Source organism: Halomonas sp. 3F2F (genome assembly GCF_014897805.1).
In the GTDB taxonomy this organism is placed as follows: Bacteria; Pseudomonadota; Gammaproteobacteria; order Pseudomonadales; family Halomonadaceae; genus Vreelandella.
Window position 1 is genome coordinate 1 of sequence record NZ_JABUZE010000148.1, and the last position, 51,217, is coordinate 51,217.

General features: G+C 53.2%; 46 protein-coding genes. 35 read left to right on the top strand and 11 right to left on the bottom strand.

Annotation, left to right across the window (positions count from 1 at the left end):
• Positions 1-183: 183 nt before the first annotated feature.
• The 3 genes from INT21_RS15730 to INT21_RS15740 all read right to left on the bottom strand — a co-directional run bounded on the left by INT21_RS15730 (position 184) and on the right by INT21_RS15740 (position 3,394).
• Positions 184-1,566: an NAD-dependent succinate-semialdehyde dehydrogenase gene (locus tag INT21_RS15730; protein WP_193085436.1), complete on the bottom strand. Its 1,383-nt coding sequence runs from the start codon at positions 1,564-1,566 to the stop codon at positions 184-186.
• A 200-nt stretch (positions 1,567-1,766) separates the two neighbouring features.
• Positions 1,767-2,402 carry a peptide-methionine (S)-S-oxide reductase MsrA gene (msrA, locus tag INT21_RS15735; protein WP_193085437.1) on the bottom strand — a complete coding sequence of 212 codons (636 nt, stop codon included), beginning with the start codon at positions 2,400-2,402 and terminating at the stop codon, positions 1,767-1,769.
• A gap of 89 nt (positions 2,403-2,491) precedes the next feature.
• Positions 2,492-3,394, bottom strand: coding sequence for a LysR family transcriptional regulator (locus INT21_RS15740; protein WP_193085438.1), 903 nt, complete (start codon positions 3,392-3,394; stop codon positions 2,492-2,494).
• A gap of 137 nt (positions 3,395-3,531) precedes the next feature.
• On the opposite strand from INT21_RS15740, the gene INT21_RS15745 reads away from it, so the two are divergent.
• The 6 genes from INT21_RS15745 (at position 3,532) to INT21_RS15770 (ending at position 10,848) form a co-directional block, all read left to right on the top strand.
• Entirely contained in the window at positions 3,532-5,043 is a 1,512-nt protein-coding gene (locus tag INT21_RS15745) for a CoA-acylating methylmalonate-semialdehyde dehydrogenase (protein ID WP_193085439.1), read from the top strand.
• Positions 5,044-5,069: 26 nt separating this feature from the next.
• Positions 5,070-6,725, top strand: coding sequence for a GMC family oxidoreductase (locus tag INT21_RS15750; protein WP_193085440.1), 1,656 nt, complete (start codon positions 5,070-5,072; stop codon positions 6,723-6,725).
• Between the two features lie 202 nt (positions 6,726-6,927).
• The gene (locus INT21_RS15755; protein WP_009101184.1) at positions 6,928-7,131 is read left to right on the top strand and encodes a cold-shock protein; all 204 of its coding nucleotides are present in this window, start codon (positions 6,928-6,930) and stop codon (positions 7,129-7,131) included.
• A gap of 212 nt (positions 7,132-7,343) precedes the next feature.
• A complete protein-coding gene (locus INT21_RS15760) occupies positions 7,344-9,113 on the top strand; it encodes an SLC13 family permease (RefSeq protein WP_193085441.1) in 1,770 nt (589 codons plus the stop codon).
• A 73-nt stretch (positions 9,114-9,186) separates the two neighbouring features.
• A complete protein-coding gene (locus tag INT21_RS15765; RefSeq protein ID WP_193085442.1) occupies positions 9,187-9,852 on the top strand; it encodes an alpha/beta hydrolase in 666 nt (221 codons plus the stop codon).
• Positions 9,853-10,848, top strand: coding sequence for a YihY/virulence factor BrkB family protein (locus INT21_RS15770; protein WP_193085443.1), 996 nt, complete (start codon positions 9,853-9,855; stop codon positions 10,846-10,848). It begins immediately after the preceding gene.
• A 98-nt stretch (positions 10,849-10,946) separates the two neighbouring features.
• On the opposite strand, the gene INT21_RS15775 is transcribed toward INT21_RS15770, so the two are convergent.
• Entirely contained in the window at positions 10,947-12,356 is a 1,410-nt protein-coding gene (locus INT21_RS15775; RefSeq protein ID WP_193085444.1) for a PhoH family protein, read from the bottom strand.
• Between the two features lie 196 nt (positions 12,357-12,552).
• On the bottom strand, positions 12,553-13,422 hold the full coding sequence (locus tag INT21_RS15780) for a LysR family transcriptional regulator (RefSeq protein WP_193085445.1): 870 nt from the start codon (positions 13,420-13,422) through the stop codon (positions 12,553-12,555).
• A gap of 107 nt (positions 13,423-13,529) precedes the next feature.
• On the opposite strand from INT21_RS15780, the gene INT21_RS15785 reads away from it, so the two are divergent.
• A complete protein-coding gene (locus INT21_RS15785; RefSeq protein WP_193085446.1) occupies positions 13,530-14,393 on the top strand; it encodes a cation diffusion facilitator family transporter in 864 nt (287 codons plus the stop codon).
• A gap of 66 nt (positions 14,394-14,459) precedes the next feature.
• Here the strand turns inward: INT21_RS15785 and INT21_RS15790 are convergent, their stop codons facing one another.
• Positions 14,460-14,648: a DUF3008 family protein gene (locus INT21_RS15790; protein ID WP_038477378.1), complete on the bottom strand. Its 189-nt coding sequence runs from the start codon at positions 14,646-14,648 to the stop codon at positions 14,460-14,462.
• Positions 14,649-14,756: 108 nt separating this feature from the next.
• On the opposite strand from INT21_RS15790, the gene ybaK reads away from it, so the two are divergent.
• From ybaK to INT21_RS15805, 3 genes are all read left to right on the top strand, one after another.
• Entirely contained in the window at positions 14,757-15,233 is a 477-nt protein-coding gene (gene ybaK, locus INT21_RS15795; protein WP_193068509.1) for a Cys-tRNA(Pro) deacylase, read from the top strand.
• Between the two features lie 166 nt (positions 15,234-15,399).
• Positions 15,400-16,797, top strand: coding sequence for an ATP-dependent RNA helicase DbpA (gene dbpA, locus INT21_RS15800; protein WP_120386514.1), 1,398 nt, complete (start codon positions 15,400-15,402; stop codon positions 16,795-16,797).
• Between the two features lie 50 nt (positions 16,798-16,847).
• A complete protein-coding gene (locus tag INT21_RS15805) occupies positions 16,848-17,705 on the top strand; it encodes a PA4780 family RIO1-like protein kinase (RefSeq protein ID WP_193085447.1) in 858 nt (285 codons plus the stop codon).
• Positions 17,706-17,778: 73 nt separating this feature from the next.
• Here the strand turns inward: INT21_RS15805 and tkt are convergent, their stop codons facing one another.
• Entirely contained in the window at positions 17,779-19,773 is a 1,995-nt protein-coding gene (tkt, locus tag INT21_RS15810; protein ID WP_193085448.1) for a transketolase, read from the bottom strand.
• A gap of 29 nt (positions 19,774-19,802) precedes the next feature.
• Entirely contained in the window at positions 19,803-20,762 is a 960-nt protein-coding gene (gene tal / locus INT21_RS15815; RefSeq protein ID WP_193085449.1) for a transaldolase, read from the bottom strand.
• Positions 20,763-21,098: 336 nt separating this feature from the next.
• Between tal and INT21_RS15820 the strand changes: the two genes are divergently transcribed.
• The 12 genes from INT21_RS15820 to INT21_RS15875 all read left to right on the top strand — a co-directional run bounded on the left by INT21_RS15820 (position 21,099) and on the right by INT21_RS15875 (position 36,086).
• Positions 21,099-21,584, top strand: a complete 486-nt coding sequence (locus tag INT21_RS15820; RefSeq protein WP_193085450.1) for an RpiB/LacA/LacB family sugar-phosphate isomerase — start codon at positions 21,099-21,101, stop codon at positions 21,582-21,584.
• Positions 21,585-21,669: 85 nt separating this feature from the next.
• Positions 21,670-23,394 carry a dihydroxyacetone kinase family protein gene (locus INT21_RS15825; protein ID WP_193085451.1) on the top strand — a complete coding sequence of 575 codons (1,725 nt, stop codon included), beginning with the start codon at positions 21,670-21,672 and terminating at the stop codon, positions 23,392-23,394.
• Positions 23,395-23,497: 103 nt separating this feature from the next.
• Positions 23,498-24,484, top strand: coding sequence for a sugar-binding transcriptional regulator (locus INT21_RS15830; RefSeq protein ID WP_193085452.1), 987 nt, complete (start codon positions 23,498-23,500; stop codon positions 24,482-24,484).
• A gap of 400 nt (positions 24,485-24,884) precedes the next feature.
• Positions 24,885-26,003, top strand: coding sequence for an MDR/zinc-dependent alcohol dehydrogenase-like family protein (locus INT21_RS15835; protein WP_193085453.1), 1,119 nt, complete (start codon positions 24,885-24,887; stop codon positions 26,001-26,003).
• A gap of 80 nt (positions 26,004-26,083) precedes the next feature.
• Complete coding sequence (locus INT21_RS15840) at positions 26,084-26,734, top strand: DUF2291 family protein (protein WP_193085454.1); 651 nt, start codon at positions 26,084-26,086, stop codon at positions 26,732-26,734.
• A 10-nt stretch (positions 26,735-26,744) separates the two neighbouring features.
• Entirely contained in the window at positions 26,745-28,328 is a 1,584-nt protein-coding gene (locus INT21_RS15845) for a sugar ABC transporter ATP-binding protein (protein ID WP_226930671.1), read from the top strand.
• A gap of 25 nt (positions 28,329-28,353) precedes the next feature.
• The gene (locus INT21_RS15850) at positions 28,354-29,457 is read left to right on the top strand and encodes an ABC transporter permease (protein WP_193085455.1); all 1,104 of its coding nucleotides are present in this window, start codon (positions 28,354-28,356) and stop codon (positions 29,455-29,457) included.
• A 74-nt stretch (positions 29,458-29,531) separates the two neighbouring features.
• Positions 29,532-30,488 (top strand): D-ribose ABC transporter substrate-binding protein, encoded by a 957-nt coding sequence (locus INT21_RS15855; RefSeq protein WP_193068661.1) that lies wholly within the window; start codon positions 29,532-29,534, stop codon positions 30,486-30,488.
• Positions 30,489-30,617: 129 nt separating this feature from the next.
• Positions 30,618-31,523 (top strand): ribokinase, encoded by a 906-nt coding sequence (locus INT21_RS15860; RefSeq protein WP_193085456.1) that lies wholly within the window; start codon positions 30,618-30,620, stop codon positions 31,521-31,523.
• A gap of 500 nt (positions 31,524-32,023) precedes the next feature.
• Positions 32,024-33,064 carry an AbrB family transcriptional regulator gene (locus INT21_RS15865; protein WP_193085457.1) on the top strand — a complete coding sequence of 347 codons (1,041 nt, stop codon included), beginning with the start codon at positions 32,024-32,026 and terminating at the stop codon, positions 33,062-33,064.
• Positions 33,065-33,100: 36 nt separating this feature from the next.
• Positions 33,101-35,011 carry an ABC transporter ATP-binding protein gene (locus INT21_RS15870; RefSeq protein ID WP_319022702.1) on the top strand — a complete coding sequence of 637 codons (1,911 nt, stop codon included), beginning with the start codon at positions 33,101-33,103 and terminating at the stop codon, positions 35,009-35,011.
• Positions 35,012-35,078: 67 nt separating this feature from the next.
• Positions 35,079-36,086, top strand: coding sequence for a zinc-dependent alcohol dehydrogenase family protein (locus INT21_RS15875; RefSeq protein WP_193085458.1), 1,008 nt, complete (start codon positions 35,079-35,081; stop codon positions 36,084-36,086).
• A gap of 93 nt (positions 36,087-36,179) precedes the next feature.
• On the opposite strand, the gene INT21_RS15880 is transcribed toward INT21_RS15875, so the two are convergent.
• Positions 36,180-36,446 carry a hypothetical protein gene (locus tag INT21_RS15880; RefSeq protein WP_125750576.1) on the bottom strand — a complete coding sequence of 89 codons (267 nt, stop codon included), beginning with the start codon at positions 36,444-36,446 and terminating at the stop codon, positions 36,180-36,182.
• 130 nt (positions 36,447-36,576) lie between these two features.
• Here INT21_RS15880 and INT21_RS15885 point away from each other — a divergent pair, with 130 nt between their 5' ends.
• Both INT21_RS15885 and INT21_RS15890 read left to right on the top strand, forming a co-directional pair.
• Positions 36,577-37,809, top strand: coding sequence for a hypothetical protein (locus tag INT21_RS15885; RefSeq protein WP_193085459.1), 1,233 nt, complete (start codon positions 36,577-36,579; stop codon positions 37,807-37,809).
• A gap of 8 nt (positions 37,810-37,817) precedes the next feature.
• Complete coding sequence (locus INT21_RS15890; protein WP_038477351.1) at positions 37,818-38,645, top strand: mechanosensitive ion channel family protein; 828 nt, start codon at positions 37,818-37,820, stop codon at positions 38,643-38,645.
• A 73-nt stretch (positions 38,646-38,718) separates the two neighbouring features.
• Here INT21_RS15890 and INT21_RS15895 read toward each other — a convergent pair whose 3' ends face one another.
• A complete protein-coding gene (locus INT21_RS15895) occupies positions 38,719-39,450 on the bottom strand; it encodes a YebC/PmpR family DNA-binding transcriptional regulator (protein ID WP_038477348.1) in 732 nt (243 codons plus the stop codon).
• A 188-nt stretch (positions 39,451-39,638) separates the two neighbouring features.
• Here INT21_RS15895 and INT21_RS15900 point away from each other — a divergent pair, with 188 nt between their 5' ends.
• Both INT21_RS15900 and INT21_RS15905 read left to right on the top strand, forming a co-directional pair.
• On the top strand, positions 39,639-40,256 hold the full coding sequence (locus INT21_RS15900; protein WP_051626348.1) for a LysE family translocator: 618 nt from the start codon (positions 39,639-39,641) through the stop codon (positions 40,254-40,256).
• A gap of 77 nt (positions 40,257-40,333) precedes the next feature.
• Positions 40,334-40,819 carry a glutathione peroxidase gene (locus INT21_RS15905; RefSeq protein WP_193059395.1) on the top strand — a complete coding sequence of 162 codons (486 nt, stop codon included), beginning with the start codon at positions 40,334-40,336 and terminating at the stop codon, positions 40,817-40,819.
• 16 nt (positions 40,820-40,835) lie between these two features.
• On the opposite strand, the gene INT21_RS15910 is transcribed toward INT21_RS15905, so the two are convergent.
• Positions 40,836-41,219: a DUF7079 family protein gene (locus INT21_RS15910; RefSeq protein ID WP_089039527.1), complete on the bottom strand. Its 384-nt coding sequence runs from the start codon at positions 41,217-41,219 to the stop codon at positions 40,836-40,838.
• Between the two features lie 158 nt (positions 41,220-41,377).
• Here INT21_RS15910 and fabV point away from each other — a divergent pair, with 158 nt between their 5' ends.
• From fabV to INT21_RS15955, 9 genes are all read left to right on the top strand, one after another.
• A complete protein-coding gene (fabV, locus tag INT21_RS15915; RefSeq protein WP_089039526.1) occupies positions 41,378-42,583 on the top strand; it encodes an enoyl-ACP reductase FabV in 1,206 nt (401 codons plus the stop codon).
• 69 nt (positions 42,584-42,652) lie between these two features.
• A complete protein-coding gene (locus INT21_RS15920; protein ID WP_089039525.1) occupies positions 42,653-42,868 on the top strand; it encodes a hypothetical protein in 216 nt (71 codons plus the stop codon).
• Between the two features lie 178 nt (positions 42,869-43,046).
• Positions 43,047-44,021, top strand: coding sequence for a GlxA family transcriptional regulator (locus INT21_RS15925; RefSeq protein ID WP_174412707.1), 975 nt, complete (start codon positions 43,047-43,049; stop codon positions 44,019-44,021).
• Between the two features lie 100 nt (positions 44,022-44,121).
• Positions 44,122-45,336, top strand: coding sequence for an aspartate aminotransferase family protein (locus INT21_RS15930; protein WP_089039524.1), 1,215 nt, complete (start codon positions 44,122-44,124; stop codon positions 45,334-45,336).
• Positions 45,337-45,371: 35 nt separating this feature from the next.
• Positions 45,372-46,436: an arginine N-succinyltransferase gene (locus INT21_RS15935; protein WP_193068667.1), complete on the top strand. Its 1,065-nt coding sequence runs from the start codon at positions 45,372-45,374 to the stop codon at positions 46,434-46,436.
• Positions 46,436-47,467 carry an arginine N-succinyltransferase gene (gene astA / locus INT21_RS15940; protein WP_193085460.1) on the top strand — a complete coding sequence of 344 codons (1,032 nt, stop codon included), beginning with the start codon at positions 46,436-46,438 and terminating at the stop codon, positions 47,465-47,467. The genes INT21_RS15935 and astA overlap by 1 nt, the downstream gene beginning before the upstream one ends.
• A gap of 159 nt (positions 47,468-47,626) precedes the next feature.
• The gene (astD, locus tag INT21_RS15945; protein ID WP_193059389.1) at positions 47,627-49,102 is read left to right on the top strand and encodes a succinylglutamate-semialdehyde dehydrogenase; all 1,476 of its coding nucleotides are present in this window, start codon (positions 47,627-47,629) and stop codon (positions 49,100-49,102) included.
• The gene (astB, locus tag INT21_RS15950; RefSeq protein WP_193059388.1) at positions 49,099-50,481 is read left to right on the top strand and encodes an N-succinylarginine dihydrolase; all 1,383 of its coding nucleotides are present in this window, start codon (positions 49,099-49,101) and stop codon (positions 50,479-50,481) included. Before astD ends, astB begins: the two co-directional genes overlap by 4 nt.
• A 220-nt stretch (positions 50,482-50,701) precedes the next feature.
• The coding region (locus INT21_RS15955) for a DUF523 domain-containing protein (protein WP_193085463.1) at positions 50,702-51,217 on the top strand (516 nt) is incomplete at its 3' end.

Sequence of the window (51,217 nt, forward strand, 5' to 3'; positions counted from 1 at the left end):
ATCCTACATACATTATGCACGAAAACTTTCGGTTAGGCACTTAATAGTGAAGTTTTGGCAGCGCCGAACCGCTGAACAACACTAAAATCCATAACAATACTAGTAACCAAAAAAGCGCCGCTAGCCTGATGAAAGCTAGCGGCGCGCTCTTTTTATGACCTATGACTCTGAGCGTTTACCGCCTCACTCTTTAACAACAATGACCGACTTTACGTTAACGAACTCAAGCATGCCAAAACCGCCATGCTCTCGCCCATAACCGGAGTCTTTAACGCCGCCAAACGGCATTTCCGGGGTAGCGACGCCAAAGCCATTGATAAACACCATGCCGGTGTCGAAGTACTTGCTGGCAAGCTCAGTAGCACGCTTTACATCTTTAGAGATGATGCCGCCGCCGAGGCCATAACGGCTGTCGTTGGCAATGCGCATGGCGTCTTCGTCATCTTTAGCGCGAATAAGCGCCGCGACGGGTCCGAATAGCTCGTCATCGTAGGCGGGCTGGCCGGGTGTCACGTTATCCAGCACGGTTACTGGGTAAAACGCGCCTTTGCCAGATGGCTTTTCGCCGCCACAAAGGATTTTTGCGCCTTTACGCACACTCTGTTCCACCTGCTCGTGAAGAGCATCGCGTAGGTCAACCCGTGCCATGGGGCCTAGGTCGGTGTCATCTGCCCTGGGGTCGCCTACTTTCAGCGCCTTCATTTTTTCCACAAAACGCGCTTTGAACGCTTCGTAGTTGGCATCGGTCACCACGAAGCGTTTTGCAGCCACGCAGGTCTGTCCGGTATTAAACACTCGGCCAGTGACGCAGGTTTTGACGGCAACATCGAGATCGGCATCATCCAGCACCAGATAGGCATCGTTTGAACCCAATTCCAGTACGGTTTTTTTCAGGTGCTCGGCTGCTTTTGCCGCCACTTTACGTCCTGCACCATCACTACCCGTAAGCGTGACGCCACGAACCGCCTTGTGTGCAATCACCTCATCAGATACGGCGTGAGAGATAATGATCGTGCGGAAAACGTTTTCCGGTAGGCCAGCCTCACGATAAATTTTTTCGAGCAGTAGGCCACTGCCAGTGACATTCTCAGCATGTTTTAGTAGCACGCTATTACCCGCCATAATGTTGGCGATGGAGTAACGCACTACCTGATAAGCAGGGAAGTTCCACGGCTGTATGCCATAGATAACGCCCATGGGGGAGTAAGTAACAATGCCACGCTCGCCGTTGCTGGGGTTGCGCTCTTCGTCAGCTAATGTGGTGGGGCCATGCTTCGCGGTGTAATCGCATATACCTGCGCAAAGCTCGACTTCCTGGCGGGCTTGGTTGGGTAGCTTGCCCATTTCCTTCACCATCAGTTCGGCAAGCTCTTCTTTATTGGCGTTAAGCGCCTCGCCAATGGCTTTCACTACCTTAGCGCGCTGTTCAAGTGGTTTAAGCCGCCAGTCGAGAAACGCTTCATGGCTAGCCTCGACAATCTGCTTGGCATGGCTGGCATCCATTAGCGCATAAGTCTCAAGCGTTTCGCCGGTGGTTGGGTTGACGGTGGTGATGCTGTTGCTCATAAGATCTCCTATCTTTTGATCAACGGGGCGTTAAAGAATAGACCAGCTAATAGCCGACTGGTCTATTAATGTTGATTCTCCACTCTAGTAGAAAAACGTCGGTTTGCCCAAATTGATTGTTAGCGTCTTAACTACAGCGCTCCCTCTAGGGCAGTCGTCGGTAAAAAATGTTCCGTTAAACTTGCGCGCTAAAGGGGAGGCTACTCAAATATCGGCCCACCGGCTTCTTCGCCCCATACCTCTTCCAGGCGATTGTCTCGACCACAGCTCAAACGATAGAACCGGTAGCGTAGCGGATTTTTTTCATAGTAATCCTGGTGGTACTCTTCAGCTTCCCAAAACTCGCTGGCAGGGGCTATCTCAGTCGCGATGGCTTGGTCAAAGCGTGCTTCCATTTCAGCTTTCGACGCTTCTGCGAGCTCTCGTTGTTCATCATTATGGTAAAAAATGGCTGAGCGGTACTGGTCACCGCTGTCGCAAAACTGGCGGTCTACGGCGAAGGGGTCAATATTGCGCCAGAAAATCTCTAGCAGCTGTTCGTAGCTGATTTGGCTGTCGTCGTAGCTGATTTGCACCACTTCGACATGGCCAGTTCCACCGCGAGAAATCTGCTCGTAGCTAGGGTTTTCAAGCTCGCCGCCCATATAGCCAGAGATGGTGGCGCTGACGCCGGGCTGCTTATCGTAGGGAGGTTCCATGCACCAAAAACAGCCGCCAGCAAACGTAGCTTCCGCATTAGACTGAGCATGGAGTGGCGTGCTGGCGAGACCTGCGGCAGCTATGACACACAGCGTTAAGGGCTGAGATAAGGGGCGAAAAAACTGGAATCGAATCATGGTAAGCACTCCGGTGGATGTGGTGAGTTATCGCTCAATGTAGAGTCGCTTAGTGGCAACGTTGGCTAATACCTTACATAACCTATGCGCTACCCCAGCCGGTAAGGCCATACTGTGTCTAACGTATCCAATGCTGCTTTGAGCGTCGGCTCCGCAGCGCGTTCTTTGCGCCATATCATGCTAAGTGCACAGGGCAGGCGAACATTGTCGGCTACAGCCAAACCGCTTTCCTGGCGTTCGGCCATTGCCAGTGCGTCCCTGGCTAAGCTTAGACCCACTCCCGCACGGACTAAATCCAGCATACAAGCTTCTTGGTCTACTTGGGCAACCCTATTAGGCGTGGCACCGCTTGGGGTTAGGACGTGCTCTAGCAGCCGGTGGTGCGCCGAGACCGGGGGAGTGACTATCCAGGGAAGCTTGGCTAGAGCTTCCCAGCGAGTATCTAACAGTTTGGTTTCCCAGCCTGCTGGGGCAATTACGTGATAGTGGAAGTGGGTCAGCTCACGCCAAGCAAGGATTTCGCTTCCTGATCCTTCGCCGGGAGGGGCGAGAAAAAAGCCCACATCCAGTTCGCCTTGCTCTACCTTCGTTAATACGTTGCCACTCATCCCGTGATGCAGCTCGGTTTCCAATTGAGGGGCACTAGCCATCAATCGGCTGAGAAATTTACCCAGGCGAATAAATTCCGGGTCAACAATCGTGCCGATTTTTAGTTTTCCTCGCAGGGTACTGTGCAAAGCGCTAGCGCGTTGCTCAAAGGCCAGGGCGCTGGCCAGGGCATTTTCTGCGGCGGGTAATAACGCATAGCCGTCGGCGGTTAGCGTTAATCCCTGAGGGCGACGGCTGAATAGGGTTAACCCTAAGTGCTGCTGAAGTTGCTTCAACTTTAGGCTGACGGCGGGTTGAGTCAGGCATAGCTGGTCAGCTGCCCGTGAAACGCTGCCGGTACGTGCGACGGCTACAAATGCCCGTAGCGCTGAGTTTTCTTGCATAAGCGAGCACCTGTTGTCGTTGTGTTATTTGAAAAGCTTATATCTAGGTTAAAAATTACTCAATTGATTGCCTCACAGAGCTGGTTAATCTGTCAGTACTTAATTCGGTATTTTAATCTGCTTATAAAGGTAGCCAAATGACAACAACCACTATTAATCATTTCATTAACGGGCAGATCAGCCAGGGAAGCTCGGGTCTCTCTCAAAATGTGTTTAATCCTGCGACGGGTAACGTTACCGGAAACGTGGTGCTTGCCTCTGCACACGATGTCGATAGTGCTGTGCAAGCCGCTAAAGCGGCATTTCCTACTTGGGCCGACACCCCGCCCATTCGTCGGGCACGGGTTATGTTCAAGTTTTTGGAGCTGCTCAACACCCATAAAGATGCGTTGGCGGAAGCAATTACTAAAGAGCATGGCAAAGTGTTTACTGATGCCCAGGGCGAAGTTGCCCGGGGGATTGATGTCGTTGAATTCGCTTGCGGTATTCCTCAGTTGTTAAAGGGCGACTATACCGAGCAGGTAAGCACCGGTATTGATAACTGGTCCATGCGCCAGCCATTGGGCGTAGTGGCTGGCATTACGCCGTTCAACTTTCCTGTCATGGTACCGATGTGGATGTTCCCCGTGGCGATTGCTGCAGGTAACACTTTTGTTCTTAAGCCTAGTCCGCTTGACCCCAGCGCCTCGCTGATGATCGCCGATCTGCTCAAGCAGGCGGGTCTGCCGGATGGTGTGTTCAACGTGGTTCAGGGCGATAAAGACAGCGTTGAAGCTTTGATCGACCATCCGGATGTTAAAGCGTTGTCGTTCGTTGGTTCTACGCCGATTGCTAACCTGATTTACGAGCGCGGCGCTAAGCATGGCAAGCGGGTGCAAGCACTGGGTGGCGCTAAAAACCATATGGTAGTAATGCCGGATGCCAACCTGGATAAAGCCGTGGATGCCTTGATTGGCGCTGCTTACGGTTCGGCGGGTGAACGTTGTATGGCAATCAGCGTGGCGGTGCTGGTGGGCGATGTGGCGGATGGCGTGGTGGCTCAGTTGGCGGAACGTGCCAAGGCGCTGAAAGTTAAAGACGGCATGCAGTTGGATGCGGAAATGGGCCCGATTGTCACCCGCCAGGCCCATGAGCGGATTACCGGTTACATTAATAAAGGTGTAGAAGAAGGCGCACACTTGGTGGTGGATGGCCGAGAATTCGATGCCGCGCAAACCGGCGACGGCTGTGCCGAAGGCTTCTGGATGGGCGGCACTCTGTTTGATCATGTCACCCCCGAGATGACCATTTACAAAGAAGAGATATTCGGCCCAGTGCTGGCCTGTATTCGGGTGCCGGATATTGCCACCGCCATTCAACTGATCAATGACCATGAATTTGGTAACGGCGTGAGCTGCTTCACTGAGAGTGGTAGCGTTGCGCGGGAATTTGGTCGCCGTATTCAGGTGGGCATGGTCGGCATCAATGTGCCCATTCCGGTACCCATGGCATGGCACGGTTTCGGCGGTTGGAAGCGTTCGCTGTTTGGCGATACGCATGCTTATGGCGAAGAGGGCGTGCGCTTCTATACCAAACAGAAATCCATTATGCAGCGCTGGTCAGACTCTATTGATTCAGGCGCTGAGTTTGTGATGCCGACGGCGAAGTAACGCCATTACGTTACGGGAGCCCGTACATGTCACATGCTACTAATAATAACTTCGACTATATTGTGATCGGCGCAGGCACCGCAGGGTGCCTGATGGCTAACAGACTCAGTGCTAATCCAAATAATAAGGTGCTGCTAATTGAAGCGGGCGGGCCGGATAACTACCACTGGATTCATATTCCGGTGGGCTATCTTTACTGCATCAACAACCCGCGCACTGACTGGCTGTTTCGTACCGAGCCTGACAAAGGGCTCAATGGCCGCTCACTGATTTACCCCCGGGGTAAAACGCTAGGTGGCTGCTCCAGCATTAACGGCATGCTTTATCTACGTGGTCAGGCACGCGATTACGATCACTGGGCTGAGTTGACTGGCGATGACGCCTGGCGGTGGGAGAACTGCTTGCCAGATTTCATGAAACACGAAGACCATCACCGTTTGGATGAAGGCAGTGATGGCGATGCCGATCATCGCCGTTATCATGGTCATGGTGGCGAATGGCGGATCGAGAAACAGCGCTTAAGCTGGCAAGTATTAGATGATTTCGCTGAAGCGGCGGTGCAAGCGGGCATTCCGCGCACTGACGATTTCAATCGTGGTGATAACGAAGGCGTTAACTATTTTGAAGTCAACCAGCGCAATGGCTGGCGCTGGAATACTTCTAAAGCGTTTTTGCGGCCGATCAAGCAGCGCACCAACCTAACGATCTGGCACTCCACCCACGTCAATCGTCTGCTATTTGAACCGCAAGATGGCCAACCGCGCTGCGTAGGCGCAGAGCTTTTGCGTGAAGGCAAAACGATCAACGTGACAGCCAATAAAGAAGTGGTGTTGAGCGCAGGGGCAATAGGCTCGCCACAGATTCTGCAGCTTTCCGGTATTGGCGCGCCCGAGCTATTGCAACAACACGGTATTGATGTGGTGGCAGCGCTACCTGGCGTGGGTGAAAACTTGCAGGATCACTTGCAGATTCGCTCCGTCTATAAAGTGAAAGGGGCAAAAACGCTGAACACTATGGCCAGTACTCTGTTGGGTAAAGCCATGATTGGTTTAGAATACGTGCTGAAACGTCGGGGGCCAATGAGCATGGCGCCTTCTCAGTTATGTATCTTTACGCGCAGTTCTGACGAGTATCAGCACGCCAACATCGAGTACCACGTACAGCCATTAAGCCTTGATGCGTTTGGCCAGCCGTTACACGACTTCCCGGCGATTACTGCCAGTGTCTGCAACCTTAACCCCACAAGCCGTGGCTCGGTAAGGATCAAAAACCGTGATCCACAAACGGCGCCCGCCATAGAGCCTAACTACCTGAGTACCCAAGAAGACCGCAAGGTGGCGGCAGACTCATTACGGGTTACGCGGCGAATTGCCGAGCAGCAGGCATTCGCTAAGTATCAGCCAGAAGAGTTTAAGCCTGGGGTGCAGTATCAAAGCGACGAAGAGCTGGCCAAATTAGCGGGCGATATCGGTACCACGATCTTTCACCCCGTCGGGACGGCGAAAATGGGCCGCGATGACGATCCGGGGGCCGTGGTGGATTCCAAGCTGCGTGTTAAGGGCGTGAGCGGTCTGCGAGTAGTGGACGCCAGTATTATGCCGACCATTACCAGCGGTAATACCAACTCACCTACCTTAATGATTGCTGAAAAAGCGGCAGGGTGGATGATGGCCGCGGACTAGTCATCACCCTGACATTTTTTTTAACTATAGTATTGACGTGCGGCTAAGTTAAGCGCATGCTGAATGCAGTTGGTTAGCAAGTCGAACGTTGTCAGCAGTATCGAAACGCCCAAGCGTTTAGTCTGGTGAAAGTTTCTTGTTCTACCCACTGCAACTCGGGTATTACCCGGCTCTACATCAAGCTACATCGAGGATTTCGATCATGGCAACTGGTACCGTTAAGTGGTTTAACGACACTAAAGGCTTCGGCTTCATTTCTCCGGACGACAATGGCGACGACCTGTTCGCGCATTTCTCTGAAATTCAAGCTGACGGCTTCAAAACTCTGCAAGACGGTCAGAAGGTTTCCTTCGACGTGACTCAGGGTAAAAAAGGCCTTCAGGCTTCTAACATCAAAGTTCTTTAATTAGAAACGATGATGTTCGCTGCTAGCGGCTAACGCTAATATGCTAAAAAACCCCGCGAAAGCGGGGTTTTTTCGTTGCTACTTAGTCAATATCCTGCACACTTCACACGCCTATATTCTTTTTTGTTCTTACTGTGTTTCTAAAAATAACTTTTTAGAATATCTCCGAGGTGGTACAATGCTCCTAAGATTTTAGGTTAGGGATGCAGGATATGTCGCTGGATGCTTGGATAGCCGTGGGGGTAGTGCTGACTATCTTCCCGTTAATGACACTGTCTCGACTGGGGCCAGACATTATTCTGCTTGGTGCCGTCGTGGTGTTAATGACCTTGGGGGTCATTGATCCTCAGCAGGCGCTGGGTGGTTTTTCCAACAGTGGCTTGTTCACCGTGGCCTTCATGTATGTGCTGGTTGCCAGTATTCGTGAAACGGGCGGCATTGACCTGATTATTCGCTATGTACTGGGTCGTCCTAACAGTGAGCGGGGTGCGCTTGTTCGGCTGCTGTTACCCGTGGCATCGCTGAGCGGTTTCCTCAATAACACGCCCGTAGTGGCTACCTACATCCCTGCTGTAATGAGTTGGAGTCGGCGACTAAGGCTTTCTCCTCAACGGCTTTTAATGCCGCTCAGCTTCGCTTCCATTCTAGGCGGTACCATTACACTGTTTGGTACCAGTACTAACTTAGTTGTGCATGGTTTGTTAGTAGAGCGCTATCCCGCGCTTGAGATGGGGCTATTTGATTTAGCGTGGGTAGGTGTCCCTGTTGCGCTGGTGGGTCTTGCTTATCTTATCTTCTTAGGGCCGCGCTTATTGCCCTCACGAGAGGGGATGTCGAAAGCGTTTGCTAACCCTCGCGAGTTCACTATCGAAATGGAAGTTGATCCTGCAGGGGTACTGGTTGATCGTACGGTGGAAGAGGCTGGGTTACGCCACCTTCAAGAGCTTTTTCTAGTCGAAATTGAGCGTGCAGGTAATGTGGTGAGTGTGGTGGGGCCAGGCGAGCAACTAAAGGCAGGCGACCGACTCGTTTTTGTGGGCACCTCGGACGCCGCTGTAGAGCTACAGCAGATTCGTGGACTCATCCCTTCTCGTGATGCGGCGTCGAGTTTGGAAAAAGAGTTTAAAGAGCGTCGCTTGGTTGAAGCGGTGGTATCGAACCAGTGTCAGTTTATTGGACAGCGGATTCGTGACGGCCGTTTTAGAACGTTGTACGGCGCTGCTGTGTTAGCAATCTGTCGTGGCGGTGAGCGGGTAACCGGCAACTTAGGCCAAGTCCGTTTGCAACCTGCTGATGTGCTGTTGTTAGAAGCGCGCCCTCCGTTCATTGAGCGCCATCGCCAATCGAAAGACTTTCTTTTAATTAGCGAGTTGAACGGCTCAGCGCGGCCTGTTCATGAAAAAGCCCCGCTGGCTTGGGCGATTTTGTTGGGAGCGGTGCTGTTGGCGGCATTAGGTGTCTTAAGTATGCTCAATGCTGCCATGTTGGGCGCGGCGCTCGCGCTGTTAACCGGTTGTTGTTCCGTGGGCGCTGCTAAGCGTGGCCTGGATACGCAAGTGTTGCTGACCATTGCAGCATCTTTCGGGGTAGGGGCTGCGCTGCAAACATCCGGCGCGGCGGATTTCCTGGCGGGCAGTGTTCTATCGTTGGTGGCGGGTAACCCGCTGTTGCTATTAATTGCCACGTATTGCGTCGTGGCAATGTTAACCGAGTTGGTAACCAATAATGCCGCTGCGGTGATCATTTTTCCGGTGATCATGGCAGCAGCAGAAAGCCTGGGGGTTAACCCGATGCCCTACGTGGTGGCGGTAATGTTTGCTGCCTCGGCGAGTTTTTTAACGCCGATTGGTTATCAAACGAATCTTATGGTGCATGGTCCTGGCGGCTACCGGGTCAGTGATTTCTTACGTGTTGGTGGTGGTTTAAACCTTTTGACGGGAGCCATTGCCTTAACCCTTATTCCACTGGTTTGGCCGCTTTAAGCAGGCAAATGACTCGCCCAACGCGTCACTTTACGCTAGGGTGGCGCTTTTAACGTCAGCAAGGAAAGAGCCCATGACAGCCCCAGGCGAACTGATTATTGAACCGCAAAATGGTCAACCCGCCGATGCGTGCGTGTTTATTATTCACGGGTTGGGTGCCGATGGGCACGATTTCGAGCCGCTAGTGCCAGCCCTGACACTACCAGACTCAGCACATGTGCGTTTTATTATGCCCCATGCGCCGCGCTTGCCGGTCACTATTAATGGCGGCATGGTGATGCCTGCGTGGTACGATATTCTCGCTATGGACTTAGGGCGTCGGGTAGATGAAGTGCAGCTGAAAACATCTGCTGAACGTATCCAGGCGCTGATTGAAGAACAGATTGATCAAGGGATCGACAGTCGTCGTATTATCGTAGCGGGTTTTTCCCAGGGTGGCGCAGTCGCTTATCAGGCGGCCCTCTCTTTCCCTCAGCCTCTTGGTGGACTGTTGGCCATGTCGACCTATTTTGCGACGGCCGATAGTATCGATTTAGCTGAATCCAATCGTGATATACCCATCGAAGTACATCATGGGAATTTCGACCCCATCGTTCCTGAAACTCTGGGCCGCAGTGGTGTTGAACGTCTAAAAGAAATGGGCTACACGGTTAATTATCGCCAGTATCCGATGGCGCATGCGCTATGCCCGCAGCAGGTAAATGATATTGGCAAGTGGTTGAGCGAGCGGTTGGGCTAAGTGGGTAAGCAGTACCGAGGTCGTAGAGCTGGCGTACCTGGTGATATCCCTCGTGAGGGGTGGCTCGATATTATTTGGCGTGTAGTGCGTGCTGCACGTCGGGACCGGATTACTATCTTTGCCGCGGGCATCGCTTTTTATGCTCTGCTGGCGCTATTTCCGACCATTGCCGCCGTTATTTCTCTTTGGGGTTTGCTGTTTGATCCTATTGAGGCAGGTCGTCAGCTTTACGAAATGAGCCGCTTTATGCCACCGGATGCGGCAAACTTGATTGATCAGCAGGCTCAAAAGGTGGTCGAGACGACGGAGTCTGGCAATGTGATGACAGCGCTTGCGGGGCTGTTAGTGGCCATGTACATCGCATCGAAAAGCGTTTCCGTGTTAGTGATTGGCTTAAACGTAGTGTATGGCGAACACGAAAAGCGCCCGTTATTACTGCGTGGTGTCGTGCTGGTATCGTTGACCTTTGGTTTGATCATAATGACGCTAGTGTCACTGGGGTTTATCGCCATTGTGCCGATAGTAGTTGATGCGCTGACGATTGAGCCACCGGTGGATAGTGTTTTGAAATGGCTGCGTTGGCCCGCGCTGTTGTTACTGATGAGCGTGCTTATTGCTTTGCTGTATCGTTACGCGCCTTATCGACGTTCTGCCCAGTGGCGCTGGTTAAGCTATGGCACGCTGTTTGCCACCACTATGTGGTTACTAGGCTCAGGCGGCTTGTCGCTTTACGTACGGTACTTTTCTACCTTTAGTGAGCTGTATGGCTCTCTTGGTGCTGTTGTGGCGCTAATGCTGTGGTTTTGGCTGTCAGCGTTTGTGGTGCTGTTTGGTGCCGAACTCAACTGCGAAATGGAGCGCCAGACCTGCAACGACACAACGGTGGGGGCTGCTCGCTCACTTGGCGAACGTCAGGCATTTGCTGCCGACACGGTAGGTGTTGAAAACCCCTGGAATAGCGAAAATGTTGATACGCGACACGAGTCGCGGGATTAATGAACCTGTAAATAATAGCCACTAAACAACACCGCCCAGCAAAGCTGGGCGGTGTTGTTTAGTGGAAGTGTGAATCGGTAGGGTTTTTGCGGCAAACGTTACAACAGCTCTTCGGCAGCCAGTGCCAAGCGTGAACGTTCAACGCTTTTCAGGGTGATGTGCCCAGCATGGGGCCAATCCCTAAATCGTTCGACAACCGCAGCCATGCCACAGGTGTTGGCGGTGAGGTAGGGCGTGTCGATCTGGCCCACGTTGCCTAAACAGACAATTTTGGTATTTCGACCCGCTCGGGTTACCAGTGACTTCAGTTGTTTGGGGGTGAAGTTTTGCGCCTCGTCAATAATCAAGAACGTATCATTTAAGGTACGCCCACGCATAAAGCTCGGTGCGCGAATCTGTACCCTGGAGCCAATTAACTGCCGAGTAGCACCATTATCCCAGCTAGATTCCCCTTCTTCATTACGCAACAGGTTGTCCATATTGTCGTGGAAGGCACCCATCCACGGCGACATTTTCTCCTCTTCGGTGCCCGGTAAGAAACCGATATCTTCACCCATGGGTATTGGCGCACGGGTAAACACAATGCGCTCAAATAGTTTGGCGTCCAGTGTTTGCTGGAACGCTGCAGCGAGTGTCATAAAGGTTTTGCCGGTGCCTGCATTACCAGCAATGGTGACCAGATCAATGTCTGGGTCCATCAGCAAATTGAGGGTGAAGTTTTGGCGACTGTCGTGAGCATGAACGCCCCATACGCCCGCATGGTGACGGTAGTTGGTAAGTAGCTGTAGTCGGGCAGATGACGGTGAAAGCTCACGGACAATGGCTTCAAACTCAGCGCCATTTTCGCTATCGGACACCAGCATGCCGACATGCCAATGGCGAGGCATGTTGCCACTTAGCTGATAAAAGGTGTGGTGGTCGACACGTTCAACGGTGACCTCGACATTGAGCGCTTCCCACAGCGAAGCACCATCCTGTCCGGCAGTGGCGTAAACCTGTGCGCCTTCAATCATGGCATCGCTGTCAGAATAGGCGCGATCATTCAGGTAATCTTCCACTGGCACTTTTAGCGCGGCAGCTTTTACCCTCAGGTTGATGTCTTTAGTGATCAGGATGACGGAAGCATCCGGACGCTCATCGCGTAACCGGCAGGTTTCCGCCAGAATGCGGTTGTCGGGGCTGTCATCAAGGGAGTCGAAGGGTTTAAGGTCGTTGTAGCACAAAAAATGTAGGCGGCCCGATTCACCACTGATGCGGGGAATAGGAATGCCTTTCTGGATTTCGTCGAAGGTGACCTGATTGGTTAAGTCGGAAAGCGTGCGGCTAATTTGCCGCGCTGTGCGGGCAATCTCTCTGATGCCGTTCTTATGCTTGTCTAGCTCCTCGAGTACAGTCATGGGGATAACGACGTCGTGCTCATCAAAATGGTAGAGCGCGGCGGGGTCGTGGATAAGGACATTCGTGTCTAGGACATACAGCCTAGTCGCTTTCTTATCGAGTCGTACCATCGTGGAAACTACTCCTTAGTTGACGGCAACATCGACACTGGCAGATGCACTTTACGCTTAGATGACACTCACCTGTGCCGGTTCTCTAGCGTGTCCTTTTGATCTCCTTATGTAGCACTTTTTTACAAGTTCCTTAACAGAGTGGAAGGCATAAGCAATTTTTTCCAATGCTCTATTTCAACGTTATTACAAAGCATCAACGGGTAGTGCCTAAAAAGCGTGACACTTTCGTTAGCAGTGCGGTGGCTACCACTCCCAGGCTTTCTCCTTCTACGTAGCGATAATAGTGGCTGTCCAGGGCGAGATCATGATTTAGCGCGCAAAGCTGATGGCTTTCTATGGCTTCTTTCACCAATGGGTAGGGTAGCAGTGCCCAGCCAGTGCCATTGATGGCGGCATCGCGAATGACCTCGAACATGGTCAGCCCGAGGTAATTTGTCGAAAAAAGTGCCTCACTGACTAGTTTATCGCCCTGCTCATAGGTTAAGCACACCTGAGTATATTGGGCGAGATCATCGCGGGTAACGCTGGGCAAGCGGCTTAGCGGGTGCGACGTTGCCGCTATTAGGCACATGCTCACCGGTGCAAGGTTACTGGCATTTACGTCGGCACCCTCAGCGGTATACAACCCAAAGGCGATATCAACGGTTTGGCGAAGGACGAACTGTGGGTGCTCTTGGGGAGGTAATAAATATACCGAGATGGCCGTAAGCGGATAGCGCTGCTTTAAATCGTGCATGACTTGTCGCCAAAATGCTTCGGGCAATGCATCATCCCTGGCAATGCACAGCTGGCTTTCTACGCCTTGCAGGTGCTGTTGGCAGTGTTTTTTGATTCGGCTGGCACTTGTCAGCAGTCGGTAGCAGTCCGGCAACACGCTTTCACCTACTGCAGTGAGCTGTAGGCTATTGCCTGAGCGCTCAAACAGCACGACCCCAAGACTATCTTCCAAGGCATTTACTGTGGCACTTAGCGTGCTGCGTTTTATCCCTGTGTGTCGCGCGGCCGCCGCAAAGGAGCCATGTTCAGTAACGTCAATAAACGCCTGCACTTGTTCTGCGCGCATGGGTTACTCCATTGAGAGCCAAGAAAGTTGGCACTGAGCGATTGGTGAAACGTTAGTGTACTCACTATGATGCGTTGGGTTTAACATACTTTACTGGAGTATTTCGCGTGACCCCCTTTGTCGCCGAGCGCCGTGCGCTCAGATTTTCTGCTGTCTCTGCCAGCCTGTTTGCCTTTACCGGCCTTGCACTCGGGCTTGCCAGTGGATCAATTACTATTTTATTCGATAGTGGCTATTCGCTATTAAGTTTAGTGCTGGCGTCGCTGTCGTTGTTTGCGTTAAAGCAGGCGCGCAAACCGGCAGATAATCATTACCCCTTTGGGCGGCTGACCGTAGAGCCGCTGGCTGTGCTGCTTAAAGGCGTAGTGATCGCGTTAGTGTGCCTGTTCTCAATGGTGTCTGCTGTGTGGAGTCTTGCGCAAGGCGGGCGGCTGGTAACGTTAGATCTTGCGTTGATGTTTGGCGTGGTGAATGTGGCAGGCTGTTTACTGACCTGGTGGTGGTTGAGCCGTTATGCCCAAATTGCGCGCTCTTCACTGCTGGCTGCCGAGCTGCGTCAGTGGCAAATGGACACATGGCTGAGTGCCGCTGTGATGCTGGGCTTTGCGCTCACATGGGGATTAACGCTGACCCCTTGGGCTCATCTGGCGCGTTTTGCCGATCCTGTGATGGTGCTGATTATCGCCGGATACTTCTTGCCGATGCCTATTCGCATGATGCGTGGCGCGCTGCGCGAATTGATGTTTGGCGAGCCGTTGGGTAGCGTTCGCCAGGACGTAGTACAAGAGGTGGCAGACTTCGATATTGCCAATGACGACGTACGTTTAGCTCAGGTTGGTAGCTTCTTAATGGTTGATATTCAACTGGATATGCAACAAATCAATGATGCGGAGGAGATTGTTGAAAGTGTAGAACAGCACTGCAAACAGCGTAATCTGCGTGCAGTGACCAGCATTACATTGGTAACTTAATTTATTAGCAGCAGAATAGGCAGCAGTGACAGCGCTGCCTCAACCTGAGCCGTTGCCGATAGGCGTTTAGTCGTTTGCTCTCTTTTGAGGCTTACCTTTGCGCTGGGTGCTTGCCATCTCTTCAAGTTCCTCTTCGCTCATTGAGTCATACATGTCTTTAGAGGAATCATAAAGTTCACTAGGCTTTGTTTCACCACGCTTGGCAGAAAGCGCCGCTCCCGCAGCTTTCTGCTGTGCTTTGGAAGTTGCTTTCATAGGTCGACTCCTGTCTAGTTGACTTCCTTTAACCAATCACGATATTAAGCTTAGCAGAGAGAAGTGTCCTTTCCAGACGAGCTGACGATGTTAACTTAAGAGAATTCCATGACACCGGCGATTAATAGCGCGAAACACGCGGGAATTGCGTTTCAGATCCATGAGTATCAACACGATGCTGCTGCGCAATCTTACGGGCTGGAGGCAGCTGAAAAACTGGGTGTTGCCGCTCAGCAAGTGTTTAAAACCTTGGTAGTTATCCTGGATGGTAAGCAGTTGGCAGTTGGTATTGTACCGGTCACCAGCCAACTGGGATTAAAGCAAATTGCTAAAGCGGCAGGGGCGAAAAAAGCGTCAATGGCGGCGCCAGGTGATGTGGAACGGACCACGGGGTATGTGCTTGGTGGTGTTAGCCCGCTGGGCCAGAAAAAGCGTCTGCCTACGTTTATCGACGATTCGGCGCAGACATTTTCGACACTGTATGTAAGTGCGGGGCGACGTGGGCTGGAGATTGAGCTTGCTCCGAACGACTTAGCAGCGTTATGCCAGGGGCGTTTTGCAGCGCTAGCAACGACTCTTTCCTAATCTCTGATCTACTATTTATGGGACTAGCAACCACTCATCTATGGGGCTAGCAACCACCCATGTTGTACCGTTCGCCTATCCTTGCCAAGGCATAGATTGGCGCTTTCTGGTATGGTGCTTCACATTATAGGTTTGCTGGGCAATATAGCCCCTTCAGGATAATTTTGTGTCTGACACTTCTTTTGCATCGCTGGCGCTCTCTCCTGCGCTTTTAAGCAACTTAGATTCCCTTGGCTATCACGCAATGACGCCTGTGCAGGCGCAAAGCCTGCCACCGATGTTGGCGGGGCGTGATGTGTTGGCTCAGGCCAAAACGGGGTCGGGGAAAACCGCTGCCTTTGGCTTGGCACTGCTGGCTGAGTTACGCGTAGAAGCATTTGCTGTACAGGGCCTTGTGCTGTGCCCCACCCGAGAGCTCGCCGACCAGGTGGCCGAAGAACTACGCCGTTTGGCGCGTGGGTTGCCCAACGTTAAAGTGCTTACCCTATGCGGCGGAGCGCCGTTTGGGCCGCAGTTAGGCTCCTTGGAACATGGTGCGCATATTGTCGTAGGCACGCCGGGACGTATCGACGAGCATTTACGCAAAGGCTCGTTGACACTGGGGTCGCTTACCACCTTGGTACTTGATGAAGCCGATCGTATGCTCGATATGGGCTTTCAAGACACCATTGATGCGATCATTGATGAGACCCCAGCGGATCGCCAAACGCTGCTGTTTAGTGCGACATTCCCAGACGATCAGGCGTCAGGTGGCCTGACTGCTATGACCCGCGGCATTATGCGTGAGCCAGTGATGGTCAAAGTGGCCGAGGTTCATGATGCCACTACTATTGATCAACACTTCTATGACGTTGCCAATGAAGAGGCGCGTTTCGCGGCCCTTCAACAGCTGCTACTGGTTTATCGGCCAGCGACCAGCGTGGTGTTCTGCAACACTAAACGCGAAACTCAGGCGGTGGCTGAGCAACTGGTGGATGCCGGCTTTAGTGCCGTGGCGCTCAACGGTGACTTAGAGCAGAAAGATCGTGATCGTCGCCTAATTCTATTTGCTAACCAAAGTGCGTCTATTCTAGTAGCAACGGATGTTGCTGCGCGCGGTTTAGATATTGCTCAATTAGATGCGGTGTTTAATTATCAGATTGCCCGTGAGCTTGATGTTCACGTGCATCGAGTAGGGCGAACCGGGCGCGCAGGGGCTAGCGGCATTGCCTGTACGCTGGTCACACCTAAGGAGCATTATCGGCTGGAGCGGTTGGAAGGCTTGCTAGAACAACCGATTACCACCGAACCCTTGCCCAAACCCCAGCATTCAGTGCCATTTGAACCGCCTATGGCAACACTGCAGTTGGCGGGTGGTAAGAAAGACAAACTGCGCCCGGGGGATATCCTAGGGGCGCTAACCAGCGAAGGTGGCCTGCGTGGTGATCAGGTAGGCAAAATTAAAGTGCTGGCCCGCAGTGCCTATGTAGCGGTGGAGCATGGGGCTGTTCAAAAAGCCCAGGCCAAACTTGAACGTGACAAGCTTAAAGGGCGCGCTTTCCGCGTCCGCCGTATTCGCTATTGATCGATTAATGATTGTGCACAGATAGTAAAGAGGAGCCGACGCAGCTAACCATGAAAATCCCTAAGCGATTACAGCCCCTGGTCGATGATGGAATGGTCGACGAGGTGCTGGTGCAGTTAATGAGTGGTAAAGAGGCGCAGGTGTATGTCGTGCGCTGCGGTGAAGAAGTACGTTGCGCCAAAGTCTTTAAAGAAGCTAAACAGCGCAGCTTTAAACAGGCCGTGCAATACCAGGAAGGGCGCAAGGAGCGCAATAGTCGTCGTTCGCGCGCCATGGCCAAAAAGACTCGCTACGGTCAAAAAGAGCAGGAGCAGGCGTGGCTGAATGCGGAAGTCGATGCGCTATATCGTCTTGCTGCCGCCGATGTGCGTGTGCCTGAGCCACATGGTTTTGTTGATGGCGTACTGCTCATGGAAATGATCAGCGATGCCGAGGGAAACGTAGCGCCACGTTTGGACGAAGTGACCCTAACCGAGGAGCAAGCGCTGCGCTATCACGCCAAAGTGATTCAAGACGTAGTGCGAATGCTGTGCGCAGGTTTGATCCATGGCGACTTATCTGAATTCAACGTGCTGGTTGACGCCGAAGGGCCGGTGATTATCGATTTGCCCCAGGCGGTGGATGCGGCGGGTAACAACAGCGCGGCGGCAATGCTGGAGCGCGATGTTGATAATATGCGCGCCTACTTCGGTCGTTTTGCCCCCGAGCTACTGACTACCCACTACGGTAAAGAAATGTGGGCCTTGTATGAAGCAGGCAAGCTACACCCTGATAGCAAGCTGACTGGCCATTTTGAGCTTGATAGCCACATAGCCAATGTCGATGAGCTATTGGAAGTGATTGATGATGCCATTGAGGAAGAGGCTGATCGTCAGGCGCGTATGCGCGGTGATGATGACGAAGATTAATGTTTAATAGGGCATGGCTTTTATTGTAATGCTAGCCATGCCCTAGATTGGAAAGTTGTTTAACGCTTTCTTACTAGCTCCTTAGTATTTCCTCTGCTTCGCTTAATATATTCTCGATCGTAAAGCCGAAATGTTTGAACAGTTCGCCCGCAGGTGCAGACTCACCGTAGGTGGTCATACCGATAACACGTCCATCCAGGCCAACGTACTTGTACCAGTAGTCGGCATGGCCCGCTTCGATCGCAATCCGTTTGGTGACTGCTTTGGGCAGTACACTTTCACGGTATTCCGCGTCTTGGCCATTAAAACAGTAGGTTGACGGCATGGAAACCACGCGCACTGCGTTACCTTGCTGCTCTAGTTCTGCTGCGGCGTCCATGGCAAGCGATACTTCAGAGCCGGTAGCAATCAAAATCAGCTCGGGCGTACCGTCACTGTCTTTCAAAATGTAACCACCACGCTGAATGGCCGCTAGTTGCGCCTTGGTGCGCTGCTGATGAGGCAGGTTCTGGCGCGAGAGCACCAGCGCGGTGGGGCCGGCGTGACGCTTCACCGCTGCATCCCAGGAAGCCGCTGTTTCAACCGCGTCACAGGGGCGCCATGTGTTCAGGTTAGGCGTTGTGCGCAGGCTGGTCAGCTGCTCAATCGGCTGGTGGGTGGGACCATCTTCGCCCAGACCAATAGAGTCATGGGTAAATACATAAATGGCTTGTTGGCCCATCAGCGCGGCCATCCGCACGGCGTTACGCATGTATTCCATGAAAATCAGGAAGGTCGCGCCATACGGAACGAAACCACCGTGGAGGGCGATACCATTCATCACCGCGCCCATGCCGAACTCACGTACCCCGTAGTGCAGGTAATTGCCGCTAGCGTCTTCCGGCGTGATGGCTTTGGCGCCCTTCCAGAAGGTCAAGTTAGACGGCGCAAGATCGGCGCTACCGCCGAGCAGCTCAGGCATTTGCGGGCCGATAACATTCAACGCTTCAAAAGAGGCCTTGCGAGAGGCAATGCTTTCACCTTTCTCTTGCGCCTGCTCAATGAGCGCAGCGGTTGAAAGTTCTGCCGGTAGCTGCGCCTTCATGCGGCGCTCAAACTCTTTGGCTTCGGCTGGGAATGCTTCGGCATAACGGGCGAAGCGGGCATCCCACTCCTGCTGGCGGGTTTTGCCAGCGTTACGGGCATCCCAAGCAGAGTACACGGGCTCGGGGATATGGAACGGTGCGTGTTCCCAGCCGAGTTGCTTACGGGCGAGGGCCACTTCGTCGTCACCTAAGGGTGCACCGTGTGCCTCTTCTTTACCCTGTTTGTTAGGTGCGCCAAAGCCAATGATTGTTTTGCAGATAATCAGGCTCGGCTTATCGTCGTGGCTCTTGGCTAATTCAATAGCCGCTTTGATCTCTTCCGGCTTATGACCGTCGACGTTCGGCACCACGTGCCAGCCGTACGCTTCAAAGCGCTTAGCGGTGTCGTCGGTAAACCAGCCTTCCACCTCGCCATCAATAGAGATGCCGTTGTCATCATACAGGGCAATCAGCTTGCCAAGCTGCTGAGTACCTGCCAGCGATGCGGCTTCATGGGAGATGCCTTCCATTAAGCAGCCGTCACCCAGGAAGCACCACGTATGGTGATCAACAATGTTGTGGCCAGGGCGATTAAACTGCGCGGCCAGCGTTTTTTCAGCAAGCGCAAAACCAACGGCGTTGGCGAACCCTTGGCCCAGTGGGCCGGTGGTGGTTTCGATGCCTGGTGCGTAGCCAAATTCGGGGTGGCCAGCCGTGGGCGAATGCAACTGGCGGAAGTTCTGCAGCTGTTCCAGGCTTAATTCATAGCCGCTGAGGTGCAGCAGCGAATAAAGCAGCATTGAGCCGTGGCCATTAGACAACACGAAGCGGTCGCGATCAGCCCATTTGGGATCTTCGGGGTTGTGCTTGAGGTAGTCATTCCACAGCACCTCGGCGATATCAGCCATGCCCATAGGCGCGCCAGGGTGGCCAGATTTGGCCTTCTGAACAGCATCCATGGAAAGGGCGCGAATGGCATTGGCCAGCTCAAAACGGGTTGGCATATCAATGTTCCTGTGCAGTGTTCTTATTATCAATGGGAAGAGGAGAGGCGCTCGGCGATCAGGGCTTCAAGATGCGCCTGATCCTCAGCAAAGCGGCGGATGCCCTCGGCCAGTTTTTCGTTGGCCATGGCATTCTGGTTATGCCCCCAACGAAACTCGGGTTCTCCAATTGGTGCCGGGCGCGCGCCCTGGCCGCCTTCCTCGGCAATCGCTCTGGTCACTTCCCCCTGGGTGCCTGCCAGCTCCTCCAGCAATGCAGGAGAAATCGTCAGTCGCGGGCAGCCCGTCAGCGCCAAAACCTGTCCTGTTGTGCGGAAACTTGCCCCCATCACCACGGTATCGTAGCCACCCTGGTTGACCCGTTGACAGACTCCGCTAACAAACTGTACGCCAGGGTCTTCCTCGGAGGAGTATTTCTGGCCGGTCTCTTTCTTGTACCAGTCGGTGACCCGGCCCACAAAGGGCGAGACCAGAAAAACACCGGCATCAAAGCAGGCTTGGGCCTGGGCATCGCTGAATAGTAGTGTCAGGTTGCACTGGATACCTTCACGCTCCAGCCGCTCGGCGGCGCGGATGCCTTCCCAGGTGGAGGCCAGCTTGATCAGCACACGATCTCGCCCTACGCCGCGCTGGTCGTAGTATTCGATCAACTCATGAGCTTTGCGGACACTGGCCTCCTCATCAAAGGAAAGGCGTGCCGCGACTTCCGTGGATACCCGCCCCGGCACCACCCTGGCAATTTCGCTGCCCATGGCAACGGCAAGCCGATCCACGGCCTGCTCGGCCTGAGCCTGGCGCCCACCACTCTGGGCTCGGAGTGCCGCCAGCTCCGTATCGATCAACGGCTGGTAATCGGGGAGCTCGAACGCCTTGAGAATTAGAGAGGGGTTGGTGGTGGCATCCTGGGGCTTGTAGCGCCGTATAGCACTCAGGTCGCCTGTATCGGCGACGACCAGGGAATGGTGACGTAAGGAATCAAGCTGTGACATGCGGCCTCCAGTGCTTTGTATTTATGAACCAATGATGATCAAATGATTGTGTATTTAATTGCTATTTGTCAAACAATCCTGACTTTGCAAGTGATTTTGAAGATAGACTAAAGGCTTATAAATGATAAAAAAAGTCACTTTAATTTCAAAAAAATGATTAATTACAGTGTTTTATTTTTAATGAGTGCTTCGCGTTGAGCGGTTTTATAACTTTTGCTGGTGATCGATCTCATGATCAGTATGTTTGCAAATGCTCGCTTAGTGGTAGATTGGCTTTCATCGGTCAGTACGCAAGGCCGGGATTGACCCCCCTACAATTATTAATGGAGAGCATTCATGTCTGACGTCAACACGAAGCCTGCTTTAAAAGTCGCCATCGGAGGTGATGAGGCAGCCTTCGAGCTCAAGAAGGTCCTAGTCCTTCATTTGCGCGATCTTGGCTATCAGGTTGAGGATTTTGGTACTTTCAATGCGGAGCCGATTCTTTATCCTGACGTGGCCTTTGAAGTGGCGACGGCTATCCAGGGGGGGCGGTTTGATCGCGGTGTCCTGCTATGCGGCACTGGCATCGGTGTTGCCATGTCGGCCAATAAGGTGCCGGGAATTCGTGCCGCCCAAGCGCACGACACCTACTCTGCTGGCAAGGCGCGCACCAGCAATGATGCGCAGATTGTCACCCTAGGGGCTCGCGTCGTGGGGGCGGAGTTAGCCAAGGAGATCGTCACGACCTTCCTCGCTAAATCATTTGCTGGCGGAGCTTCGGCGTCGAAGGTGGAAAGAATCAAGGAGTATGAGTCGCGCCTAGATGGTGCAAGGCACTGACTCTTGTCAATCAACAACAATTATAGCTAGTCGGTGGCGAGCTCTATGGGCACCGGCTGGCCTTTAACTAAAGAGGCACGTTTCCATGACACGCTTGTTCAATGACCCTAGTGACTTCCCTGAAGAAGCCCGCCTCGGGCTGGTGGCCGCTCATCGCGACAGATTGATGGCTGTGCCTGGCGGGGTTGTGCGCAGTACTCGTAGCGAACCTGGCACAGTGGCGGTAGTGATTGGGGGAGGGGGTGGGCACTACCCGACCTTCGCTGGTCTGGTCGGGCAGGGTCTTGCCCATGGTGCTGTCATGGGTAATCTGTTCTGCTCGCCTTCGGCACAGCAGGTCTATTCAGTGGCCAAGGCGGCGAACAACGGCGGTGGCGTCTTGTTGACCTTTGGTAATTATGCAGGTGATGTTCTCCACTTTGGGGAGGCGCGCGAAAGATTGATTGCAGAAGGTATTCCCTGCGAGATTGTGACCATTACCGATGACGTGGCCAGCGCGCCACTCAGTGAAATCGACAGGCGGCGTGGCATTGCTGGCGACCTGACTGTTTTTAAGGTCGCCGCTGCGGCTGCCGAAGAGGGTGGCAACCTGGGCGAGGTCGTGGCCGTAGCGCGCGAAGCTAATCATCGCACGCGTTCCTTCGGTGTTGCCTTCGATGGCTGTACCCTACCGGGTGCGAGCGACGCACTGTTTCACGTACCTGAAGGCAAGATGGCTATTGGTCTGGGTATTCATGGTGAGCCGGGGATTGATGAGGCTGATGTGCCAACTGCTAATGGGTTGGCGGAGATGCTGGTTGCCCGACTTCTCGATGAGCTGCCGGAGGGGGTGAGTATTGCGGGCGCCCGAGTGGCGCCGATCCTCAACGGGCTGGGTACCATCAAATATGAAGAGCTCTTCGTGGTTTATCGGCGCGTGGATGAGCTGCTGTATGAAGCTGGATTGCGGATCGTCGAGCCAGATGTGGGAGAGCTGGTCACTAGCCTGGATATGGCGGGCGTGTCACTGACGTTGCTATGGCTTGATGACACTATGGAGCGACTTTGGGTGGCGCCAGCAGACGCGCCGGGTTACCGCAAGGGTAGTGTGAAGTGCGCCGAATCAATTGATGTGTCAGAAATGGAAATTGTGGCTCAGGATGAGATGCCCGTTGCCAGTCAAGCCTCCAAAGAGTTGGCGGGCGGCGTGGTGGCGGCCCTTGAGGCGCTTGCCAAAACGGTTGATGAAAATGCCGAGATGCTTGGGCGTATTGATGCAGTCGCCGGTGATGGTGATCATGGTATCGGAATGCAGCGGGGCAGCAAAGCTTGCCTGGAGGCAGCCAGGCAAGCTCAAAGTGATGGCGCGGGTGCCGAAACCGTCCTGCGCTTGGCAGGCGCGCGCTGGGCTGACAAAGCGGGCGGCACCTCTGGAGCAATCTGGCGAGTGATCCTCACCTCGGTTGGCGAGGCTCTGGGCAACGAGTACCCGCTGGATGCAAGGCGCCTGGCAGCGGGAGTCTCGGCTGCTAGTGACAATGTCATGAGTTTCGGTAAGGCTAAGCTCGGTGATAAGACTCTGGTCGATGTGATGGTGCCGTTTTCAGATGCCCTGTCCGCATCGGTGGTATTAGGGGGTGGGGTTGTTGTCGCCTGGGAGAAGGCATCTAGGCGGGCAGAAGAAGCTGCTGAGGCCACTGCTGAGCTGTTGCCTAAGGTCGGGCGCGCAAGGCCGCTGGCCGAGAAAAGCCTGGGCACCGTGGATGCCGGTGCCAAGTCACTGGCACTGATCACCCGTTGCCTGATACCGATATTGAAGCAGTGTGATTGATCTAGGGTTCTTCATATGAATAGCAAGGCTTCCGTCCTGTGCGGGGGCCTTGCTTTTTTAATGTATGCTAGCACCCATCAGAAAACGCGATGGGATTAATAGGATGAATGAGCGCCAAGACACCGCTGATATCGATTTGATGACTGAGATCTCCACTCTCTATTATGTGCAGGGCGAGACTCAGAAAGTGATCGCCAATCGGCTCGGACTTTCCCGGATCCGGGTGGGTCGCCTGCTCAAGCGCGCCCAGACGGAGGGGATCGTGGATGTGCGGGTGCGTCAGCATCCAGCAGTCAGCGCTGAGATTGGGTTCGAGCTGAAGCGTCGCTTTGGTCTGAAGCGCGCCCTGATCGCTTTGGATAACGCCGATCCGGACATTCAGCGCTCTTCGGTGGCCAGCCTGGTGGCTGACTATCTTTCACGCATCTTGACCGATGGTCAGATCGTTGCTGTGGGTATGGGGCGTAATGTCGGGGCGGTGGCCGACAATATCTTCGGTGCCGAGCCGCTTAACGTGTCTTTCGTTTGCGCTATCGGTGGCTCGCTAAGGGCAGGGGAGTACATGAATCCGGACCATATCTGTCGGCGCATGGCGAGCAAGTTCGGAGCGGAAAGTGAAACCCTCTACGCACCGGCACTGGTGCAGAATAGCGAGCTGCGTGATGCTATCTATGAAAACCCGACCGTGCGTCAGGCCCTTGATCGTGCTCGCCGTGCCAATATAGCACTGATTGGCGTTGGCGATGTTAGCGAAAACAGTAACATGGTGCGCATGGGTTGGTTCACTCCCCAAGAGATTGCCGAGGCGCGACTCTCTGGTACCGTTGGCGACGTGATGGGCTACGACTTTATCGATATTCATGGTCACCCCTCTGCTACGCCTATGCAGGGCCGGGTTATTGGTCTGAGTATTCAGGATCTGACCCGAGTGCCCGATGTTATTGCCATTGCCAGCGAAAACACCAAGGCGGTGGGTATTCTTGGGGCGCTGCGTACTGGAGTGATTGATACCCTCGCTACAAGCGCCTCCAATGCGCACACTATTATTCGCCTGGATGAGGCGACCCGTCGGGGCGAGAGCTCCGTCTGATCGAGCAGGTCCAGCTACCCATTGCCTACCTAATAAGCCACCTCGCACCACCTGCTGATGCGAGGTGATGACGCTCGTCTCTGGATGTTGCTAGGCCCCTGCTCTTTGTCCTTCGGTATGACGGTTTGGAAAAAAGCCCTGTTACTCGTCTTAAGATATGTTCATATGATCACTCTGTGATCACATAATTTTAGTTAAATTGTTGCCCTCCGCATCACTATGCTGCTGCATGGATAAGATGAAATATATAAAATCCTTAATAATCATAAGCATATTAGTTATCCTAAAGTATTAGAGAGTTATTGGTACTGGATGCATTGACGCAGCAATAACTCTGATACTTAATACATATGAACGAAGAGAGAGCTTTTGTAATAATCGGCATGCTAAGGAGGTTCACATGACCAGCGCCAGCAGTAACGTGACAACTACCAACCTTGAAGTACCTGAAACCATGAAGGCTGTGGTTGCTTATGCTCCCGGTGATTACAGGCTGGAAGACGTGGCGGTTCCCAAGGCGAGAGATGGCGAGGTACTGATCAAAGTCGAGGCATGCGGTATATGCGCCGGTGATCTGAAAGCCTATGAGGGTGCGCCGAGTTTCTGGGGCGATGAAACACAGCCGGCCTACATCAAGGCCCCCATGATCCCCGGGCATGAGTTTATTGGACACGTTGTAGAGCTTGGCGATGGTGTTGAGGGCTTTGCAATCGGAGACAGAATAATTTCCGAGCAAATCGTGCCCTGCTGGGATTGCAGGTTCTGCAATCGCGGCCAGTACTGGATGTGCGAAAAGCATGATGTCTATGGCTTTCAGCACAATGTTAACGGCGGTATGGCCGAGTATATGGTGTTCCCTAAAGAAGCCATCAATTTCAAGCTGCCTGATGACATCCCGATGGAGAAGGCCGTTCTGGTCGAACCCTATGCCTGTTCACTGCATGCCGTAAAGCGTGCCCAGATAGAGTTGGGTGATGTTGTGGTGCTGTCGGGAGCGGGAACGCTGGGGCTGGGCATGATCGGTCCCATCAAGAAATCCGGCCCTGCCAAGCTGGTTGTCCTTGATTTGAACAACAACCGCCTTGAACTTGCCAAGAAATTTGGTGCGGACATCGTGCTCAACCCTGCTGAGGTTGATGTCGTTGACTATGTAAAGAGCATCACGGATGGCTATGGGTGTGATGTCTATATAGAAGCTTCTGGTGCAGTGCAATCGGTTGAACAGGGTTTGTTCATGATTCGCAAGCTGGGCCGTTTCGTGGAATTCAGTGTTTTTAAGGACCCGGTAACCGTTGACTGGAGCATTATCAGTGATCGCAAGGAGCTCGATGTTCTCGGCGCCCATCTTGGCCCGTATTGCTACCCCCTAGTGATCGAAGGAATCAGCAACGGAGACTTCCCCACCGACAATGTCGTCACACACAAGCTGCCACTTGAAAAATTTCATGATGGACTGGACTTGATGCGCAATGAGCCTGATGCGTTGAAAGTGGTATTAGTGCCGGATTGGAAGGGCTAGTCGTCAGGAGGGCTAGCCTCCCTGGTGGCTAGTCCAAGCTCAATAACTAACATCCAAATACAACGATAAGTGGAGTTGTCATGACGGCCACAATAAATTTTGCTTCCAAAGCCAGTGGGAAGCATAGAGGGGCTTACGTCCTTGGTGCATTAACACTGCTGCTTGTCATTCTCATGATGATGGACACCCATACGGTCAAGATCAGCGAACTCGAAGACTCAGGCGAATTTTCTCAACAGCGTTTTGGAGAAGAGAACTTTCCGTCTATTCAGGAATATATTCAAGCCAATGCCATCAGTGCTGAAGAATTGGCGGCTGAGGTGCTGGAAGATGCCGGTGCCGCTGGCCAGGCCTATGGTGTTGCGGCGGGAATTGGTCACATTGTACCGGTGACGATGACGGGCGTCGCTGAAGCAGGCCAGTCAGGTATCTATTCTCTCGATATTGAGGGAGTACCCGACGATATCACTATTCGCGTTCAGACCGGCCCTGTTATCAATGGCACCACGCTGCGTGATGCCACAGGAGATATCGCATTTGGCAACTTCACTAACCAAATCGAGTATCAGGATGCGGGGGCGGCTCTTAACGAAGAGATGAAACGTCAGGTATTGGAAGGTATCTCCGAGCTGGATCTGACCGGCAAAACCCTTGAAGTAGTGGGTGCCTTCATGCTGCTAAACCCCAGTAACTGGCTGGTAACCCCGGTGCAGTTGAACGTTTCTGAGTGAGGGTTTAACCATGCATGCAAATACAGCAGCACCAGCAGCCATGTCATCAAAACCTTCATCGTCAGATGCAGAGCCATCAGCAGGTGAGGTGATTCTCTCAGCGCGTAGCATTGAGAAGCGTTTTGGGGCAGTGCATGCGCTCAAGGAAGTTAACTTCGATATTTACCGCGGACAGGTAACTACGCTTTTCGGGGAAAACGGCGCGGGCAAATCGACATTGATGAAGGTTCTATCAGGCGTCATTGCCCCAACTGCCGGAGAGATAGTGCTTGAAGGCAAGGCGGTACACTTTTCCTCGCCGGCGGATGCCGAAGCACTGGGCATCACTATTATCCATCAGGAATTGAGCCTGGCTCCGAATCTCAATGTGCGTGACAACATTTTCATGGGGCGCGAACTCACCAGGGCAAGCGGAAGCGTTGACTATCAGGAAGAGGCGCGAGAGACCCAGCGCTTGATGGATGAGCTTGATGAGCCGATTGACCCCTTGGCACTCGTTGAGGATCTTCGGGTTGGGCAACAACAGATTGTCGAGATTGCTCGGGCGCTGTCCAAGAACTCACGCATTCTGATCATGGATGAACCGACGTCGGCCCTGAGCGCATCGGAAGTGGAGACCCTGTTCAAGGTTGTCGAGGACCTTAAAAGGAAGGGTGTATCCATCGTCTACATATCACACCACCTGGAGGAAGCGCTGCAGATTACCGATCACGCTGTTGTATTGCGTGACGGCGTGATGACTGCATATGCACCGCGCCGAGACATCGACCTGCAGTGGATTGTCACGAATATGGTGGGGGAAAGCTTTGACCTGGGTTCACCGCCCGTTGGATACGAGCAGGGGGATGTTGCTCTTTCCATCAAACATCTGTCCCTGTCTGACAGCAATGTTGACGACCGCTATGTCGTCGATGACCTGTCTCTCGATCTTCGTGCCGGCGAGATTGTGTGTATCTATGGGTTGATGGGAGCCGGTCGCACGGAGTTGCTGGAGTGCATCGCGGGGCGGACCCAGCAGGCAAGCGGGGAAATCCTTCTCAACGGGCACGATATCTCTCACCTTACCATCGCCCAGAGAATCAACGAAGGCTTGGCATTGGTGCCGGAAGACCGTCAACGCGATGGACTGGTCCAGACAGTGAGCGTGGGGCGAAACCTCACCCTGGCAAGCATTAGTGAGTTTACGCGCCGACTGTTTACCTCATCTGAACTGGAAGAGAAGATCGTCTCCTCTGCCATCGGTAACGTCCATATCAAGACGGACGGTGGTGATGCCGCGATTGGCTCACTGTCTGGGGGCAACCAGCAGAAAGTCGTTATTGGCAAGATGCTGGCTACCCATCCCGACGTCATCATGCTGGATGAGCCCAGCCGGGGTATCGATATCGGTGCCAAAGCCGAAGTCTTCAAGTTGCTAAGCGAAGGCGCTCGCCGGGGGCTTGCCGTGGTTTTCTCGACGTCTGAAGTCAGCGAATGCCTGAGCATACCGCACCGTGTCCTGGTCATGAGCAAAGGAAGGATATCGGCAGAATTTTCGCCCGGCGTAACCAAGGACGAGATTATGGCTGCTTCAGGTGAATCGGTAGCCGTGTAACATTCAAATCGGATAGGTAGCAACCATGTCTCAGCACAATAATAATGCATTACTCGGCGGTAAAAGCCGAATCAATATTGTCCATATGCTGCTTGAAGGCAGAGCCTTCTTCGCGCTGATTGCAATCATCATCGTATTTTCGATCTTATCGCCTGTCTATTTCTCGACGGGTAACTTCCTGACCATGTCGTCGCATGTGGCAGTGTTCGGGCTGCTTGGTATCGGCATGCTATTCGTCATCCTTACGGGAGGTATCGATCTCTCGGTAGGTTCAACCATGGCGCTATGTGGCGTCTTTGCCGGCTTGTTGCTGGAAGGTATACACATCGAATCACTGGACCTGGCCTTCTACCCCTCCGTATGGGTGGTGGTTGTGCTGACGTGCCTGCTGGGCGCCTTTGTCGGCACCCTCAACGGTGTACTGGTTGCCTACTTTCAGGTACCGGCTTTTGTCGCCACCTTGGGCATGCTTTACGTGGCTCGCGGTGCGGCCTTGCTGCTGACCGATGGCTTGACCTTCAATCAGCTCAGTGGCGATCCGACACTGGGTAATACCGGTTTCGAGTGGCTCGGGTTCAACAAACTGTTCGGCATTCCGATGGGCGTGCTGATTCTGTTTGTGGTAGCCGCCGTCTGCATGGTGGCACTGAGCCGCACTCCCTTCGGGCGCTGGATCTATTCCACCGGCGGCAATGCGCGCGCTGCGGAGCTCTCCGGTGTTCCTGTCAAACGCGTCAAGCTTGCCGTCTACATCATCTCAGGTATGTGTGCCGCAATGGCAGGCATAGTGCTCGCTTCCCAGTTGACTTCTGCTGGCCCTACAGCTGGCACCACCTATGAACTGACGGCTATTGCTGCAGTTGTGATCGGCGGTGCGTCCTTGATGGGAGGTCGTGGCACGGTACGCAACACCTTGCTGGGTGCCTTTGTTATCGGGTTCCTAGCTGATGGGCTGGTCATTATCGGTGTCTCTGCCTACTGGCAGATGGTGTTCACTGGCAGTGTCATTGTCTTTGCAGTCATGCTGAACAACATTCAGTACAGCGCTAAAAAGAGCACCACAAAACCCGCTGATAAAAAGGCGGATTCATCAGCTCCTCAAGAAATTTCCAAAGCGAAAGCCACCTGAGTGGTCTTCTGCAGGAAAGGATGGCCGTAACGGCTTGAAGCTCGCACTATAAACACAAAAGTGAGGAAAACGTCATGTTACCGAAAAGCAAAAAGCTCCTGTTTGCCGCCATTGTAGGTGCCTCGGCACTCTTCAGCGGATCTCTGGCCGCACAGGACAAGGGCCTGATCTCGATTATTGTCAACGACATGTCTAACCCCTATTGGCAGACAGAAGGTAGCGTCGCCGAAAGAACGGTGGAAGAGCTGGGGTATGAAGCCAGCGTAAGCTCTCATGTGGGCGACACTAATACGGAAAGTAACCAGGTGGATACTGCCATCACCAATGGCGCGAAAGCCATCATTCTCGACCCGGCGAACGCCGATGGCTCGATTGGTGCTGTTCGCAAGGCAGTGGATGCCGGTATTCCAGTGTTCATTATTAATGCCGAGATCAACCAGCAAGGCCTTGCCAAGGTACAACTGGTTTCCAACAACGCCCAAGGAGCGGCGCTTGGTGCGCAGGAATGGGCCACTCAACTGGGCGGTGAAGGCACCTATGTCGAGTTGATGGGGCCGCCGTCGGATAATAATGCTGCCACTCGCTCCAATGGTTATGAAACCGTCTTGAGCCAATATCCCGATCTGGTCAGCAAGGCGTCCGATATTGCCAACTGGGATCGTACTGAAGGCCGTAACAAGATGCAGAGCATGTTGCGTTCCAACCCTGATATCACCGGCGTGATCAGCGGTAATGACGAAATGGCCCTAGGTGCCATTGTGGCATTGAAACAGGAAGGCAAGCTGGATGATGTGATCGTTGGGGGATTTGATGGCAGCCCTGATGCTGTTGATGCCGTGCGTGCTGGCGAGCTTGCCTATTCGGTCCTGCAGCCGGTAGCGGTCTTTGCCGAGGACGCGGCACGAATCGCCGACCGCTATATTCGTACAGGCGAAACCGGCCTTGATGGTGAAAAGCAGCTCTACGACTGCATCCTGATCACCCCGGATAATGTTGATCAGTACGTATCTCCCTTCGTGTTGGAGGGGTAGTTAAGGAGGTTTTTTTTAAACAGGGTTTTTAGGTCAGCCAGCGTTAATGCTGGCTGATTTTTTAACTACATTCTTTATACAGCTAAAGTTATTAATAATAGTTGAACTCTAAAGTGAGGAGCGGTGCCAGTGATTTTTAACTTTGGTTCAATTAATATCGACCATACTTATCGTGTGCCATATTTTGTATGTCCCGGTGAAACACTCAAAAGTGATGAATATATTAGTGGATTGGGGGGGAAGGGAGCCAATCAGTCGCTGGCGATAGCGCGTGCCAAGGGAAGGGTAAGTCACTGGGGCAGGGTATGCTCAATGGACGCCTGGGTGACTGACGAGTTGCAACAAGCGGGTGTTGATGTGAGCGATATTGAGCTTACCGCCGAGCCAAGCGGGCGCGCAATTATCCAAGTTGATCAAGGTGGCGAAAACGCTATTTTATTATTCTCCGGCGCTAATCATGGTTTTACTGAAGAGCAGATTTTGTCGTTGCTGGCAAAAACGACTCCTGGCGATACAGTACTTGTTCAAAATGAGTGCAATGCTCTTGATAAACTTATCCCGTTAGCGGTGAGTCATGGCTGTAAGGTGGTGCTTAACGCTGCCCCTATGAGTGAAGAGATTTTATTGCTGCCTTTGAACCAGTGCCAGTTACTCTTCTTTAATCGTACCGAGGCGCTGCATTTATTGGGTATGCCCATAGACTCAAAAATTTCAGATATATTAAGGCGTTTGGATGAAGCGTTTGGAGATACTGAGGTCATTCTGACGCTTGGTAGTGAAGGGGCTTGGTATCAGTACAATAAGAAGACCTTTTTTCAAGCGGCCTTAAAGGTGAAAGCTATTGATACAACGGCAGCGGGTGATACCTTTGTTGGCTACTTCCTAGCGGCTCGGCAGGCGGGACTAGAGCCATCAGCATGCTTGCAAAGGGCAACTGTGGCGGCAGCACTTACGGTTCAGAAGCATGGTGCTGTCAGTAGTATCCCTACGGCAGAAGAGGTCGATAAGTTTATACGTCAGAATACTCAAGGGTAGTTGAAGTCAGAGCATTAATTTTCTAATGAATATACCCTCTACTATCAAAGGGCTATTGGCGTCACTTTAGTTATTGGCGGTCATTTAGACCGCCCGTTATTTCTGCCATATGCCGTAAGGGGCTAGGTAGTTGACTAACGTAGCCCGTAAATTCGGCGATGTTGTTCCAGTGTTGTGACTAGAACTTCAGCGTTCACCGAGCCTCCTGTTGTTCTCAACTGGTAAGTTATCCCCACCGTTTTAGCACTCGCGGGCTTGTCCGCATCAAATAGTGACTAGCCCCCGCTGTGAGAAAATTCGCCATTGCTGGCTGACGGATACAGATAACATGGCAGAAAAATTTAAGGTTAACCTCTGAATAGCTGGGCTAAACAACAAAAGCGATATTCCTAAGCCATCATAGAAGCCCGAGCCGTTGGTTCAGTGCTAAACTACTGGAGCTATTAGCAGGTTAATTATTGCGTCAGTAGAGACTGGGTTTTTAGATATAGGGAGTCGATGTGAAGGGCGTCATGTTGAGTGCAGGGAGCACAAAAGCGCTATCCATATCGCTTGCCGTAGGCGCCGTGGGCGGCATCGTTTTTCACCTCGCCGGTTTACCGCTTGCCTGGATGCTAGGCCCACTGATCGCCAACCTGCTGGTATCGGCAAAAGGAATTAACGTTGGCGTACCGGAGCCGCTGCGCAACGTGTTTTTAGCGGTTATGGGATTGGTACTGGGCAGTCAAGTAACCCCTCAACTTGCCCATCGTGTGCTGGACTGGCCAATCTCGGCAGCACTCTTGCTGGCAGGTGTTGCGGCATCCACCGCGGTTGCTGCGGCGTGGTATCGTCGCTGTGGCTTCGACCCGGTCAGTGCTTGGTTTGGTGCATCGCCAGGGGCCATGACGGCAATGATCATGCTCGGTGATCAATGTGGCGGTGACCCGCAACGCATCGCCATTGCCCAGTCACTACGGATTATTCTCGTTATCCTGTTTCTGCCTCCCCTGTTTTGGGCATTTGAAGGCGGTGCTGGTGACATTGGGCCAGCCCAGGCTACCCTTGAGCACGGCTGGATGCTGCTCACTATTCCTTTCTTATTACCGGTGGGCCGGTGGCTGCGCATTCCAAGTTCGGCGTTACTTGCGCCGCTTATTATGGCGGCCTTGCTCTCTGGGTTTGGGCTGGCCAGCCTTAGCTTGCCTGGTTGGGGAATGAACCTCATGTTATGGGTGTTGGGCAGCGCGATTGGCTCGCGTTTTCAAGGCATGACACGACGCCTGCTCGGGCGCTATTTATGGCAGTCGGGGGTGGCGACGCTGCTTGCACTGGTGGTGTTAGCACTGTTTGCTGAACTGATCCATCAGCTGTTGGGCGTGCGCCGAGACGTAGCCCTATTAGCGCTGGCTCCCGGTGGCATCGGTGAAATGGCTATTCTTGCTGTCGCGCTTAATATCGATCCTGTGTTTGTAGCATTTCACCACTTACTGCGTATGGTCACACTGATGATCTTGGCCCCTTTTTGGGCTCGTTGGCTATTGCGTCGCCAATCTTCTTAACTACATCTGTCTATTAAGGTAACGAAAGGACTTTCCATGTTGTCACGTACGCTAGCGCCGCTGTTCCGTTACTTTGAAACGCGGGTGAACCCCTATCCCGAAGGTGAGGTTGCCACGCCACCGAAAGGTCTGCTGCCGTTTATTTGGCATTTTTCGCGCCCTGTATGGCCGTGGCTATTGCTGATGTCGGTCGCGACTGCCTTGGTTTCCGCAGCGGAGGTGGTGTTTTTTAGTTATATGGGCGACTTGGTCGATTGGCTGGGTAACGTAGAACGCGCGAATTTCTGGTCGGATCACGGGCTTTGGCTGGCAGGCGTGGGCGTGTTAGTGATTATCGGCCTGCCGCTACTGGTACTGGCGCAGTCTCTGGTGACCCACCAAAGCATCTTCGGTAACTACCCGATGATCGGCCGCTGGCTTTCTCACCGCCATATGCTTAGCCAAAGCTTGGCCTTTTATCAGGATGAGTTTGCAGGGCGAGTGTCGCAAAAAGTCATGCAAACAGCGTTGGCTATTCGTGAGACTGTCACCAAAGTGATGGATCTAATGGTTTACGCCATTGTGTACTTCACTGGGGCGGCAATTTTATTAGGCCGTGCAGACCCGTGGCTGCTATTGCCGTTAGCAATTTGGTTGGTTGGCTATTTAGGCATTATGCGCTTTTTTGTCCCGCGCCTGCGCGATGTTTCGATGGCTCAGGCCGATGCACGAGCCCAGATGACGGGGCGCGTGGTTGATAGTTACAGCAATATCCAAACGATTAAGCTGTTTGCTGATACCGAACGTGAACAGGGCTACGCCAAGGATGCGATGCAAGGTTTTATGGACACGGTGCATCGTCAAATGCGGCTAGTCACCATCATGAGTGTTTGCCTGACGCTGCTCAATACGCTGCTACTTGTGGGAACGGCGGGTATGGCGATCAGCGCTTGGTATTTTGACGCTATTTCCCTGGGCGTGTTAGCGATTGCGATAGCCTTGGTGATGCGTATCCGCTTTATGTCGGATTGGATTTTATGGGAAGTGGCCGGTCTGTTTGAAAATATTGGTACGGTGCAAGATGGTATGAATACCATCGCCCAGGAGCCCACGATCAAAGATAAGCCCAATGCCAAAGCGCTCGCGGTGCCCAATGGCGAAATTGTGTTTGATGCGCTGCGCTTTCAGTACGCCCAGGCTAAGGGTGAAAGTAAAAACGTCTTTGACGGGTTGAGCCTGACGATTAAACCTGGCGAGAAAATTGGCTTGATTGGCCGATCCGGAGCAGGTAAGTCCACCCTGGCCAATCTGTTGCTGCGCTTTTATGACCTACAGGGCGGGCGTATCCTGATTGATGGACAGAATATTGCTGATGTTACCCAGACCTCATTACGTCATCAGATTGGCATGGTGACTCAGGATACCTCGCTGCTGCATCGTTCGCTGAGAGATAATATTCGCTACGGTAGCCCTCATGCCAGCGATGATGATGTGTGGCAAGCAGTGTGCCGCGCCCACGCAGATACGTTTATTAACGAGCTGGTCGACCCTAAAGGGCGACGCGGGCTGGATGCCCATGTGGGCGAGCGCGGTGTGAAACTATCCGGCGGTCAGCGCCAGCGTATTGCCATTGCTCGCGTGCTGCTTAAAAACGCCCCGATTCTGGTGTTGGACGAGGCTACCTCAGCGTTGGATTCCGAAGTGGAAGCCGCGATTCAAGAGCAGCTCGATTCGCTGATGGAGGGAAAAACGGTGATTGCCATTGCGCACCGACTCTCTACCATTGCGATGCTTGACCGATTAATTGTGGTCGATGAAGGTCGTATGGTGGAGAGTGGTACTCACCAAGAATTGCTGGCACAGAACGGTATTTACGCCAGCTTGTGGCAGCGCCAGTCCGGGGGCTTTTTGGGGCACGATCTTGATCTTGGCCTTGATACTGACTCCAGTGCCCTCATTTCATATTAGACCAGTCGTTTACTAGGCTTTTTAATACTAGTCACAGTGGACGACATGTGTTCAATAGGAGGTAGTGATGCAAGCCATTCAGCTTCGAGAGCCCGGCGGTTTAGCTAAACTGGACGTGGTTGAACTAACGACGCCAGGTGAGCCTGGTCCCGGTGAAATTAAAGTACGTCTGCACGCCAGTTCACTTAACTTTCATGACTATGCCGTGGTAGCAGGGATGATTCCCACCGCAGATGGCCGTATTCCCATGTCGGATGGTGCCGGTGTGGTCGAAGCGGTTGGGGAAGGCGTTAGCGAGTTCGCAGTTGGTGATGCCGTTGTGTCGACCTTTTTCCCTGACTGGCTGGAAGGGCCTGCGCGAGTAGGCGACTTTGTCACCACGCCAGGGGATGGCATTGATGGCTATGCTCGCGAGCAAGTTGTGGCTGCCGCTACCTCGTTCACCCATCAGCCGCAAGGTTACAGTCATGCGGAGTCTGCGACGCTGACGACCGCAGGCTTGACCGCTTGGCGGGCACTAGTCGTTGATGGTGGATTAAAAGCAGGAGACACCGTGCTGGTGTTGGGCACCGGGGGCGTTTCCATTTTTGCGCTACAGTTTGCCAAGATGATGGGCGCGCGGGTAATTGCCACATCGTCTTCTAATGAAAAACTGACCCGCCTGCGCGAGCTGGGCGCTGAACACACCATTAACTATAAAGAAACGCCTGACTGGGGCAAGGCCGTTAAGGCGTTAACGAATGGTGAAGGTGTCGACCATGTTGTTGAAGTAGGCGGCCCTGGTACGTTGCCGCAATCGGTTGAGGCGGTAAAAATTGGCGGGCATATCGCGCTGATTGGTGTGCTAACCGGTCGGGAAGGCGAAATACCAACAGCCAAGTTGATGGCTAAGCAAGCTAAGCTGCAAGGTCTTATTGTGGGAAGTCGTCGTCATCAAATTGAGATGATTCGTGCTATCGAAGCGGCTAATTTGAAGCCGATTATTGACCGTGAGTTTGCACTGAGTGACATTGCCGACGCCTTCCGCCATCAGGAGTCCGGTGAACACTTCGGTAAGATTTGTCTGACTTTCTAGCTAGGCAGTGCTTATTACTAGGTTGAGTTAACTTTTTTGGTTTTGGAGTGTTGCCATTGCACGCCCACTGAGGAGTGGGTGTGCAAAAAAAGATCACGTTTCCAAGCGGCTATACACGACCCCTTTAACTTCAAGTTCCCAAATATCATCATAAGGAACGGTGACTCCTTCGATATCACCCGGGTCCCCTGTGCTGTTTTTGATCTGCGTTTCAGGAATGACCTTTAACCCCGTAAAGCCAACATGTTGAATACGTGCGCTAAATCGATTTCCTTCGTGGTCGATCAGCACCCGTTCGCCTGCAATGCACTTTGAAAGCTTTTCATGCAGTTCTGCCATAGTGACGTTAACTACGCTCATTGTCGCCTCCTGCGCTTTGCTCTCATATAAGTTAGCTATTGTATAACGACTTTATTTTAGACGATAAGTTCGGCTAACCCCTCATGAGGCATGCTAACCTTAATCCACTTATCTATGTTCGAGGCGGCATATGACGCAGCGCTCAACGAAGTCTGCTTTTTCGCCATGGGAAGTGGTGGCGCTTGAGTCATTTCAAACACCAGAACACACCCAAGCCAGCCAGTGGCGGCGTAGTTGGCGAGCAGCAACTACATGGATAGTAGGTAGAGAAGCCTCGGAACGCCAAGCAAAAGAAGAGAGTGAGCTGCGTAAGTTATCTGAAGTCGCACTTTCGCACTGGGTGCCTGCTATTGATTGGACGCCGGCGGCTCGCGCCCTCAGCCAAGTAACGGAAGAGTGTGTTGATGCGCCAGTCGTGTTGTTTATTTCACCACCTCATGGTGGTCACGGAGCTGTTGTTAGCCATTGGGCGCAGCAGCAGGGCGTCAATTGCATATCTGCGCCCACCCTCAACGAGCTCACAGAGGGTTGCCTAGAGTGGGTCGAGCGCTGTGGTTCCCAGCGTCAGTGGGTAATCCCCGCCTTAGAGCGGCATTTTTTACGCCATACCCAAGGGCTGCAGGGCGTCCGTGAATTGTTAGAGCGGGCGTTAAGTGGCCGCTTGGGGCAGGGCGTGATTGGTTGTGATAGCTGGACGTATGCTTATTTGCAGCATGCGGTGGGGTTGGAAGGCGTACCCGTGGTTACCCTGCAGGCATTAGAGGGTGAGCAGCTGGCACACTATTTTGCCCAGTTGGCGGGTGATGGTGGCGTCCGCCCGACGGTGTATAGCTCCCGCACGGGACAGCCGATTCTTGCTGACGTTAGTGAAAATAGCGCTGATGGTGAGCGTTCCTATAACGAGCGTTCCTATAACGAGCGTTCCTATAAAGAGTTGCAACGTCTAGCAGCCCACTGTCGAGGGCATTTAGGTATTGCTTGGCACTACTGGCGAGAGCGGCTGCGCGAACCGGCGGGAAATGACGAAAGTGGCCGTTCACAAGAGCAGTCTCAAGGGCAGTCAAAAGAGCCGTCAAAAGAGTTATGGCTACTAGACGCATTGGCGGAAGCGGAGCTAGCATCGGATACGGGGGATGTGGCAACGCTGTTGCTACATACGCTGCTCATTCATGGGGGGCTAGAGGATCAAGCGTTAGGGTATGTGCTGCCATTCTCGAGTCATGAAGCGCTAAACGCACGGTTAGCACTTGCTCGCCAGGGAATTCTCCGTTGCCATCAAGGGCGCTGGCAAGTCGCCCCATTAAGCTACGCAAGCGTGCGACAACTGCTGGAATCGCGAAACTATCTAGTTGACCCGCTTTAGGAGCTTATATGGACGATCAAGAGCAGTACGCCAAGCTGTTTAATGATATTGATAGTCAAGCGCTGATTACCTTAGGAGTCATTCTAGCGAGTACGGTGCTATTGATTATTGTCAGCCAGCGAGGGTTGAACTGGTTAGCCAATCGCTTGCACGGCCAAGTGCGGTTTAGAGTATTTGCGCTGGTGCCACTCACCCGGTTATTGATTTTAATTACCGCGCTGGCTGTGGCTGTTCCTATCGTTATTGAGCCTTCATTGCGCAATATGGTAACGCTGCTGGGGGCCATTGGCCTAGCGATTGGCTTTGCCCTAAAAGATTACGTAAGTAGCTTGATTGCCGGAGTAGTATCTGCCGTTGAATTGCCCTATCGGCCAGGGGATTGGGTCAACATTGAAGGAACTTACGGCGAAGTAAAGCACGTTGGCATGCGCACAGTAGAAATAGTAACGCCCGACGATGATTTGGTGGCGGTGCCTCATCTTAAACTTTGGGATTCTGCTATTTATAACGCTAACAATGGCGACGTTAGTCTTCAGTGCGTGGCAAGTTTTTATCTTCACCCGGAGCACGAAGCTGGCTGGGTGCGTAAAGCGTTACGAGACGTCGCGTTAACCAGTGCTTACCTTAAGTTTGATAAGCCGATTATTGTCGTAGCGGAGGAGAAACCTTGGGGCACGCATTACCGTATTCGCGCTTATCCGGTGGATCCACGGCAGCAATTTTTGTTTATCACCGATTTGACAGTGCGCGGTAAACAAGTGCTAAGCGCAGCGGGCGTTACGCCGGCATTGTTACCGCCTGATGCAGCCTTGGACTCACAGGGTGCCGCTAGTTAATGACGGTGACCTGCGGCCGCCAGCGACATAAGTGCTGACGACCACAAGGGGGATGTGTCAACCGAGTGACGGTTTAAGCCGTTGCTTCCGGTAGTTCGGCACTGTGGAAAACATTCTGAACATCGTCCAGCTCTTCGAGCATGCCCAGCAGTTTCTCAAACATCACCACGTCATCGCCGTCGATGGGCGTGGGGGTTTGTGGTAAGAATTGGATTTCGTCTACTTCGAAATCAATCTCACCGAAAGCATCCAACAGCGCTTGTTTGGCTTTAGCGTAATCGGTATGCGGCGCAAACACCGTGATACGCTCCTCTTCCTGCTCAATGTCGGTAACGTCGACATCGGCTTCCATGAGGGCTTCAAGCACAGCTTCTTCATCACTGCCCGCAAACGAAAAAATCGCGCAGTGATCAAACATGTGACTAACGCTACCGGGAGTGCCAATTTTGCTTTTCGTTTTGGTAAAGCAGCCGCGCACATCACCAAAGGTGCGGTTGGGGTTGTCGGTCAAACAGTCGACGATCACCATCACGTTACCGGGACCAAAGCCTTCATAGCGCGCTGGTGAAAAGTCTTCGCCGCCTGCGCCGCTCGCTTTATCCAAGGCTTTATCGATAACGTGAGACGGCACCTGATCTTTCTTAGCACGCTCCATTAAACCGCGTAGCGCAAGGTTACCGTTTGGATCTGTGCCGCCTGCTTTAGCGCAGACGTAAATTTCACGTCCATACTTGCTGTAAACCTTGGTTTTCGCAGCGGCCGTTTTGGCCATGGATTCCTTACGGTTTTGAAACGCCCTACCCATATTGAAGTCCTTTATTAGCCATGAACCGCCTGCATAGCAGGCGTCATCGTTTTCAAAAAGGGGAAAATTTTACCCAACAGCGTACCATGCTAACAGCGTTATTTAAGGGGATGGATTTATTCGCTAAACGCTTGTGCGACTGTCGTATACTCAGCCAACCTACATTGTTGTCTTTCAAGGAGAGAAAAATGCCGTTGTCACTCTGGCTATCGCTGGCCGCTATCTGCGCCATGGGGGCGATGTCACCAGGACCTAGCCTGGCACTGGTACTGCGCCATACGTTAGGAGGTGGTCGCTTACCCGGCATGACGGCTGCGATTTTTCATGCGCTGGGCGTCGGGTTCTATGCGTTGCTCACCGTATGGGGCTTAGGTGCGCTTATTGTGCGCCATCCAGATTTATTTCAACTAGTGACATGGTGTGGGGCGGCCTATTTAGCCTGGCTTGGGATAAAAGCACTACGGGCGGGCAGAGGTGGAGCGCTATCCCCCGATGCCGCAGTGACAACGCCGCGACAAGCTGCCAAGGAAGGGGTGCTGGTGGCGCTGGGTAACCCCAAGTTGATCATTTTTTTTGTGGCGCTATTAAGTCAGTTCGTGACGCCTGAAATGAGTGTCCTTGCCAAGGCAATTATCGTCGCAACTGCGATTATTATTGATGGGGGCTGGTACGTTTTAGTAGCAGTAGGGCTTTCACACTCTCGCGTATTGCCTTGGCTCCAGCGCCATGCCCACTGGATCAATCGAATCACTGGGGTGCTGCTTATTGCACTGGCGCTGCGCGTTGTCGCAGGGCCGATTAGTTAATAAGCCGCACTGGTGTAACTGCCAATGCCGTGGCATGGTAAAGCCTATGCTGGTGGAGTCATTTAGGGGGCCTTGCGATGATGATTTATGAGCAGGATTGTTATACCCATCAAGGCAAGCCATTTAACTTGCGGGCGCTGCGCGGGCAGGTGTTGTTGGTCGTTAATGTGGCCAGTAAGTGTGGCTTTACCCCGCAGTTAAAAGAGCTGGAAAGTTTGTACCAGCGCTACCGAGACCGTGGCTTTACGGTGCTTGGCTTCCCCTGTAACCAGTTTGGTAAGCAGTCGCCGGAGAGTGCAGAAGCTTTCTGTATCTTCGGCGAACAGCAGTTTGGCGTCAGCTTTCCACTCATGGAAAAAGTGTCAGTGAATGGTCCAAACGCCCATCCGCTGTTTGTGGTGCTTAAACAAGAAGCTCCGGGCGTGTTAGGCACCAAAGCGATCAAGTGGAATTTTACCAAGTTCTTGGTGGGACGCGATGGCAGGGTGATCGCGCGATTTGCTCCCAACGATCATGGTCTGTCACTGCGGCTTGCGCTGGAAGCCGCCCTTGATAAAGAGTAAAGCGCAAGCTAAACGGTTAGAGCTCGCCACGGGTAACCATTAGTCGCTGCATTAACTCTACCCAGCGATGACGAACCATCATCGTGGTTAATCCAGAAAACAGCGCCCAACTTTTGCGCCGCCAGCCTTTCAGGCGCAGGTTGTGGCTTACCAACTGTTTCATCAGCGTATAGTCATCGAATTTTCGCCATTCACTGGCAATAGACAGCTGGTGCCTCGCCATCACTGGGGCAAGCTCCAAGCGGAACATCCACTCTAGCTCTTTCAGCGACATGTCATGCTGTTCGATCATCTCAATCATATGGGCGTAGTCACGCTCGCTTGGCTCACGGTCCAGCCATAGCGGTGCAAGAGCAAGCCATAGGTCGCCGCGTTCATCGACTAGCTGCTGTGCGTTCATCAGGGTCTCGTCGGCAAGGAGTTGTCTGGTCGCTATCCTGCCGTGAATGGCGAAGAAGCTCAAGAGCGGACAGGGCGCGTCTAGACCGCTAGAATACCCCCACACGGTAATGGCACTGCCATGCTGATAGCGACATCAATCTGATAAAGGGGTCCAATGTGATCATTAAACCAAAAGTGCGTGGTTTTATCTGCACCACCACTCACCCTAAAGGCTGCGAGCAAAACGTTCTGGAACAGATCGAAGCGACCCGTGCGCGTGGTTTAGATAAAAGCCAAGGCCCTAAAAAGGTGTTGGTGATTGGTGCTTCTAGCGGCTACGGCTTGGCAGCGCGTATTACGGCTGCCTTTGGTTATGGCGCTGATACCCTAGGTGTTTTCTTTGAAAAGCCTAGTAGTGAGAAAAAAACCGGTACGGCTGGCTGGTACAACAGTGCTGCATTTGACAAGTTTGCCAAGCAAGAGGGCCTGTACAGTAAATCAATCAATGGTGATGCGTTCTCTAACGAAGCGCGTGAAAAAGCCATCGAGTTGATCAAACAAGACATGGGTGAAGTTGACCTGGTGGTGTACTCCCTAGCTTCACCAGTGCGCAAGTTGCCAGATACTGGGGAAGTAAAGCGCTCGAGCCTGAAGCCGATTGGTGAAACCTATCGCGCTACCGCGATTGATACGAATAAAGACGCCATCATCGAGGCAGAAGTCGAGCCTGCCACTCAGCAAGAGATCGACGATACCATCACAGTAATGGGCGGTGAGGACTGGGAGCTATGGATGAGCGCCCTGGACGACGCGGGTGTGCTGGCGAAAGGCGCGCGTAGCGTGGCGTTTAGCTATATCGGTACTGAAATTACCTGGCCGATTTACTGGCACGGTGCGTTGGGTAAAGCGAAAGAAGACCTTGATCGCGCCGCGACTGCGATTGATGCCAAGCTGAAAGAGACAGGCGGCGGTGCCAATGTTGCCGTACTTAAGTCGGTCGTTACCCAGGCGAGTGCCGCGATTCCAGTCATGCCGCTGTATATCGCCATGGTCTACCGCATCATGAAAGAGCAGGGCCTGCATGAAGGCACTATCGATCAATTAAACCGTTTGTTTGGAGAGCGTCTTTATTCTGGCCAGCCTGACGATATGGTCACTGACGACCAAGGCCGCCTACGTCTTGACGACTGGGAGCTGCGTGACGACGTACAACAAGCCTGCCAAGACCTATGGCCGACTGTCACGACAGAGAACCTGTTCGAAATTACCGACTATGCTGGATATAAGCACGAATTTTTGAAGCTGTTTGGCTTCGAGCGTGATGACGTAGATTACGACGCAGATGTGAACCCAGATGTTCACTTTGATGTCGTTACACTATAGCGCTAAGCGTGACGAGGAGGGTTAATCGCCGCGCTGTTGATCATCTAACCGGAAAGCGAGAGGTGTTGTATGGATACCAAGGAAAGCAAAACCCGGGAAGAAGAGATAGAGCACGTAATGAATGAACGTCTGCCTGAGGACTTTGAAACATCTCAGCCGCAACGGCAGCCAGAAGCGAAAAAGTCCCCTAACGGGCTACATAAGGTGCTTCCTTTAGTCATTATCGTGATGGGCATTATCGTTGCGGGCATTGTCATCCTGGGGCTTGGCAATAGCGGCGGTTAACCAAGACACATACTCCTTCTGTTGCCGGGCCTAGTGCCCGGCAATTTTGTATTTATGCCTCCTATTTTAGTTTTAAGAGCCATAGCGCTGCCTTCACTTGCGCAATTGGGTAAGATGGCTTTTTCTCTAGCTATTTATCTAAGTTGGCGGCGATTTCTATGCAGCAAAGCAACTTGTTATGTCCTCAAGTACGTTGATGTCATCCGCCAGTGAACGTCGGCGGGTGGCCTTTGTGTTGCTGCCTGGTTTTTCGCTGTTGGCCCATGCGAGCGCTATCGAGCCGCTGCAGATGGCCAATCAGCTAAGCGGGCAGATGCTTTACCACACCGTTACGTTAAGCTTAACCGATGAGCCTGTGCGCAGTGGCGCACAACTTTCCTTACTCGCTCAACATGTCTTAGGCGCGCCGCTTGGTCCGCTTGATATGCTGTTGGTATGTGCCCCTACACCACTACCCTATGCACTGCCCGCCAAGCTAAATGAGTGGCTGCGCAGTCATCAGGGCAGAGGTGTGGCTATTGGTGGCCTTGCGGGAGGCACGGAAGTGCTTGCCCGCTGCGGGCTATTAGAAGGCTACCGCGCCACATTGCCCTGGCAGCGCTTTGACGCGTTTGCACAGGCTTATCCTCAGGTCACGCTTTCTCAGCAACTGTTTGAGATTGATCGCGATCGGATAACCTGTGCCGGTGGCACAGCGGCAATGGATATGATGCTAACGCTGATTGGCAAGCATCACGGCCAGCGCCTTGCCGAGCAGGTTTCAGAGCAGTTCGTTTGTGATCGCATTCGCTTAGCCGATGAACGCCAGCATGTACCACTGCGTAATCGCCTTGGCCATGCGCCACAAAGCCTGGTAGATGCCGTCACGTTGATGGAAGCTAATATTGAAGAGCCGCTTTCTACGCTAGAGCTGGCCGAGCATTTGGGTATTTCTCGACGCCAGTTAGAGCGACTGTTCAAAAAGTATCTGCAGGCAGTACCTAGCCGCTATTACCTGGATTTGCGCCTACAAGATGCGCGTAAACAATTAAGAGAGAGCGATCGCCCGGTAGGTGATATCGCGCTGATGACCGGATTCTCTTCTGGTGCGCACTTTTCTACCGCCTATCGTAATCACTTTGGCATTACACCGCGGGAAGAACGGCTTGGATAAGCGCGGCTTTTCATAATTTACCGTCCCAATACTGAAAGCACGGCGTCTATTGCCCCCCGTATACTGAATCTATCCTTTACTCCACCGGAGGTATCGTCCCATGAGCTACACCCCAAGCCGTCAGGATTTCGATAACTACATGGCGCCAAACTACTCGCCACAACAGATTATTCCAGTGCGTGGCGAAGGCAGCCGCTTGTGGGATCAGCAGGGGCGTGAATATATCGACTTTGCTGGTGGTATTGCAGTGAACTCGCTTGGCCACTGTCACCCGGTGCTAGTGAATGCGCTTAAAGAGCAGGGCGAAAAGCTTTGGCACTTGTCTAACGTATTCACCAACGAGCCAGCACTGGCGCTTGCCAAAACACTCACTGAGCGTACTTTTGCCGATAAAGTGTTCTTGTGCTCATCCGGTGGCGAAGCTAACGAAGCGGCGCTGAAGCTAGCTCGCCGTTGGGCGGTAGATCACCATGGCGAGCAGAAAGATAAAATTATCTCGTTTTATCAGTCTTTCCATGGACGCACTTTCTTCACCGTGAGTGTGGGTGGTCAACCCAAGTATTCGCAAGGCTTTGGCCCGGTGCCAGGTGGCATTCTGCATGCCAACTTCAATGACCTGGAAAGCGTACGCAAGCTAGTGGGCGACGATACCTGTGCCATTATGGTTGAGCCGATGCAGGGCGAAGGCGGCATTGTTCCCGCGACCCAAGAGTTCCTTCAGGGCCTGCGTGATCTGTGTGACGAACACAACGCGCTGCTGATTTTTGACGAAGTACAAACGGGCGTTGGCCGCAGCGGTGAACTTTACGCCTACAAAAACTTCGGTATCACTCCGGATATTCTCACCAGTGCCAAGTCATTGGGCGGCGGCTTCCCGATTGGTGCCACTTTAACCACGGATGCGATTGCGAAGTCTCTGGCGATTGGTACCCATGGTTCTACCTACGGTGGCAATGCGTTGGCATCTGCGGTTGCTCTAGCGGCTGTGGAATTCATTGATACTCCTGAAGTACTTAACGGCGTTAAGCACCGTCACGACCTGTTCCGCGAGCATTTAGAAACCATTAACCGCAAATATGGCGTATTTAAAGAAATTCGCGGCATGGGAATGCTGATGGGCGCACAAATGTCAGATGCCTTTGAAGGCCGCGCTAAAGACATTCTGCCGCTGGCTATCGAAGAGGGTGTGATGGCACTGGTTGCGGGTCCCAACGTGCTACGTATGGCGCCATCTTTAGTCATTCCGGAAGCGGATATTGCTGAGGGTATGGCGCGTTTAGAGCGTGCTATTGAGCGGCTAGTTGCCAGCGCATGAGTAGGCAAGAAGCCACACAAGAGGGGGCGTTAAGGATGCTGGTAATTCGACCGGTAACAATGGCTGATCTTCCAGCCCTGGAGCAGTTGGCAGAGCACGCGGTGCCGCGGCTCACCAATCTGCCCGCCAACCGTGATCGGCTTGAGGAGCGCATTGTGCGCTCCCAGGAAGCCTTTAATAGCGACATAGAGTTCCCTGGTAACGAGCACTACATGTTCGTGCTGGCAGATGATGACCGCGAGGAAGTACTCGGTACGGCGACTATTCGCGCCCAGGCAGGCGCAGCTGAAGCCTACTACACCTATCGTCAGGAAACGCTGATTCATGCTTCTCAACAGCTGAATGTGCGCCGGGAAGTGCAAACCTTGGCGCTTTCTCATGAAGCCTCTGATGCCACGCTGCTCTGTGCGCTATCGCTTAACCCACGCTACAAAGGCACCAGTGCAGAAAGTCTGTTACGCCGTGCGCGACTAATGTTCATTGCTCAATACCCCGAGCGTTTTTCACGCATTCTGGCGGTCGCCTTTCCGGGCTATCTGGATGGCAACAACGAATCGCCTTTTTGGGAAAGCGTCGGTCGCCACTTTTTTGCGCGCAGCTTCCAAGAAATGAATCACATTGCTGGCGTTCGCTCGAAAAGCTTTATTGCTGAAGTGATGCCGCAATTTCCGCTTTATCTACCGCTGCTAACGCCTCAGGCACGCGCTGCCATTGGCCGAGAGCATCCTGCCCATGAAGATGCACTAGCAGAAATGCTGGCAGAAGGCTTTGTGCGCTCCCGCCATGTCGATATTTTCGACGCAGGGCCGATTGTAAAAGCCGAGCGTGAGCGATTGGAAACTTTCCGTCGTGCCGCTTGGCATCCTGTCAGGGTACGCCCTGAACACGCGCTGCCCGATGCAGAGCCTGCGATGATTGCCAATCAAACCTTAGGTGATTTCCGCTGTATTGTGGCGCGTTATGCGCTTTCGCCTACTGGGCAATTAATGCTTTCACCACAGCACGCTAAACAGTTGGGTGTTGAAGAGGGGCGCGCGGTGCTGGCCGCGCCATTAAGCCTGCCAAGCGCGGTAGATGCGCTTGATGAAGGAGAGATGTAATGCGCATTCGACCCATTGCCCGCGACGATTTGGATGGGCTCCAGGCGCTTGCGCAACAGGCAGGCGTTGGCTTTACCTCACTGCCGGATAACCGTGAGTTTTTGGCTGGCAAAATTGAAGCCGCTGCCCGTGCCTTTGAAGAGCGCACGCCAGCCGATGATCGACTCTATTTTTTTGTACTGGAAGATGAGCAAAGTGGAGAGTTGGCCGGTTGCTGCGCTATTGAAGGTCAAGTAGGTCGTGAAGTGCCATTTTACCACTACCGCCTGGGGACACTGGCCCATTCATCGGTACAACTGGACTTGCACCGTACAATCGACACGCTATTTTTAAGTTCCGATCACACTGGCGATGCGGAAGTATGTTCGCTGTTCTTACGCCCTGAATACCGCGGCGAAGCGAATAAACACCTACGTAATGGCGCGCTGCTTTCCAAAGCTCGCTGGCTGTTTATGGCTCAGTTCCGTGACCGTTTTCCGCAAAAAGTGCTGGCGGAAATGCGCGGCGTGTTTGATGAAAATAACACCAGCCCCTTTTGGGAAAGCCTGGGTAAACACTTTTTCCCCATGGACTTTAATGAGGCCGATCGGTTAACCGGGCTAGGCCAAAAAAGCTTTATCGGTGAGCTGATGCCTAAGTTCCCGATCTACACCACCTTTATGTCGGAAGAGGCACTTGCCTGTATTGGCCAAGTGCACCGCCATACTCGACCAGCCCTTGAAATGCTCAAGAAAGAGGGACTGCGCTGGGAAGGCTATATCGATATTTTCGATGGTGGCCCCACGGTGGAAGCCTATATTGACGACGTGCGAGCGATTCGTAATTCGCAGCTCTGCCAAGTGGAAGTTTCTCAAAATGCTCCCGACGAAAGCGTCAGCCGCTGGCTGGCAGCCTCTACTGAGATGCTTAACTTCACCGCCAGTTGGATAGGCCGAGGACCCAGCGAGGAAAACACCATCGTGCTTAACCCGCAAGAAGCGGACCGCCTGGGTGTGACGACGGGTGACCACGTACGCTTATTGGAAACCTAGTTTTTCAAGAACCGCTTTTCAAGACCCGTTTTTCAAGAATAGGTCTTCAAAAACAGCGCTTAAGAACAGCTTTTGACGATAGTTTTTCACACTAGCTTTTAAGAATAAATATACATAACAAGCTCGCACAACAAGCACGCATACGGGAAGGAGATAAACATGCACGCCCAACAGCAGCAACTGATTAACGGCGCCTGGGTAACGGGCGATGCCGACACCTTCACAAAGCACGACCCGGTTTCAGGAACACTGCTTTGGCAAGGTGCTTCGGCCTCAAACGCACAGGTTGGCGCCGCTATTGATGCCGCGCGTGTGGCTTTTCCTGAATGGGCGCGCACTACGTTTGCTGAGCGCCAAGCACTTGTTGAGCGTTTTGTTGAGGTACTTACCGCCCGTCGTGAAGAGTTAGCGGTAGCGATTGCCTCTGAGACCGGCAAGCCGCTTTGGGAAGCACGCACTGAAGCTGGCGCGATGGTCGGAAAGGTGGCGTTGTCTATCAAGGCTTATCATGAGCGCACTGGTGAGCGGGAAAAAGAAGTGGGTAGTGCGAAAGCTGTACTGCGCCATCGCCCCCACGGTGTCATGGTGGTCTTTGGCCCCTACAACTTCCCCGGCCACCTGCCCAATGGCCATATGGTACCCGCGTTGCTTGCCGGTAATACCGTGGTATTTAAGCCTAGCGACCAAACCCCGTTGACCGCCGATTTAACCCTGCAGTGCTGGGTGGAAGCAGGGCTGCCTGCAGGGGTGATTAACCTAGTGCAAGGTGGTGTCGCTGTAGGCCAAGCCTTGGCAGCGCACCCCGGCATTGACGGCCTGCTGTTTACGGGCAGCGCTAAAGTGGGTGGCATGTTGCAGCAGCAGTTCGCCGGGCAGTTGGATAAAATCCTGGCGCTGGAATTGGGCGGCAACAACCCGCTGGTGGTGAAGGATGTCGACGACGAGCGTGCTGCCGTACTGACTATTCTGCAGTCGGCGTTTTTATCCGGTGGTCAGCGCTGCACCTGCGCCCGCCGCTTGATGGTGCCGCAAGGGGACGTTGGCGATCGCCTGATCGACGCGCTTTCCGACGCTATCGCCAAGCTACACGTGGCAGGGCAATTTGAAGAAGCACCGGCGGCGCCGTTCTATGGCGGCTTGGTCAGCGTGGCAGCTGCCGATGGCTTGCTTAAGGCGCAAGACGAGCTGGAAGCCCTGGGCGGTACGGTAATTAACCGGATGCAGCGCCTTAAAGAGAACACCAGCCTGTTAAGCCCGGCACTGATTGATGTCACAGGGTTGGACGTGCCCGATGAAGAGCATTTCGGCCCACTGCTGAAAATCCATCGTTACAGCGATTGGGATGAAGCGTTAGCCCTTGCCAACGATACACGCTACGGCTTGTCTGCAGGACTTATCGGTGGTGATAAAGCCGACTGGGACGACTTCCTGCTACGCATTCGTGCGGGTATCGTGAACTGGAACCGCCAAACCACTGGGGCTTCTGGCGACGCTCCCTTTGGTGGCGTAGGTGACAGCGGTAACCACCGCCCCAGCGCTTACTATGCGGCGGACTACTGCGCTTACCCAGTGGCGTCTATGGAAGCCGATAGCCTGGAAATGCCGGAAACGCTGCCGCCAGGAGTCAACCTATGAACGGCGTGGTGAATAGCAACGTGGTTAATAACAGCGTCAAAGAAGTCAACTTTGACGGCTTGGTTGGGCCCACCCACAACTACTCAGGGCTGGCCCATGGCAACGTGGCGTCGATGAGTCATGGTGGTCTGGTGTCCAACCCTAAAGAGGGCGCACTGCAAGGGCTTCTGAAAATGAAGTCACTGATGGATGCTGGTTACGCTCAGGGCGTATTGCCCCCTCAACAACGCCCTGATGTGGGTGCATTGCGGGATTTAGGCTTCAGCGGTAGCAATAGCGACGTGCTGAACCGTGCCGCCAAAGAGGCACCCCAACTGCTGAGGGCGGTCTGCTCAGCCTCCAGTATGTGGACGGCCAACGCAGGCACCGTTACCCCAAGTGTTGATGCGCCTGACCGCCGAGTGCATTTTACACCGGCTAACCTGCAGTCCAGTTTTCATCGCTACCTCGAGCCGCAAACCACCGGCCGTGTGCTGCAGGCTATTTTCCATGATGAGCAGCACTTTGCTCATCACCCGGTACTGCCAGCAACGCCTGCTTTTTCTGATGAGGGCGCGGCCAATCACAGCCGGCTATGCGGTGAACACGGCGAGCCAGGCGTTCACTTATTTGTGTATGGTCGTCAAGCATTTGGTGACGTGCGTAGCGGCGAACGTGAGCCAAAACGCTTCCCCGCTCGGCAAACCCTGGAAGCCAGTCAAGCAGTGGCCCGCCAGCACGGGCTAACGGATGCACAAACGGTGTTTGCTCAGCAGCATCCGGATGCTATCGATGCGGGTGTCTTCCACAATGATGTCATTGCCGTGGGTAATGGCCCCGTATTGCTCTATCACGAAATGGCCTTTTTGGATGAAGCGCGCACCTTAGATGAGCTGCGTAGCAAAATGTCCACACCACTGATTCCCGTGCGGGTGTCGCTAGATGCGGTGAGCATGGAAGATGCAGTAGCGTCGTACCTGTTTAACTCCCAGCTCCTTTCCAACCCGGATGGCACCATGACGCTGGTCGTGCCCAGCGAATGCCAAGAGCGCGACGCGGTTTGGCGCACGATCCAGGACTTTATTCTGGCCGGCAATAATCCGATTAGTGATGTGGTTGTTAAAGATGTTAAACAGAGCATGCGCAACGGCGGAGGCCCTGCTTGCTTGCGCCTGCGGGTTGCCCTATCCGAAGCCGAACGAGCAGCGTTGACCGGCCGCGTATTAATGAATGATGCGCTGTACGCTGATCTGACTGCTTGGGTCAACCGTCACTACCGTGATCGCCTTGCGGCAGATGATCTAGCCGACCCTAAGCTCGCTACAGAAGTGCTCACGGCGTTAGATGAGCTGACGCAATTGCTAAAAGTGGGATCAGTTTACCCGTTTCAGTTGGGGTAAGAAGTACACCCAGCAAAAACGCCAAGGCACAGCCTTGGCGTTAATCGTATATGACTGCAACGGATTGGCTTCAAATATTTGGTAGTGCGTGGTAAACCTACAGCGCACCCGCAATGTTCGCGGCTCAGGGGGAGTGGTTAGGAGGGGAGTGGTAGTATTCGCTAAGTGCTCTAACGACTAACCACCAAAACTAGAGATCGGTATTTTGAAAAAAGTATTAATGAGTGCCTGCCTCTTAGGGAAAAAGGTTCGCTATGATGGTGGGGCCCTTCCCGTGGCTGACCAGATTATTGAGCAGTGGCATTCTGAAAGGCGAATCGTTTCTGTCTGCCCTGAGGTTGAGGCGGGGATGAGTATTCCCAGACAGCCTGCAGAGATTTTTGAAGGCAATGGTCAGAGCGTAATAAATGGCGACGCCGATGTGATTGAAAAAGAGGGAGCCAATGTCACTGCCGAGTTTTTGGCGGGGGCTTCCGTTGCTCTAGATTTATGTCTTAAATTTAATATAAGCGTCGCGGTACTCGCTGAATCTAGCCCATCATGCGGAAGTTCCGCTATCTATGATGGCAGTTTTTCCGGTAAAAAAGTGCCAGGCATGGGAGTAACCGCCGCACTGCTCCGCCAGCATGGTATACGGGTGTTTAATCAGTATGAAATAGCGGAGGCCAATCAAGCGCTTCTCGCTAAACATGATCCTGAATCCGTGAGACCGGCCCCCGGAAGCACTTCTAACCCA

Coding starts and splice junctions, on each gene's coding strand:
- INT21_RS15730 (WP_193085436.1), bottom strand. CDS start 1,566: ATGAGCAACAGCATCACCACCGTCAACCCAACCACCGGCGAAACGCTT.
- msrA (WP_193085437.1), bottom strand. CDS start 2,402: ATGATTCGATTCCAGTTTTTTCGCCCCTTATCTCAGCCCTTAACGCTG.
- INT21_RS15740 (WP_193085438.1), bottom strand. CDS start 3,394: ATGCAAGAAAACTCAGCGCTACGGGCATTTGTAGCCGTCGCACGTACC.
- INT21_RS15745 (WP_193085439.1), top strand. CDS start 3,532: ATGACAACAACCACTATTAATCATTTCATTAACGGGCAGATCAGCCAG.
- INT21_RS15750 (WP_193085440.1), top strand. CDS start 5,070: ATGTCACATGCTACTAATAATAACTTCGACTATATTGTGATCGGCGCA.
- INT21_RS15755 (WP_009101184.1), top strand. CDS start 6,928: ATGGCAACTGGTACCGTTAAGTGGTTTAACGACACTAAAGGCTTCGGC.
- INT21_RS15760 (WP_193085441.1), top strand. CDS start 7,344: ATGTCGCTGGATGCTTGGATAGCCGTGGGGGTAGTGCTGACTATCTTC.
- INT21_RS15765 (WP_193085442.1), top strand. CDS start 9,187: ATGACAGCCCCAGGCGAACTGATTATTGAACCGCAAAATGGTCAACCC.
- INT21_RS15775 (WP_193085444.1), bottom strand. CDS start 12,356: ATGGTACGACTCGATAAGAAAGCGACTAGGCTGTATGTCCTAGACACG.
- INT21_RS15780 (WP_193085445.1), bottom strand. CDS start 13,422: ATGCGCGCAGAACAAGTGCAGGCGTTTATTGACGTTACTGAACATGGC.
- INT21_RS15790 (WP_038477378.1), bottom strand. CDS start 14,648: ATGAAAGCAACTTCCAAAGCACAGCAGAAAGCTGCGGGAGCGGCGCTT.
- ybaK (WP_193068509.1), top strand. CDS start 14,757: ATGACACCGGCGATTAATAGCGCGAAACACGCGGGAATTGCGTTTCAG.
- INT21_RS15805 (WP_193085447.1), top strand. CDS start 16,848: ATGAAAATCCCTAAGCGATTACAGCCCCTGGTCGATGATGGAATGGTC.
- tkt (WP_193085448.1), bottom strand. CDS start 19,773: ATGCCAACCCGTTTTGAGCTGGCCAATGCCATTCGCGCCCTTTCCATG.
- tal (WP_193085449.1), bottom strand. CDS start 20,762: ATGTCACAGCTTGATTCCTTACGTCACCATTCCCTGGTCGTCGCCGAT.
- INT21_RS15820 (WP_193085450.1), top strand. CDS start 21,099: ATGTCTGACGTCAACACGAAGCCTGCTTTAAAAGTCGCCATCGGAGGT.
- INT21_RS15825 (WP_193085451.1), top strand. CDS start 21,670: ATGACACGCTTGTTCAATGACCCTAGTGACTTCCCTGAAGAAGCCCGC.
- INT21_RS15830 (WP_193085452.1), top strand. CDS start 23,498: ATGAATGAGCGCCAAGACACCGCTGATATCGATTTGATGACTGAGATC.
- INT21_RS15835 (WP_193085453.1), top strand. CDS start 24,885: ATGACCAGCGCCAGCAGTAACGTGACAACTACCAACCTTGAAGTACCT.
- INT21_RS15840 (WP_193085454.1), top strand. CDS start 26,084: ATGACGGCCACAATAAATTTTGCTTCCAAAGCCAGTGGGAAGCATAGA.
- INT21_RS15845 (WP_226930671.1), top strand. CDS start 26,745: ATGCATGCAAATACAGCAGCACCAGCAGCCATGTCATCAAAACCTTCA.
- INT21_RS15850 (WP_193085455.1), top strand. CDS start 28,354: ATGTCTCAGCACAATAATAATGCATTACTCGGCGGTAAAAGCCGAATC.
- INT21_RS15855 (WP_193068661.1), top strand. CDS start 29,532: ATGTTACCGAAAAGCAAAAAGCTCCTGTTTGCCGCCATTGTAGGTGCC.
- INT21_RS15870 (WP_319022702.1), top strand. CDS start 33,101: ATGTTGTCACGTACGCTAGCGCCGCTGTTCCGTTACTTTGAAACGCGG.
- INT21_RS15875 (WP_193085458.1), top strand. CDS start 35,079: ATGCAAGCCATTCAGCTTCGAGAGCCCGGCGGTTTAGCTAAACTGGAC.
- INT21_RS15880 (WP_125750576.1), bottom strand. CDS start 36,446: ATGAGCGTAGTTAACGTCACTATGGCAGAACTGCATGAAAAGCTTTCA.
- INT21_RS15885 (WP_193085459.1), top strand. CDS start 36,577: ATGACGCAGCGCTCAACGAAGTCTGCTTTTTCGCCATGGGAAGTGGTG.
- INT21_RS15890 (WP_038477351.1), top strand. CDS start 37,818: ATGGACGATCAAGAGCAGTACGCCAAGCTGTTTAATGATATTGATAGT.
- INT21_RS15895 (WP_038477348.1), bottom strand. CDS start 39,450: ATGGGTAGGGCGTTTCAAAACCGTAAGGAATCCATGGCCAAAACGGCC.
- INT21_RS15900 (WP_051626348.1), top strand. CDS start 39,639: ATGCCGTTGTCACTCTGGCTATCGCTGGCCGCTATCTGCGCCATGGGG.
- INT21_RS15905 (WP_193059395.1), top strand. CDS start 40,334: ATGATGATTTATGAGCAGGATTGTTATACCCATCAAGGCAAGCCATTT.
- INT21_RS15910 (WP_089039527.1), bottom strand. CDS start 41,219: ATGAACGCACAGCAGCTAGTCGATGAACGCGGCGACCTATGGCTTGCT.
- INT21_RS15920 (WP_089039525.1), top strand. CDS start 42,653: ATGGATACCAAGGAAAGCAAAACCCGGGAAGAAGAGATAGAGCACGTA.
- INT21_RS15925 (WP_174412707.1), top strand. CDS start 43,047: ATGTCCTCAAGTACGTTGATGTCATCCGCCAGTGAACGTCGGCGGGTG.
- INT21_RS15930 (WP_089039524.1), top strand. CDS start 44,122: ATGAGCTACACCCCAAGCCGTCAGGATTTCGATAACTACATGGCGCCA.
- INT21_RS15935 (WP_193068667.1), top strand. CDS start 45,372: ATGCTGGTAATTCGACCGGTAACAATGGCTGATCTTCCAGCCCTGGAG.
- astA (WP_193085460.1), top strand. CDS start 46,436: ATGCGCATTCGACCCATTGCCCGCGACGATTTGGATGGGCTCCAGGCG.
- astD (WP_193059389.1), top strand. CDS start 47,627: ATGCACGCCCAACAGCAGCAACTGATTAACGGCGCCTGGGTAACGGGC.
- astB (WP_193059388.1), top strand. CDS start 49,099: ATGAACGGCGTGGTGAATAGCAACGTGGTTAATAACAGCGTCAAAGAA.